The sequence below is a fragment of the Inquilinus ginsengisoli genome, from assembly GCF_031453975.1.
GTDB classification, from domain to species: domain Bacteria; phylum Pseudomonadota; class Alphaproteobacteria; order DSM-16000; family Inquilinaceae; genus Inquilinus; species Inquilinus ginsengisoli_A.
The window spans coordinates 12,150-66,561 of the sequence record NZ_JAVDPW010000014.1 but is presented as its reverse complement, the minus strand read 5'-3'; the positions used below and the strand labels follow the sequence as shown (position 1 = coordinate 66,561).

The following is a 54,412-nucleotide window of genomic DNA, read 5'->3' as shown; positions in this document are numbered from 1 at the left end:
CATCACCGTCCCCGGCTTCTATGACGGGGTGGCCGAAGTGCCGACCCAGCTGAAGGCGCAGTGGCAGTCGATGGGCTTCGACGAGTCCGATTCGCTGGGCCAGATCGGCCTGTCGATCCCGGCCGGAGAACGCGACCGCGCGCCGCTGGAGCGGATGTGGGCGCGGCCGACCTGCGACGTCAACGGCATCTGGGGCGGCTACACCGGCGAAGGCGCCAAGACGGTGATCCCGTCCAAGGCCCACGCCAAGGTGTCGTTCCGGCTGGTCAGCGACCAGGATCCGGCCAAGATCCGCGACGCCTTCCACGACTTCGTCCAGGCCCGGCTGCCGGCCGATTGCTCGGCCGAGTTCTGGTCGCGTGACGGCAGCCCGGCGCTGACGCTGCCGATCGACAGCCCGGCGCTGACCCGGACCCGCGCGGCGCTGCAGGACGAATGGGGCCGGCCGGCGATGCTGATCGGCTCGGGCGGCTCGATCCCGGTGGTCGGCTCGTTCAAGAGCATCCTGGGCATGGAGTCGGTGATGGTCGGCTTCGGCCTGGACGACGACCAGATCCACAGCCCGAACGAGAAGTACGACCTGATCAGCTTCCACAAGGGCATCCGCTCCTGGGCGCGGATCCTGGCGGCGCTGGCGGAGTAGGACGCGAGGGGGCGCCGGGTCCGCACCCGGCGCCCCGCCCCTCACCCCAGATGGAAATTGGCGATGGCGCCCATGCGGCTGCGGTCGCCGGGGTGGCGGTCGCCGCCGCGGCGCATGTGGCGCAGCCGCCGCAGCTCCTGCACGCCCTGCTCGCGCAGATGGTCGAGCATCGCCGTGTTGGCCGAGGGCACGGTGATGGCCGCCGGCGCCTCCGGCCCCGCCGGGGACAGCGCCGCCATCAGCGCCGCCGCGACCGCCTGGGTCTCGGCCAGGACCGGCCCGATGCGGTCGTCCTGGCGCAGCCCGTAGCCCACCACCCGCCCGTCGCGGCGGCACACCACGCCCTCGGGCCGTTCGCGGAACAGGGCGGCCAGCGCGCCGGCACGGTCGGCGCCGAACACGCCGGCATCATAGGCGGCGACGGCGGGCAGGTCGGCGGCCGTCAGCGCCGCGACGCCGGGCACCGGCGGGGCCGGGATGGGCCCCCGCGCCTCCAGCACCACGGACTGGTCGACATCGCCGAAGCCGAGCTTCTCATAGACCGGCGCGCCCGAGATGGTGGCGTCGAGCAGCACCGGGCACCCCGCCCGCACCGGCGCCAAGGCGGCCTCGCAGACGCGGCGGCCGAAGCCGCGGCCCTGCATCGCCGGGTCGGTGCCGACGATGCCGAGATAGGCCACCGGGCCGTAATCGACCACCGCCGCCGCGGCGCGCAGCGCGCCCTCCGCCTCCAGCACATGGATCGCCGCATTGGGCATCGCCGCCAGCCGGGTGACGGCGGGGGCAAAGCGCGGATGCCCGAAGGCGGCGGCCAGCAGCGCGGTCAGTTCGGCCTCTTCCCCCGGCCGCATCAGCCGGCACACCACGTCGTCCACCACCGCGCTCATCGGAACGCCACCAGCACAGCGCCGACCGCGATCAGGGCCACGCCAAGCCAGTTCGGCAGCGACAGCTTCTCGCCCAGGAAGGCGACGCCGAACAGCGCCACCAGCACGACGCTGAGCTTGTCGATCGGCGCCACCTGCGCCGCCTGGCCGATCTTGAGCGCCCGGAAGTAGCACAGCCAGGAGGCACCGGTGGCCAGGCCCGACAGCACCAGGAAGGTCCAGGTCCGGCCCGAGATCGACGAGGCCGGCTGGAACTGCCCGGTGGCAGTGACGATGCCGCCGATCGCCAGCAGGATGACGACGGTGCGGATGAAGGTGGCGAGGTCGGAGTTGATCGCCTCGATGCCGACCTTGGCGAAGATCGCGGTCAGCGCCGCGAAGGCGGCCGAGGCCAGGGCCCAGAACTGCCAGGAGGAGAAGAAGCCGGAATTCATGCTGGGCAGCCGTCTGCAGTGGCGTTGCGCCACCTTGGCCGCATTCCGGGGCCGGACGGAAGCCGTGGCCGCGAATTGCTGCCATGAGGCAATGTGACCCGGCATCGCCGAAAACTCGCCCTGAGCTTGCGGACACTGCGCGGTCGGTCTATTTTCAAAGTATGGACTTTGATAACGAGTCTTCAGGCGCGCCGGCCACGGCGGCGGAGCGGCTGCTGCTGCTGCTGAAGACGCGCGGCCCCCAGGGCGCCGCGGCGCTGGGCACAGCACTCGGCACCACCGGCGAGGCCGCGCGGCAGCAACTGGCGAAGCTGGCCGAGGCCGGGCTGGTCGAATCGGCGCCGCAGCGCGCCGGGGTCGGCCGGCCGGTCCAGCTATGGTCCCTCACCGCGGTGGGCCATGCCCGCTTTCCGGACGGCCATGCCGAGATGGTGCTGGGGCTGATCGCCGGCATCCGGCGCGAGCTGGGCGACGCCGCGCTCGACCGCCTGGTGGCGGCGCGCGAGGCCGAGACCTTCACCCGCTACGCCGGCGCGCTGTCCGGCACCGCGACGCTGCGCGACCGTGTCGCGGCCCTGACTGGCCTTCGGTCGCGCGAGGGCTACATGGCTGGGTGGGAGGAAGACGAAAACGGCTTCCTTCTGGTGGAGAATCATTGTCCGATCTGCGCCGCGGCGACGGCCTGCCAGGGCTTCTGCCGCTCCGAGCTCGACCTGTTCCGGCGCGTGCTCGGGCCCGAGGCCCGGGTCGAGCGCACGGAGCACATTCAGGCGGGGGCGCGCCGTTGCGCCTACCGCATCCTTCCGCAACCTGACCGACCAGAAAGAGAGCACGACCATGGCGTTTGAACTTCCCCAGCTGCCGTTCTCGCAGAACGCCCTCGCCGAGCGCGGCATGTGCCAGGAGACGCTGGAGCTGCACCACGGCAAGCACCACCAGGCCTATGTCACGGCGCTGAACGGCTTCGTCGAGAAGGACGACGCGCTCAAGGGCAAGTCGCTCGAGGAGATCGTGGCCTACGCCTATGGCAAGGACAACCTGGCCCCGGTGTTCAACAATGCCGGCCAGCATTGGAACCACATCCTGTTCTGGAAGAACCTGTCGCCGACGGGCGGCGCCATCCCGGGCGCGCTCGAGGCCAAGCTGAATTCCGATTTCGGCAGCGTCCAGGCGTTCAAGGATGCCTTCAAGGCCGCCGCCATCGGCCAGTTCGGTTCCGGCTGGGCCTGGCTCGTCCTCGGCAAGGACGGCAAGCTGAAGGTCACCAAGACCCCGAACGGCTCCAACCCGCTGGCGACCGGCGAGGGCAAGGTGCTGCTCGGCCTCGACGTGTGGGAGCACAGCTACTACCTGGACTTCCGCAACCGCCGTCCGGACTACACCCAGAACTTCCTCGACAAGCTCGCCAATTACGAGTTCGCCGAGGCCGCGCTGAAGGCCGCCTGAGGCCTGCCCGCCCGCCGGTCAGGCCGACCGGCGGGCGTCCTTCTCCGACGGCCCTCAGGGACAGACTTTGGTCGCGCGCACCTCGCTTCGCTACAACCCGGACCCGCGGCACCCGCCAGCGGTGCCCCGCGACCGTTTCGTCGAGGCGCTGACACGCCTGACGGCGACCATCTGCGTGGTCGGGGCGGTCGAGCCCGACGGCACCTGGCACGGCCGCACCGCCACGGCAGTGATGTCGCTGGCGGCCGACCCACCGACCATGCTGGTCTCGATCGACCGCACCAGCGCCATGGCCGGGGTGATCGAGGCCTCCGAGGGCTTCTCCGTCGCCATGCTGGCGGAGCACCAGGACGAGATCGCCGACGCTTTCGCCGGCAAGCTGCCGATCGCCCGCTCCGAACGCTTCACCCGCGGCACCTGGTCCGCCTGGCCGTCGGGCCGGCCGAAACTGGACGATGCGGTCGCCGTGATCGACTGCCACCTGATAGGCCTGACCGAGGTGAGCACCCACATCCTGTTCGTCGGCCTGGTCACCGAGGTCGAGACCCGCGACGCCTCTCCCCTGCTGTGGAGCCTTCGCCGCTACGCCGGCGTCGCCGCGCGCCAGACTTCGGCGCCTGGGGTCGACGAGGACTGAGAGACCGTCTCTAGTGCGGGTGCCCGTGGCCGTCCCCGGGCAGGTCGAGCTTGAACTCGGCGCGGAGATCGGCGATCTGGCCCGGCGACAGGAAGCGCGGGTTGAGCCCGCGCAGCAGCAGGTACAGCTTCGCCGTCTCCTCCAGCTCCTCGGTGGCGTAGACCGCGGCTTCCAGGCTCTCCCCCGCCACCACCGGGCCGTGATTGGCCAGCAGCACCGAGGAATAGCGTCCGGCGAGGCCGCGGATGGCGTCGGCCACCGCCGGGTCGCCGGGCCGGTAATAGGGCACCAGCGCCGTCGCCCCGACCCGCATCACGTAATAGGCCGTCATCGGCGGCAGCACCGCCTTGGGGTCGATCTCCGGCAGCATCGACACCGCGACCGAATGGGTCGAGTGCAGGTGCACGATGGCGCGGGCCGCGCCGCGCGTCTCGTAGAGGGCGCCGTGCAGCGGGATCTCCTTGGTGGGCTTGTCGCCGGACAGCAGCCGGCCCTCGGCGTCGAGCCGGGACAGCCGCGCCGGGTCGAGGAAGCCGAGCGAGGCGTTGGTCGGCGTCACCAGCCAGCCGCCATCGTCGAGCCGCAGGCTGATGTTGCCGGAGGAGCCGGGGGTCAGCCCGCGCTCGAACAGCGAGCGCCCGAAGCGGCAGATGTCCTCGCGCAGCCTGGTCTCGTCCACGATGTTGCCCTTCCCACTCGCTTCGTCAGGCCCGCGGCCTCAGAGAATCACCGGCTCCGGCTCCAGCGCCACGCCGTAGGTGTCGCGGACGCTGCGCTGGATCTCGCGGGCGAGGTCGAGGATCTCGGCCCCGGTGGCGCCGCCGCGGTTGACCAGCACCAGGGCCTGGCGGTCATGCACCGCGGCGCGGCCCACCGCCCTGCCCTTCCAGCCGCAACGGTCGATCAGCCAGCCGGCGGCCAGCTTCACCTGCCCGTCCGGCTGGGGATAGCCGACGAGGCCGGGGAAGGCTGCGGCCAGGTCGCCGTATTGCGCCGCCGGCACGATCGGGTTCTTGAAGAAGCTGCCGGCATTGCCGATCACCGCCGGGTCCGGCAGCTTCTGCCGCCGCACCGCGATCACCGCCTCGAAGATCTCCGCCGCCGAGACATCCGCCCGGTCGGCGAACACCCGCGCCAGGTCGGGATAGGTGGTCACCGGCCGCCACGGCCGCGGCAGGCGCAGGGTGACCGCGGTGACGATCCAGCGGTCGGGCTCGCGCTTGAACAGGCTGTCGCGGTAGCTGAAGCGGCAGGAGTCGCGGTCCAGCGTCACGAATGCCCCGGCTTTCGTGTCGAAAGCACGCAGGCTGTCGAACCGCTCCTCCAGCTCGACGCCATAGGCGCCGATGTTCTGGATCGGCGCGGCGCCGGCAGTGCCCGGGATCAGCGCCAGGTTCTCCAGCCCCGGCCGGTCCTGGGCTATGGTCCAGGCCACCAGCTCGTGCCAGACCTCGCCGGCCCCGGCCTCGACCAGGACCGCCTCGGCGCTCTCCCCAACCAGCCGCTTACCGGCGATCCGCATCAGCAGGGTCAGGCCATCGAAATCCCCGGTCAGCACCACATTGCTGCCGCCACCCAGCAGCCGGCGCGGCAGGCCGGCGAAGCGCGGATCGGCCAGCACCGCCGGCAGGTCGGCCTCGTCGCGGATCTCCACGGCATAGCGGCTGCGCGCGGCGATGCCGAAGCTGTTGGCGGATTGCAGCGGATGGTCGGTCAGGACGTCGTACATGGGCTCATGCATGGCCGGTTCAGTGCGCTCAACCAAGCTCTATCTGTCATGCCACGGCTTGACCGTGGCATCCAGGGGTGGCCAGAGCGGCTCGTGGTGGTCCCTGGATTGCCCGGTCAAGCCGGGCAATGACAAGAGAAGAACGGGTTTGCGGTCTCTACACCATCTCGTCGATCAGCTTGGCGGTCAGCGCCTGGATGAAGCTGTCCTTGCTGTCGGCAGTACGGACGAAGGCGCCGATGCCGCCGATCACGGATTGCCGGTAGTAGCTCTCCAGCCAGTCGTATTCGTCGAGGATGACCAGGGCGTTGACCGTCACCCCCGCGGCCTCCGCCGTGTCGCGGGCGGCCGACGGGTCGATGCCGGCGTTGGAAAAGCCGTTCGAGACGATGTCGATGGTCTGGCGCGGCGAGTCGAAGCCGTTGGCCTTGAACAGCGGCAGGGCGTCGAGCACGGCGCTGCCGATCGCGGTCGCCCCCGCTTCCTCCCCCGCCGGCGCCGCCAGCACCGCGTCGGCGAAGGCCTCGGCATCGGCCGCGCCGGCGAGGCGGCGCCAGGGCACCAGCACCTTGAGGCTGTGCGGCCCGTCGAAGCGGGCCAGCGCCACCGCGATGCCGCCGCGCGGGCCGGCGGCGATCGCCGCCTTGACCTTGTCGTCGCGGAAGGCGGCGGCGTGGCCGCGCAGCTGGAAAGCGAGCGCACCGGCAGTGATGCTGGCCGAGGCGTCGAGCAGCAGCACCAGCGACAGGTCCACCGGCTCGGCCTTCGCCGCGGGTTCCGGCGGGGGCTGCGGAGCCGGTGCCGAATCGGGCGGCGAAGGGGCCGGAGCCTGCGCCGCGGCCAGCAGCGGCGGCATCAGCAAGGCGCCGGCCAACCAGCCGGCGAAGTGCCGCCGCCTCATGGCGCCAGCGGGGCCAGGAAACCGTCGGCGTCGCGCCAGAAGGCGGCTCGGATGTCGTCGCGTTCCATCAGGATCTCGTGCCGGGACTGGGGATACACGATCACCCGGCAATCGGGCATCCGTTGGGCGACCCGGCGCGACGCCGCGTTGTCGACCAGCCTCTCCTGCCCCGCCAGCAGCATCAGCGTCGGCACCCGGATGCCGGGCGCCGACCGCAGGATCTCCCCGGTCGAACGGAAGGCGGCGGCCAGCCAGCCCCAGGTGATGCCGGAGACGCGGTAGTCCGGATGGTCGCGGAACCAGTCGGCCTGGATGCGGTTGCGCACCGGGTCGCCCGACAGCAGCCGCTGCGGATCGAGCAGCCGCTGCGGATCATAGGCGGCCTCGCCCAGCGCATAGCGCCGCCCCCGGCCCAGCGCTGCCGCCAACGGCGACAGCAGCTGCGCCGCCCGGCGGGCCGCGGGCGCGGCGATGGGCACTACCATCGGCGCGGTCAGGATCGCGCCGGCAGCCAGGTCTGGCCGGGCCGCCATCAGCCGCAGGGCGAGGTGGCCGCCCATGGAATGGCCGAGCAGGATCAGCGGCCCCTCGGTGGCCGGTTTCACCACCTGGTCGGCCACTGCGGCCGCATCGCGGACCAGCGGGTCGAAGCTGTCGTAATGGCCGGTCTGGTCGCCCTCCGGCATGCGGGTCGACAGGCCCTGGCCGCGCCAGTCGAAGCCGAAGACTCGAAAACCGCGGGCGATCAGCTCGCCCGCAGTCTCGCGGTACTTCTCGATGAACTCGCTGCGGCCGTTCAGGATCAGGACGGTGCCACGCACCCTCCCCTCCGGCTCCGGCCACACGCCCCAGCGCAGCCGCGCCCCGTCCGGTGTCATCAGCACATCGGTCCGGGGCGCGGCTGCGAGGTCCATCGGCTACTCGGCCTTCACTTCGGATCGCAGGGCCGCCTGGGCCGCGGCCAGGCGGGCGATCGGCACCCGGTAAGGCGAGCAGGAGACGTAGTCGAGCCCGACCGATTCGCAGAAATGGATCGAGGCCGGGTCGCCGCCATGTTCGCCGCAGATGCCGAGCTTGATCTCCGGCCGGGTCTTGCGGCCGCGTTCGGCGGCCAGCGACACCAGCTCGCCCACCCCGTCGCGGTCGATGGTGACGAAGGGGTCCTGCTCCAGGATGCCGGCGCGGGTGTAGTCCGGCAGGAAGGTGCCCGCATCGTCGCGGCTGATCCCGAAGGTGGTCTGGGTCAGGTCGTTGGTGCCGAAGGAGAAGAACTCCGCCGTCTCCGCCAGCTCATGCGCCCTGAGCGCCGCGCGCGGCAGCTCGATCATGGTGCCGATGAGGTAGTCGAGCTTGGCGCCCTTCTCCTTCTCGACCGAAGCCGCGACCGCCACGATCGCGGCTTTCAGGATGTCGAGCTCCTTCTTCGAGAAGGCCAGCGGGATCATGATCTCCGGGATCACGGTCTCACCGGTCGCGGCCTTGACCTCGACCACCGCCTCGAAGATCGCCCGCGCCTGCATCTCGTATATCTCCGGGAAGGAGATGCCGAGGCGGCAGCCGCGATGGCCGAGCATCGGGTTGCTCTCGTGCAGCTGCGCCGTGCGGTGGCGCACCCGGCCGAGATCGACCCCGGCGACTCTCGCCACCTCCGCCAGGTCCTCCTCGGTGCGCGGCAGGAACTCGTGCAGCGGCGGGTCGAGCAGGCGGATGGTGACCGGCAGGCCGGTCATGATGGTGAACAGCTCGACGAAATCCTTGCGCTGCATCGGCAGAATCTCGGCCAGCGCCACCTTCCGCGCCTCCACCGACTCCGCCACGATCATGCGGCGCACGGCGGTGATGCGGTCGGCCTCGAAGAACATGTGCTCGGTGCGGCACAGGCCGATGCCCTCGGCCCCGAACTTGCGGGCGGTGCGGGCGTCGAGCGGGGTCTCGGCATTGGCGCGGATCTTCATCCGGCGCACCGCATCGGCCCACCCCATCAGCGTGGCGAAGTCGCCCGACAGCTCGGGCTGCACCGTCGGCACCTCGCCCTGCATCACCTCGCCGGCGCTGCCGTCGATGGTGATGACGTCGCCGACCTTCAGCGTGATGCCACCGACCGAGACGGTCTTCGCCTTCGGGTCGATGCGCAGGTCGCCGGCGCCGGAAACGCAGGGCCGGCCCATGCCGCGGGCCACCACGGCCGCGTGGCTGGTCATGCCGCCGCGGCTGGTCAGGATGCCGGCCGCGGCGTGCATGCCGTGGATGTCCTCGGGGCTGGTCTCCTCGCGCACCAGGATCACCCGGTCGCCCATCTGGGCCAGGGTCTCGGCCTCATCGGCGGTCAGCACGATCTTGCCCGAGGCGGCGCCGGGCGACGCCGGCAAGCCCTTGGCGATGACGTCGCGCTTGGCCTTGGGGTCGAGCGTCGGGTGCAGAAGCTGGTCGAGCGCCTGCGGCTCGACCCGGCGCACCGCCTCGCGCTGGTCGATCACCCCGCCCTCGGCCAGTTCGACCGCGATGCGCAGCGCGGCGGCCGCGGTGCGCTTGCCGTTGCGGGTCTGCAGGATGTAGAGCCGGCCCTGCTGGACCGTGAACTCGATGTCCTGCATGTCGCGGTAGTGGGCCTCGAGCCGGTCGCGGATGTCGCAGAGCTGCCGGAAGGTCTCCGGCATGGTCTCCTCCATCGACGGCAGGTCGCTGCCCGCCTGCTCGCGCGACACCTTGGTCAGGTTCTGCGGCGTGCGGATGCCGGCGACCACGTCCTCGCCCTGGGCGTTGACCAGGTATTCGCCGTAGAAGGCGTTCTCGCCGGTCGACGGGTTGCGGGTGAAGGCGACACCGGTGGCGCAGTCGTCGCCCATGTTGCCGAACACCATGGCCTGGACGGTGACCGCAGTGCCCCAGCTGGCCGGGATGTCGTGCAGCCGGCGGTAGGTGATGGCGCGCTGGTTCATCCAGGACCCGAACACGGCGCCGACGGCGCCCCACAGCTGGTCCTCGGGATCCTGCGGGAAGGGCTGGCCGAGATCGGTCTCGACCACCGCCTTGTAGCGGTCGACCAGGGTCTGCAGGTCCTGGGCGGTCAGCTCGGTGTCGAGCGACACGCCGCGCTCGCGCTTGATGCCCTCGAGCTCGTCCTCGAAGCGGTAATGCTCCACCCCCAGCACGACGTCGCCATACATCTGGATGAAGCGGCGGTAGCTGTCATAGGCGAAGCGCGCATCGCCGGTGCGGGCGGCCAGGCCGCCGACGGTCTCGTCGTTGAGGCCGAGATTGAGCACTGTGTCCATCATGCCCGGCATCGAGGCGCGGGCGCCGGAGCGGACCGAGACCAGCAGCGGGTTGGCCTTGTCGCCGAACCTGGCGCCGACCACCGATTCGATCTGGCCAAGCGCGGCCTGGACCTGAGCCTTCAGCTCGTCCGGATAGGTCCGGTCGTGGTCATAGTAGTGGGAGCACAGCTCGGTGGTGACGGTGAAGCCGGGCGGCACCGGCAGCCCCAGGACGCTCATTTCGGCGAGGTTGGCGCCCTTGCCGCCGAGCAGGTTGCGCATTTCGGCGCGGCCATCGGCCTTGCCGTTCCCGAAGCCGTAGACCCATTTGGTCATAACGTTCGACACTCCACCTTGGCGTGCTTGGGAGAGGGACGGAGCCCGGATCGGCGACCCGGGGCGGCAAAGGCGGCACGACACAACGGAACCGGGCCCGTCAGGCGGCCCGGCAGCGAACAGGCGACCGGCAAACGAATGTCTGCGGTCCGGTGCATCATACCTCCGCCTCGATCCAGCGCAGCGGGGAAACGGTCGGATCCCCCTACGTGTTCCTTGCCTTGCACCGCAGCGAGCCGATGAAGTCAAGCGCGGAAAGCCGGCGGAATTCCTCGTACTTTTACCTTTTTGCAGCGCAACGAGGCGCGGCCACGATTCGTAAGGACAGAGAGAAAAATCGCCGCGCGTCTGATAAGCGGGCATAGGAGATCGTCCCATGTCCGATTGGATCGGGCATGGGACGAAAACGACGAGTCGGAGCGATGCCGGCGACTCCAGGGTGGCAAGGAGGGCAGCCACTCTCTGCCCGGCCGGCTTCGACCGAGACGCGGCCGAATGACGCGCCGCGCCTCGTGAAGGCCTAGCCTTCGACCCGCGAGAAGTCGGCAACGGCGTCCATCGAGCGTGCCAAGTCCTCGAGCAGCGCCAGCCGGTTGCGGCGCAGGGTCGGATCCGGGTCGTTGACCAGCACCGCGTCGAAGAAGGCGTCGACCGCCGGCCGCCAGCCGGCCAGCACCGTCATGGCACCGCCGAAGCGGCCTTCAGCCAGGGCCGAGCGCAGCGGCTGCACATCCGCGTCCAGCCGCTCGAACAGCGACCGCTCCTCGGCCATGGTGAAGCGCGACGCATCGACATCGCCGAACGCCTCGACCCCGTCCTTCTTGCGCTCGATCCGGGCGATGTTGCCGGCGCGGCGATAGGCGGTGAGCAGGTTGGCGCCGTCCTCGGTGCGCAGGAACCCGTCCAGCGCCTCGACCCGGCCGAGCAGGCGCAGCAGATCGTCCTCGGCCCCGACCGCGAAGACGGCGTCGACCAGGTCGTGGCGCACGCCCTTCTCGCGCATCGCCACCTTCAGCCGGTCGGCGATGAAGACGATGAGCTCGTCGACCACGGTGGCGCGGTCGCGCAAGCCGTCGACACGATAGGCGTCCCAGGCCGCGGCGAAGACGGTGCGCAGCGACAGCGCCAAGCCGTTCTCGACCACCAGCCGGATCACGCCCAGCGCGGCACGGCGCAACGCATAGGGGTCGCGGCTGCCGGTCGGTTTCTCGTCGATGGCGAAGAATCCGGCCAGGGTGTCGATCTTGTCGGCCAGCGCCACGGCGATCGAGACCGGCGCGGTCGGGCAGCGGTCGCTGGGGCCGACCGGCTTGTAGTGGTCAGCGATCGCCTCGGCGACGTCCGGCACCTCGCCCTGGGCCAGGGCGTAATAACGGCCCATCAGCCCCTGCAGCTCCGGGAACTCGCCGACCATTTCCGAGGTCAGGTCGGCCTTGGCCAGCCGCGCGGCACGGTCGGCCTGGGCCGGGTCGGCGCCCAGCTTCGGCGCCAGCCAGGCGGCCAGCGCCGCCATGCGCCCGACCTTCTGCGCCACGCTGCCGAGCCTGGCATGGAAGATGATCGGGTCGAGGCTGGCGACCCGGTTTTCCAACGGGGTCTTGCGGTCCTGGTCCCAGAAGAACTTGGCGTCGGACAGGCGGGCGCGCAGCACCCGCTCATTGCCGTCGATGACGGTGGCGCCGCCGTCCCTGGTCTCGGTGTTGGCGACCACGGCGAAGCGCGCCGCCAGCTTGCCGTCCGCCCCTTCCAGGGCGAAATAGCGTTGATGCGTGCGCATCGAGGTGACCAGCACCTCCTCCGGCACTGCCATGAAGGCGTCGTCGATGCGGCCGAGATAGGCCACCGGCCATTCGACCAGCCCAGCCACCTCGTCCAGCAGGCCGGGATCGTCGCGCAGCGCCAGCCCGGCTGCCTTGGCCTGGCTGTCGACCTGCGCCTTGATCAGCGCCTTGCGCTCCTCGCGGTCCAGCACGACAAAGGCCTCGCGCAGCTTGGCCCGGTAGTCGGCGAAGCTGGCGACCTTGATCCGCTGCGGTGCCAGGAAACGATGGCCGACGGTGCTGTCGACCGCCGCCTTGGCCCCCTCGCCCGACCCATCGATGTCAGGCTTGTGCAGGTCGTAGCGGAACGGCACCAGCTGGCCGTCGAACAGCGCCAGCACATGGTGCAGCGGGCGCACCCAGCGCACCACCTGCTCCGCCGCGCGCATCGACTTCGGCCAGGGCAGGCCGAGGATCGCCTTGCGGATCACCTCCGGCAGCAGGTCGGCGGTCGGGCCGCCCGGGATGGTCAGGCTGGCGAACCAGATCTTGCCCTTCGGCGTGTCGCGCTGTTCGCACTGGTCGAGCGTCAGCCCGGTCGCCTTGAGGAAGCCGTCGATCGCCTGCTGCGGCGCGTCGACCTTCGGGCCCTTGCGCTCCTCGGCCACATCCGGGCGCACCGCCGGCAGGCCGTCGACCACCAGCGCCAGGCGCCGCGGCGTGACGAAGGCCTCGGCCGTGGCGAAGGCCAGGCCCGCCGCCTTCAGCGCGTCGGTGACGAGGGTCTTGAGATCCTCCGCCGCACGCGCCTGCATGCGGGCCGGGATCTCCTCGGAGAAGAGTTCGAGCAGGAATTCGGCCACGTCAGCGCACCCCTTCGCGATGCTCTTTGGCCCGATGCTCTTTGGATGTCACCACCCAAAGGGCGCAGCAGGCCCGGGCGAGGTCGCGCACGCGGCCGATATAGGCGGCGCGCTCGACCACGGAGATCACGCCGCGGGCGTCGAGCAGGTTGAAGTTGTGGCCGGCCTTGAGGCACTGGTCATAGGCCGGCAGCGCCAGCCGGCGCTCCAGCAGCACCTTGCACTCCTGCTCCGCATCGTTGAAGTGCTGCAGCAGGATGGCGGTGTCGGCATGCTCGAAATTATAGGCCGAGTATTCGCGTTCGGCCTGCAGGAACACGTCGCCATACAGCTTGGCACCCGGCGTCTGCGGGTCGTTGAACGGCAGGTCGTAGACGCTCTTCACGTTCAGCAGATACATCGCCAGCCGCTCGAGCCCATAGGTCAGCTCGACCGGCACTGGGTCGCATTCGATGCCGCCGACCTGCTGGAAATAGGTGTACTGGGTGACCTCCATGCCGTCGCACCAGACCTCCCAGCCGAGGCCCCAGGCTCCGAGCGTCGGATTCTCCCAATCGTCCTCGACGAAGCGGATGTCGTGCACCGCCGGGTCGATGCCGAGGGCGTAGAGGCTCTGCAGGTACAGGTCCTGCGCATCGGCCGGCGCCGGCTTCATCAGCACCTGGAACTGGTAGTAGTGCTGCAGCCGGTTCGGGTTCTCGCCGTAGCGCCCGTCCTTCGGCCGGCGCGAGGGCTGGACATAGGCGACGTTCCAGACCCGGTCGGGACCGAGCGACCGCAGCGTCGTCGCCGGGTGCGAGGTACCGGCCCCGACCTCCATGTCGTAAGGCTGCAGGATCAGGCATCCCTGGGCGGCCCAGAAATTCTGCAGCCGCAGGATGATCTCCTGGAAACTCTTCGGGGGTGGGGCGACCACTGGGAAGTCTCGGGGCGACATGTCTCGGCCGGCGGCTGGAGTGAGGCCGCGCACCATAGGGCGCCGGGCCGGAGGCATCAAGCGCGCGGCGTAACCATTCGCTACGTCATGGCACCCGCGCCAACACCAGGAAACATAAGGCGTGGAGGGTGAGAGGGCCGCCTTTGTGGGAGTGGTAGACGTTGCATTTTGTTACGCGACCGGCATCCGTGCTTGGCTCAGAAACACCAAACTCCCATTGATGTCATGCCACGGCTTGACCGTGGCATCCAGGGGCGGCCAGAGCGGCTCTTGGTGGCCCCTGGATTGCCCGGTCAAGCCGGGCAATGACAGCAAGAAAGCAACCTACCTGCCTTTGCGCAGGCGGGCTTCGGCAATGCGATCAATCAGGGCCCGGGTCTCGGCCACGACCTGCTCATGCGGAATCCACTTTGTCGCCGGATCATCGGCCTCGCGCAGCCGCTGCTCCAGCTCGGCATCGACCCAGGCGTCATATTCGGCAAATTCAGCGTCGGTCGGCAGCCGCCCAGTCATGTCCTCACCCCTCGCAGCGATGCCCCAGGCCGTCGGCGTGGTAGGCGCCGCAGCGGGGACAGCGGACCAGGTCCTCGGCACCCTTCACCGCCGTCTTTTGACGGGCGCGGTGCTGCCGGGACAGCGTGTCGCGCCGCGCCGCCGCCTCACGGGTCATGCCGGCGCGGCGGACCGCGCCCATGATCCAGAACACGCCCACCACCAGGGCGATCAGGACGGCGAGTTTGGCGAACATTGACCGTGGAGATCCTTACAGCCCGTAGCGGGACCAGAGCAGCCGATCCTCCACCGTGGCGACGGCGCTGTCCATGGCGGCAACGATCCGGGTGTCGGCCCGGGTAAGACGGCGCAGCCAGCCGGTGCGCTGCTGCACAGGCCGCAGTCGGAGCTTGGGCCCGAACTTGGCGCGCAGCACCGCGTGGGAATGGCCGATGCCGTCGGCGAGGCCGAGCACCCGGCCCTGCGCCCCAGTCCAGAACTCGCCGCTGAACAGGGTGGCGTCATCCGCCGTCAGCCGCCCGCCGCGGCGGGACCGGATATGGGCGATAAAGCTGGCATGGATCTCCCGCTGCAGCTCCTCCAGCTTGGCCACATCCTCCGGCCGCTCCGGCTGGAACGGATCGAGGATCGCCTTGCGCGTGCCGGCGGTGTGGACCCGGCGCTCGACCCCGATCCGGGCGATCAGGTCCTGGAAGCCGAAGCCGGAGGAGACCACGCCGATCGAACCGACGATCGAGCTGTCGTCGACCCAGATCTCGTCGGCGGCGCAGGCCAGCCAGTAGCCGCCCGAGGCGGCGACATCCTCGACGAAGGCGAAGACCGGCACCTTCTTCTCCTCCGCCAGGTCGCGGATGCGGCGGGCAATCAACGAGGACTGCACCGGCGACCCGCCGGGCGAATTGACCACCAGCGCCACCGCCGCCAGGCCCTTGGGCTTGAACGCCGCGTCGATCAGCTTGGCCAGCCGCTCCAGCGACAGGCCCTGGGAGAACGGCCCCCGCCCGCCGATCACGCCGCGCAGGGGCAGCACCGTCACCAGCGGCCCCTCGCCGCGGCCGAAGAAGGGAAGACGGGAGAGAAGGCCCATGACGCGCTCGCGATCGGTTTCCGGTCGGCAGGATATGGCCCGCCTGTCCGCAAATTCAAAAGGGCGGAAAATTCAAAAGGCGCGGCCTCGGACCGCCAGCGGCGCCGCGTCGCGCAGCACCGCCTGCGCCGCCGGGGTGAAGCCGCCGTCGGAATCGTGCAGCACCAGCCCGGCCGACAGCACCGCCGGCGACCGCCCGCCCCGCCGCGCCTGTACCAGGATCCGCCGCGCCGGCGCCCCCGCCTTGGGCCACAGCGGGAACAGGGTGACGGAGCCGAAGGCCGGCCGCAGCGCGGCGCAGATCTCGTCGACCCGGTCGGCGCGATGGATCAGGGTCAGCCAGCCGCGCGGCTTTAGCGCCCGCGCCGCCGCGTCGATCCAGCCGTGCAGCGCCAGCCCGTCCTCGACATTCGCCGCCGCCTTGATCGGGTGTGCCGAGGCGCGGCCGCGGCCCGGCGGCAGGAAGGGCGGATTCACCATCACCCGGTCGAAGGGCGCGCCGGGAATCGGGGCGGCGACGCTGCCCTCGACGATCACGGCGCGGCCGGCCAGGCCGTTGAGGCCGAGATTCTCCCGCGCCAGCCCGGCCAGCACCGGGTCGCGCTCGACCCCGGTCACCGCGACGCCGGGACAACGCGTGGCCAGGCACAGCAGCGCGGCGCCGACGCCGCAGCCGAGATCGGCCACCCGCTCACCGGGCTCCGCCGCCACCGCCGCGGCCAGCAGTACCGGATCGATCGCGGCGCGATAGCCCTCCCGCAGCTGGCGCAGCCGCACCCGGCCGTCGAGCAGCCGGTCCTCGCCGGACACGGCCGCCGCGGCCTCAGGCATCCGGCAGGCTTTCCCCCGCCGAGAGCAGAATATCCCGCGCCTCGGCCCAGTCGTCGATGGCCACCATCAGGCGGCGCGGCAAGATGCCTAGGCTCCCTTCCAGCACGGATGTGTGCATATCCAGGATGATGCTTTCGATCCGTGCATCGGCCAGCAGCGCCGTCAGGAAGGACAGCCGGACCGGGTCGTTGGTTCGCAGAAGCTCTTTCACGGGGTCCATTTCTCGTTTATGCAGCGCACACACGATCATGGTGACACAATCCGGTCCGGATCGCTGCTCTGCTGCATACCGGAACCGGAAGGATCGGGAGTGGATATTGAGGAGCCGGGCTTGACCGCCAGAGTCGGAGCGACGAGAGCCGAATCCCTGCCGCCGGAACCGCAGGCCGATTCCGGCGCGCTGGACCGGCTGACCGCGCTGGTGGCCGACGATCTGGCCGCGGTCAACGCGCTGATCCTGGACCGGATGCAGAGTTCGGTCGACCTGATCCCCCAACTGGCCGGCTACCTGATCGCCTCGGGCGGCAAGCGCATCCGGCCGGTGCTGACCCTGGCCTCGGCCCGGCTGTGCGGCCATCGCGGCCAGCGCCACATCGGCCTGGCCGCCGCGGTCGAGTTCATCCACACCGCCACCCTGCTGCATGATGACGTGGTCGACGAGAGCGACCTGCGGCGCGGCAAGGCCTCCGCCAATGTCGTGTTCGGCAACCAGGCCAGCGTGCTGGTCGGCGACTTCCTGTTCTCCCGCGCCTTCCAGGTGATGGTCGAGGACGGGTCGGTCGATACGCTGGGCATCCTGGCCAACGCCTCGGCGGTGATCGCCGAGGGCGAGGTGCTGCAGCTCTCGGCCGCGCATGACACGGTGACCAGCCGCGACACCTATCTCAGGATCATCCGGGCCAAGACCGCCGAGCTGTTCGCGGCGGCCTGCGAGATCGGTGCCGTGGTGGCCGACCGCAGCCCGGCCGATTGCGCCGCAATGCGCAGCTTCGGCACCGAGCTGGGGATTGCCTTCCAGATCGTCGACGACGTGCTGGACTATTCCGCCCGCCAGGCCCGGTTGGGCAAGACCATCGGCGACGATTTCCGCGAGGGCAAGATCACCCTGCCGGTGATCCTGGCCATGGAGCGCGGCAGCGAGGACGAGCGCGGCTTCTGGCGCCGCACGCTGGAAGAGGGCGAGCAGACCGACCAGGACCTCGACCATGCGGTGACGCTGCTGCAGCGCCACGGCACGCTGGCCGACAGCATGGCGGCGGCGCGGACGCATGCGGAGGCGGCCCGCCGGGCGCTGGCCCTGCTGCCGGCGTCGCCGATGCGCGCGGCGCTGGAAGATGTGGTCGATTTCGTGGTCGAGCGGGATTTCTGACGGATTGACGACACTGGCTATTGCGGCCCCCCGCCAGTCCCGCTATAAGCCCAACCGCCGGTGCAACGGAGTGTAGCTCAGCCTGGTAGAGCGCTACGTTCGGGACGTAGAAGCCGGAGGTTCGAATCCTCTCACTCCGACCAGCACCGCAAGGCTTCCCGAGCCAGGCGAACCGATAGGTGGCACGCAACTGGCACGCGGTTGAGACATAGAACCGTCGGCTCGGTTTCCAAACTTCGCCTCCAGCTCCGCGAAATACGAATCTATAGCCTGAACCGCCTTGCTAAGGTAGTCCGGACTATATTTTGCGTACGATTCAGTGACCCGACCGGCTGCCTTGTGTCCAAGGAAGCCCTCTACCTCCCACTGCGGCACTCCCCTCCTCCGAAGCTCGGTCGCCATCGTGTGGCGCAGGCTATAGGGCGTGACGTCCTTTGGTAGTCGGGCTGCCCTCACTGCGGCTGCAAAGGAACGCTTGATGCTCCTTACCGGCTTCCCGAACCAGTTCACATAACGGATAACGTCGACCGCCTGCAGGTACGGGGCCAGAGTCGTAGTCAATGGTACGACGGGCCGATATTTCTTCGTCTGCCGACGGCCCGCCGGATTGAGTTCGATGAGACGGTCCGTGCGGCTCACCTGCGCCGGCGCCAGGTCGAGAATGGCATCCGGCCGGGCCAGTGTGTTCAGCCCGATCATACAGAACAGGAAGAGATGGGGCTGCTCGCACGCTGCAGTGAGCAGCCGGAACACCTGGTACATGTTGAGCACCGGCGCCTGTTCCTGATCGGACCGGTCGCGCTCGTCCATGACGAACGGCACGCTGGCGATCTCCTGTCGCTTCCAGGCGCGATTCAAAGCTGCCCGACCTACGGAGAGAACACGGGAGACATAGGCGTTCTTGTAGCCGCGATCCTTCAACCATGTGACGAATCCCTCCTGACGTGCGACTGTCAGGTCAGAGACGACGGCATTGCCCCAATGGTCATTCCAGAGCGCCAAAGCGATTTTCGCCTGAACGCTGCTTCGCATCCGTTTCGCATGGCCCTCCCAATACCGGACCAGAATCGTGGCCAGCGGTGTCTCGCCGGGCTTCTGATCCCGCATTCTGCCGAATTTGGTAACAAACTCGGCCAATCTCACTTCGGCTTCCCGAAGATCGCTTGTGCCAAGTGATGAGCGACGCGTGCTTCGCTTACCGCCGTCATAGTCGTACCAAGTCGCATACCAGTTCTCCGATTCTGGTCGCCTGGTAAGCCAGTGGCCTGCGATCTCACTGGTCCTGCTCTTTCGACGCATGCTCCAACCTTCTGATTTTCTTGGTATTCCACCAGATCAGCGTGGGTGTATCGCCACCGACCACTGATGAGCCTGGTCGATATCTCACCACGTTTCCGGATTCGGCGAAGCGTCGCCACCGAAACTCGTAATGCAGCTGCGGCTTCGTCCTCGAATAGCAGCGGAGGCAGATATTCCACAGCTGCACGCAGGCAATTTTCGGGTTCGCTAGTCACGTTCGGATAGCTCCGGGTGCTCGGCCGTCAACCCCGCTCGCCGTGCTCGGCCCCGGCCTTGCGCGCGGCTCCGCGCCCCTCCGGGGCCGCTGCGCGGGGGTTTGACCGCCTCCGCTCCCTGCGCATACTGGCTGCCACGGCAGGACGGTCCAGACCGTCCTGCCGTCGCAGGACCCTCAGGCGACGGGAACGGACCGGGATGACGCCTCAAGCACCCGATCGAGGCTGGCGCCAGCGGCGCTACGAGCTGCGTCACGGCCGCACCACGCCCCGAGGTATCTCCTCGATTTCCTGCAAGAGACCTTGAACCAGTTGATGCAGGGAGGCTCGATTGAGACGATCGATCGGACCATTCTTATCGTGGACTTGGATCGCAGGTGCATCCTGGCCGCCAGTTCCTGGCGCACAAACGGACAGCGAGTCAGGCATCATCGGCATACCGGGCTGGGACCCGCGACCAGACTAGGTCAAAGCGGGTCGACCGAAATTTGTTCTGAAAGAGGGCCGCATTGAGCGGCGCCGCCCAACTCGGATCGTCAAGGCGGATGGTATAGAAGACCGGCTTCCCACCCTCCTGCTTCGCCCAACCGGCGCCGATCTCCGCCCCATTCGAAAACGCGAGGAGGTCCGGCAGCTTGGAGTCGGCGTCCTCGACATCGGGATTGGGGATGAACTTGACGTCGATCTGAACCGTCAAGGTCGCGACCTTGCCTTCAAATATGCCGTCCTCGGTGCGGCTGAAGCTGCCTATGCGCTGCATGCTCGTTTCCTTCTGAGGTCAGATCCGGGCTTAGCTGGCGGCCTGGGATGCGATCGGTTGGGGCTGAGAGCGCCGCAGATCGGCAGGTCCATGCGAACGGCAGAAATTGGCTCCGGCGGTTCGGTAGACCGACGCTCTCTTGCAGACCGCGCACAGTGCCTCGCGATCGGGGCCCTGAAACATCGTCTCGGGCCGCCAGACGCCGTAGTGAAGGTCGTAGATGACGGTGACGAAGGCGTTGCCGATCCAGCCTGTTCGGATCCGCCGGAAGCATTGCGCCGTGGCGATCATCGCCTTGACGCGCCCGGCGCTGAGTGACGGATCCAGGACGCAGATCGAGCGGACATCACCGCGCATCGCGGCTTCATAGAGAGGGAGATCGTACAGCTCGTGGCGTCGGATCTGGGCGGCGCGCCAATTGGCTTCGATATAGGCCATGGACGTCCTTGGTTCGGCTTCAGGTGATGCAGGACCCGCGGGCCGCAGGCGGCAGCGGGCTGTGGCGAGCTGCAATGGGGCCTGTGTCTCTAGTCCTCGAGGAGGAGCAACCGGCGTTGCGCGACCAGGATCTCCATGACCGTGGGATTTGACTTTGCCTGCTGGCGGAGATCGGCGACGCGGTTCCAGGGGCCGAGATTCTCGATGACGTCATCGGGACAGTCCTCGGAATCGTAGTCAGGCCCAGCGAGGTAGAGCGGTGCTCGACGGCGCTGGCGGATCGCCTCATGCAACCGCACGACGAGCGCGAAGGCGTCCTTCCGGTCGCGCCAGTAGGCGTCGCTGCCGGGGATAAGCTGGTCTTGAACAAGCGCGCCGCCGGTCGACGGGCGGAGAATGGTGTCAGGCACGGCCTTGCTCCATTCGGATCGTCGGGTTTCGGGGGAGGCTGTCAGTAATAGATGCGGCCGGAATCGAAGGCGTCGGCCGTGCCGGGATAGAGGGTGAGCTGCATGAAGCGGCCGCCCTTCGGTGCAGTGACGCGCTGATAGCGGTAGAGGGTCACCCACTTGTACCGGCAGTTGCCGTCACGGCCGTAGCTGCCGACGCAGCGGTATTCCTGGTAGGCGGTCTTTCGGTAGCAACCGTCGGCCCGGGCGAGGATGAAATCGCCGTTGATGTCGGTGTAACCGCTTTCGGAGCTGGAGTCCCGACGCGCCAGGGTAAGGCCATCATCGCAATAGAAGTGCTGGCCGGTCCTGTAGTTGTAGTCGTCGTCGGTGAATGATGAACCGTCCGACATCGGGCAAGTGCCGATGGGCGACTTCCCGTCCAGCAGGCGCTGGATCATGTAGGCATGCGCGGATCCGCAGATCGCGACGCTCGGGAAACCGCCGGGGAGGCAGAGAAGGAGGGCGCAGTTGAGATTGACCCCGTCCTTCTCCTGGGCCCGAACCGCGTTGGTCGACACTGAGATGGACACGGTAGCGATCGCGGCGAGGAATACTCTCCAGAGCATGATCAACCTCCGGCGGGAGCGAGCGGGGTGGGTGCCGTTCCTCTCGGCCGGGGACGGACGACGAGAGGGGCGGACGGTCGCGGCAAGCTGCGCGTGAAGCGCGTCGAGGTTGCAGCGGCATCCAGCGAGCTGAACGATATCCGCGACGCCGGCGGCCGCTTGAAGCTGTCGCGCAGATCCGAAAAGTACGGTTGCGTGTCCAGGTCCTCGTAGTCGGGGTACTGCTGGGAGCAAGCGGCAAGGGCGAGAACGGCCAGGCCGACCATCACGGTGCGGATCACAGGCGCCCCCCCGACAGATCGAAGGTCACGAGGTGGATGGTGTCGTCGATGATCAGCCGGCGGCCGTCACCGAGGATCAGCAGCAGCGCCCGGGCGGCGCTGGTGAGTTCATTGGGCTTGGCAAAGGCGAGCGGTGAGACGGGTTCGGCAGCGATCGCAGGGGCGCTCTTGGGACATTGCCGGCAGTAGAGGACCAGGCTGTAGCCGCTGCCGTCCAGGATGTAGTCGGCAGCCTCGCCTACGGTGAAAGCATCGGCCGGGAGCGTCATGCGGACAGTCTGTGTGCGCAGATCCGGCTTCGGCGGCGTGACGGCGACGACGGGCACCGGCTTCGGCTGAGCGCAGGCGCCTAGAAGAAGCGCCGCGGCAGCACCGGCGAGGATTCCGGCCCTCATCGGCGCGGCCTCTGGAACGAATAACGCTCCGGTGCGCGCCAAACCGGGGCGATTGTCTCCCTCATGAAGAAAATGTTGACCGGGGCGCCGGGCCGGATCTCGACGGTAGGGACGAGCTGGGTGTAGCGCTCGAGGATCGCCTTGCCGTTGTCGCTGAGATTGCTGACGACCGTGTCGCGGATCCGGGAGGCGCTATCGACGCCCAGGGCTTCGGCAATCACGCCCGGGAGAGCGTCGGCTATGGAGCTGCCACCGACGGCCGCGGCCTGGATGTCGAAATGATAGTCGACCTTGTCCCGAACCCCGGCGATGCCGGAGCCGTCGAGCTGGTACTGCCCGATGAGCGGGATGGTCCGGGAATCCGGCAGAACGATCATCAGCGGCGTGAAGACGAGCCGGTTGTTGATCGGCTCATTGGGACCGGAGGAGCGCTGGGTCATGCCGACGACGGTCGAGCCGGTCGGCGCGATGATGGCGCTGCGGTCGATGTTCATCAACGGCTGGGTGAGGGTGGCGCGCCAGGGACCGGGGTAGTCGCTGTTGGCCATCATGTTGACGACGGCTGACGCGATCGTGCCGACGGCAATCTTCGCCGTGGGACCGTTGTAGCCGTAGGGGGTTGCGGTGACCGCATTGAAGCCGGTCGGCTTCGTCGGGTCCTCGCGTGACAGGTCCTCGGAAGGTGCCGGGGCGGAGCCCGGAGCCGGATCCGTCGCCGGCCCGCGGTCGGGCGGGCTCTGATCCGCTTGCGAGGCCTGGGCCTGCTGATTGAGGACGCCTTCGATCTCACGGCGAAGACCGTCGAGGCTGTCGCGAGGTTGTGCGATGGCGATCGCCGGAGCCATGAGGGCGAGGGCGGCCGCGGCCAGGTGGAACCTCATTTGCGCTTCCCTTCCTCAATGCGGCGGTTCAAATCCTGGATCTGACGGTTGAGGTCCTGGGACCGCTGTTCGTAGTTGGCGGCGGTGATCGGCTGCGCCTGGGCCTGCGCCTGGATCGGCGCGGGAGCAGGCTGCTCGCGGATGGGCGCAGACTTGACCGACATGCTCTTTCGCAGCTCCTGCATGGCCTCGATCTCGCCGGGGGCGAGGGCTGGCGTAGCGGGTGCTGGGGCGGGAGTTGCCGTCACGGCCGAACCACTCCGCTGCTTCTGCTGCTCGAATTCCTGGAGGAAGGTGTTCTGAGGGTCCTGGGCGGGCGCCTCGGGTTGGGCGGTCGCGGGAGTGCTGGCGATCTGCTTCGGGGTCTGCATCGCCATGCGGATGCCGACGCCCACGACGATGATGCCGAGCACGAGGATGACCGCGATGAGGCCCCGCTTGATGTGATCCGGCTTCTTGGCGCCGGAGGCCGGGGGGATCGTTTCGCCCGTCATCGTCAGAGCTTCCTGTCGATGCGGGCGAGGATCCCGGCGAAGCGGAGCTCGATCCGACGATGGAGGCCCTGGATCTCGTAGACGCCGGTCAGGTCGTTGTAGCTGTAGTTGAGGGCCATCGTCTGGTCGCCCTCGATGCCGACGACTGCCGGCGCGGTAAATGCGTCGCTGAGGATCCGGACATAGGTGTTGCGCCCGTCGTCATAGGCGGCGCTGATCTCGAATGGCGGTGGCGTTTCCGAATAGGACCAGGCGTAGGCAGTGTTCACGGAATACTTGAAGGCCGTGATCGCATCCCGCGCCTGCTTTGCGGCCGTGGTCGACAGCGCGTTGATCGTGGCCTGCTGCTGGCGGTTGAGCTGCGCGGTGCGCCTGCGCTGGTCCTCGCGCTCGATCTCGAGCCGCCGGCGCTCGTTGGTGAGGGCCAAGCGCTCGTTCTCAAGCGCCTGGAGCCTGTCGGCGGCGCCGGGATTGGGCCGGCTGTCAGCGATGGTCCAGCAGGTGGTTTCGGGCACCGTATCGGAATTGGTGAAGACGAAGTCGTAGGAACGACCGTCCACCGTGACGACGGAAACGCCAACGGTGCTGCCGGCGATCGTCGTCGTCTTCGGCCGGACCCATAGGGCGGTGCTCTGGCCCGTGGGGTTCGGAAAGTCGTCCCAGAGGGTGGGCGCGGAGTTGGACTGGTCAGCGATCGGCGATGGGAAGACCAGGCGGGTCGCAACCTGCGGGTGGGCAGGAAGCGTGATCCGCAGCTGGCCCCCGACATCGAGGACGCCGCAACTGGTGTACGTCGGGGTCGTGGCCTTTGCGGCGGCGGCTGGCTGCGCCTGGGCGGCGCCGATCGTGGCGAAAATGGAGATGATGGAAAGATAGAGGGCGCGCATCAGGATTTGTCCTCCCTGACGTCCTGCGACAGGATCTGGATGGCGAGAGGGTTGACCGCGAGGTATTCGAGGGTGAGCCCCTGGGATGCCTCGGAAGCGGGACGAAACGTCCAGTCGAGGTTCACGATTTTATTGTCCCGGGAGATGACACCTCCGCCCGAATCTCGCTGGGTGACGGTGATGAAAGCGGCGGTCTTGTAGACGGCCGCCTTGTTGCGCTCGGCGGGCGTCAGCAAGGTGTTGTCGATGGCGCGGACGACGACCTGAGACTGCGGGCAGGAGACGCAGGCCTCCTTTTCGCTAGCCTGCTGCGCTGCCTTGAAGTCGTTGAGGAACTTGTCAGCCTCGGCCGGGCCGAGATAGGTCGATGCGTTGCCGTAGTCGATCTTGATGGTCTGTGGCTGAACCCGGAAGCGCCAGGTCAGGTAGTTGGTGAGCGAGCTGAGAACGGCCCGGTCGAAGTAACGGTCGGCGTTCCCCCCATCGTCGATGTATTCAACCTTGGAATCGCCGTTGGGGCTGAGCTTCACCCAGGCTGTGCGCACGTTGTTGGCATAGGTGTCGACGACGCGAGTATAGGCGTTGACGACGACAAAGAGGGTTGCGCCGAGGATAATGCTGAGGACCAGCAGGGCGAGGTTGCTCCGGAGGTAGCGGGCGAGCTGCGTCGCGGTCCGGGTCTTGGCCAGCTTGTCCTGATAGGTGCTGTCGAGCACGGGATGGAGTCTCCTAAAGCTAGGACCTGGCGGGAGTGGTTGCGCCCGGCGTCGAGGCGGCCGGCGCCGGTCGTGGGGCGCGCAGCTGCGTGACGGAGCGGCTGACGAAGCCCGTGATGGTGTGGGACGTCCGGGAGATCTTGGAGGCGCCGGCGCTGGCCCAAGATGCCGCGATGCGCTGGGCCTGGAAGATCGCGACGATGCCGAAGAGCATGATCGCGATGATCAGAGCGGTGGCGAAAAGGCCGGAGACGGCGGTTTGACCTACGGACCCGGCCGAAAACGGAAGGTTGAAGGCCAATGCGACGAGTAGTGTGTTGGCAATGACAACGGCGTTGACGATCACGACGAAGATCGCGAGCGACAGCAGCTGGCGAAGCCAACCGGCGAAGATGAACTCGAGCTTGCCGGCCATCATGAACGGCACGGCGACAAGACCGACGAGCTTCAGGGCAAAGAAGCCGATGAGCGGCGCGATCGTCGCCCAGACGATCGCCAGCAGATAGGCAGCCTGAATGAAGAGGAAGGCGACTGCGAGGCCGGCGGCCGCCATGCTGCCTGACGTGCTGAGTGCCGCCCAGGCGCCGTCGCCGTCCCGGAACGTGATGTTGGTGGCGACCTTGATCAGGTAGGCCATTGGGGCGAACGCATCGTCGCTGCCAAGCGTCGCAGTCTGCAGCATCGTCGCGATGCCATAGGACGCCCAGCTGATGGCGGTTACGACCACGGCGTAGGTGAGGAACAGAGCCATGGCGAAGCCGGCGACAAGCGCCCGACCGAGTGTTATTGCCGCAGAAGCCCGGCCGATCGCGTAGGCTGCGAGGATCCAGGCGAAGTAGAGGACGGCGATCGCGGTCAAGATCAGCAGGGCGATCGAGTGGTACGCGCTGCCCTGTTGGGACAAGATGATGATCTTTCCGGCGACGGACTCGCTCAGCCTGTTAAGGGCGGCGGTAAAGGAAGCGATGGAGCCAAAGGCACCGCTCGATTCAGACTGACCGATGCCACCACCACCGCCGCCGCCAACGGGCGTGGGCGGCTGCTGCGGCGTGGTCTGGTTGCCCGTGATGTCGCCGATGTTGTAGCCGCCGCCCGACACCAGGTACTGGCAGATCGAGGTCCCGTAGCCGTCGCTGGTCTTATTGGGGCCGTCGCACGAATAGCCGTTGCGGATGAAGTTATCGAGCTTGCCGCCAGTGCCGCAGCCGAATTGACATGCCTTCAGGATCGAGGATTCGTCGATGATCCGGCAGACGCCGTTGTAACAAACCTCATGACCGATGGCGGAGGTCAGCCCGTTTTGCTGGGCCTTGCTCCACTCGTCCTGGGCATACTTCATGTAGGCGTCAAGCTGCGCCTTCGGATCGTTTAGGAAATCCTGCTTGGATCCGGAATAGTAGCGCTCAAGGGTTCCCGGGCAGAACTGAAACGCCCCGGCGCAGCCAAAGGTGTTCTCCGAGGTCCAGCCACCCTCGCTGCTGCTCACGGAGGCGAGATAGGCGGCGAGGTCTGGCGAAGCGCCGAGGCTGATGAACTCGTCGGCGGGAACGCCGGCGGTGGCCGGGGTCGTCAGCGTCAGCAGGGCGACGAAGGTGTGCCAGAAGCGCCGCACGTCCCGCTCCTCAAGGCAGCTGGATCACGCGATCGCAGGCGCGCAGCGCCTTCAGATCGCGGCGGATCGCATAGAAGTCCGGCGAGGAGCACAGCTGCTCGGAACTGATCAGCACGGTCCGATCACCCCCGGGCATCTGCAAGACGACGCGGACCGGGCAGTCCTGCGGTGTGTCGCAGAACCCGCGTCCGACCAGCTGCGAGATCACGATGGTGCCTCGAGGCGTCTGGATGCTCCCGGCGTAGATGTTGGAGCTGCCGGCGACAACATCCTTCACCTCGCGGTCGGACCAGATGCCGAGCGGATCAGTCCGGGTGTCCTGGGCGATCTTCTTCAGCGGGACCGGCAGGAAGGCCGGGTCTTGAGCGGCGGCCGCGCTTCCGGCGGCGGCCAGAGCGACGCCGAGGGCGATGGTGCGGAAATGGATCATCGCAGGATCCCCTTGGTGATGAGCTGGGCTGCAACTCGTGCAAAGCCTGAGGACAGGGCGTCGCTGCCGGACCATGCCGCGGCTATGCGTTGCGACTGGAAGATGGCGACCACGCCGAAGACCAGGACGGTGATGATCAACGTCGTGGCGAGAAGGCCCGACACGACGGTCTGCCCCACGAAGGTGGCGGAGAATGGGAGGTTGAAGCAGAAGGCGACCAGGACGACGTTCGCCATCATCACGGCGTTTACGATCAGAACGAACAGCACAAGCATGAAGAATTGGCGCAGCCATCCGTAGAAAATGAAATCGAGCTGGCCTGCGAACAGGAACGGTACCGTGATGAATCCGAGAACTTTGAGCGCAAAGAAATAGAAGATCGGCCAGAGCGTTGCCCAGGCGACCGCGAGCAAATACGTCGCCTGCACCAGCAGGAACACGACCGCGAAGAGCGCAAAGGTAAGGGAGTTTTCAATATGGCCGACCAGATCGTACCACGCAGTATCGCCGTTGAAGGTGATATTGGTCGCGACCTTGAACAGGTAGACCATCGGAGCGAAGGCATCATCCGATCCGAGGACGGCGAGCTGCAGCATCTTCACGATGCCGTATGGCGCTTCGCTGATCGCTTGGACCGTGACGCTGTAGGTCACGAAGATCGCCATGACGATCGCCGCGTAGACAAAGCTGCCGATCAGCTCGGCCCAATTCTTTCCCTGAAACTGGTATTTTGTGAGAGCGATCACCAAGTATATAGCGGCCAACCCCACCATGAACACCATAGCAATGCTGTAATAGCTGCTGCCGAATTGCGTAATTTGGTCGATCTTGCCGGTGATATCATTCCGGAACCGGTTGATGGTGGCCGTCCAGGCGCCGATGCTCTCGAAATTCCCGGTCGTATCGCCCTCGGCCGCCCAGCTGATGCGAGCTGCGGCCAGAGCTGCGACGCCGGCGACAGCGCCCGCGATGCAACTGGTGATGGTGCGAGCTGACAGGTGAGGCATCGGTGTCGACTCCGTCACTCGAAGAGAGAGTTGAACTGACGGAGGACGTCCGTCGCGCCGTCGAGAGGGCCACCTGATGGCGCAGCTGGGCGCTGACCGGCGCGGCAGTTCACTTCCCGACAGACGTCGGGATCAGCGATGTGCCCCCCCGGCAGATCGACGCCGATCCGGACGCCGCGTCGGGCAAGGATGTCGTGGACGCAGCGATACTCGAACTCGATGGTCTCGACGAAGAGCTGGCCGCGGCCCATCTGACCGGCACCGGAAAATCCGAGATAGCGAGCACGCGGGCGGAGGCGGGCCAGCTCGGCGGCCTCGGACCGCAGCGCCGCGTTGCCGAGTGAGGAATAGTTGGCCTGGCAGTAGGCGTCGGTACCAAGGATCCGCGGGTTGTCGCGTTCCATTTCCTGACGCTGCCGATCCTTGCAATCCAAGCGGGCCGCAATGTTGCCGCGCCTGCAGGCAGCTTCGGCCGCGCGCTCTATGCGCTGCTGCTCGGCAGCGTACCCGCGGTCGTAGACTCCGGGGGCATCGGCTCGGGCGCCAGAGGTGGCCGCAGAGGTCAGGAGGAAGACGGCCGCGGTGAGGCCGATGTGGTGGTGCTGCATCTTCATGGCCTATTGCCCGAAGCTGTCGAGCGAGACCGGCGTGTGCCGATCGGCGCGGATCCGGGCGAGTTCCTGCTGTCTGGCCAGTTGGGCCTCCAGCTCGCGCTTCTGCGCCTGGAGTTCGACCAAGCGACGTTGGACGGCCTCGGTCCGCATGGCGCGCAGCTCGCTCGTAACCTGCTCGAGCTGGTACCCCTGCTGGATCTGGACGCTGGTGCTGAGCTGGGCGGTGGCGGCCAGGTCGTTGTCGCCGAGGCTCGCCAGGGCGTCCGCCTTGGACGCCAGCGCCGCCTTCGCCTTTTCGCTCTGCTCGGCACTTTGATTGAGGCTCTGCGTGCTCTGCAAGATCGCCTTCTCGTCGTCGAGGAGAAGGCCGTTGTTGGACGTGAGGGAGCTGACCACCGCAGGGGATGCGCCAGCCTCCGAGAGAATCTGACGGATGTCGTCGTCGGTCCGCGGCAGATCGTAGAGCTGACCGAGTGCCTGGCGGGCCAACTGCTCGTAGTTCGAGGCGGTCGACTGGATGCCGTAGAACTCCTGCAGCACGGTCTTGGCGGCGTCGGTGTTCAGGAGAGCGCTATACTGGCGAAGCTCGTCCATGAGCCAGTCGAGGTTGCCGAGGCGTTTGGCGTTCTGAATCGCCTGGGCAGTCTGCTGGGCAAGCTGATCGAACTGGTCTTTCAAGGTCTGGAGCTGCTGCCGCAGCTGATCGAGCTGCTGGAGGTTGAGGCCGTTGGCGATCTCGTCGATCGTCGGCACGCCGGCGGCATGGACGACGGCGGTCGGCGTCGCCAGGGCGACGGCCGCGGCCAGGATGATGACCTTCTGCATGGCAATGCTCCTCATGCGGCCAGGCCCTCGATATGCGAGGTGCCGAGGTTCGGAATCTCCACGGCGGCCCGGGCGATGCCTTCGGTGAGGCCATGTTCGCGGATGAGCCGGTCGCGAAGGACGACCTCGCGAGGATGCGAGGTGTTGATCACATGCTGGGTTGGATCGACCCGCAGGATGATTGTCTTCCGGACACCGATGTCAGGCTGAACGATGTAGGCCTGTCGCTTCGGGATCAGGCTCTGGATCGCGGCGACATCCCATTCGGTGAGGGGGAAGGTCTGCCGGTATTGATCCGGGTCCATGCTCGGGTCGGCCATGAAGAAGAACGTGCTGGCGGCCGCGCGGACCGTGGACCACTCCGGGATCCGGGCATACTCAATCGCGGATTGGCTCCAGAGCGAGACGCCGGCGCCGTTCTTGCCCCAGGTGCGGATCCTGTGGACGAGCGTGTCGCGGAAGTATGGAATCGCCAGGAGATGATGGGCTTCATCGATCTCCAGGAGCTTCGGAACGGAGCGGGTCTCGGGATCCTCAAACGATCGGGTGACCCGGTAGAACAGATCGAAGAGAACCGGTCGAAGGACCTGTTCGACGTCCCGGAAGCGGCCGAGGTTCCATGTCGAGATCGACTTGTTGAGCGGTCCGATCGCGTCGATATCGGCATTGAGGATCCCGTCATAGAGACCGCGGGACATCCATCGCTCGAACTTCGCCCGGGTGTGGTGGCTCATATGCCGGAAGAGGGTCGGCAGGGTCCGCATCGCCGGATCCGGCATCGACATCACCGCCCGGATCGAGCGGTCGAGGTCCCTCTGCTCGTCGCGGTCGAGCCGGCGGTGTTCCTCGGCGGCATTGGCCTGCAGCAACAGGTGCAGCAGCTGCGTCAGGTAGGCGGCGAAGCTCAGGTCCTCGACGCCGTCGACCTGAGATACGAAGGGGTTGATGCCGCCGCCTTCGCCCAGCTCGAGATAACCCCGGCCGCCCTCGGAAAAGACATCGCAGACGCACTTGCCGCCGGGATCGATGTCGATCGAGCGGAGATAGCCGCAATACTTGAGGAAGTGGCTGGCAACCGAGTTCTTCAGAAAGGTTTTGCCGGACCGGATCGGGCCGACACCGATGACGAAGCTGCGGCCGCCCACGAACGAGCTGTAGTAGAATGGCTCCCCGGTCGTGGTTTCGAAGATGAAGGTCGCCTCCTCGCCTCCGAGGTCGGCGACGATCGGTTGGCCGAGGTGCGTCTTCAGAGTGAGCGACAGGAGCCCATGACGGGAGGAAGCAATGGTGGTCCGGCGCTTTGAGGCGCCGGCACCGCCCGGCTGAATCGAGCGGAACGCGAAGGGCAGTCCAACCCCTTCCCAAGCCAAGCTGAACCCGCGGTTGGCGAAGGACCCATTGAATTCGCGCACCAGGTCCGAGATTGCCTCGGGGCTTTCGTGGGGGAGGACGATCGCCGTGAATGCCGTGCCCCAACGGTCCTTGCGGGCTTCGGCCGCCTCGATAGCGGTAAGCTTCTCGGTGTGCTTTGGCCGTCGCTCGTCCGCGATCGTGGTGGTCTCGCCCTTCAGCATCGCGACCAGGTTGATGCGGGTGCGCTCCAGAGCGTTCCGGGCCGCCGTGAATTTTGCAGCCTTCGCCAGCTCGCTCAGGGGCTCGAAGTGGTGAACGAGGATGTAGTCCCCCTTGCGTCGAAGAGGGGCGTCGGCCCCGGCGGAAAGCCAACCAAGGGGTTCGGCCGGCGAGCCGGTGACTGAGGCGATGCGGGCGTATCGCGTCACATCGCCATGCAGTTTCAGAAAGGTGCGGTCCCGGATTTCCGCCATCTCGATGTCGCCTGAGGGCAGCCGGATATCGAGATCGTCGTCCGGCATCGGCAAGCGGGAACGGGCCTCGTCCGTGAGGTGAGCCGGATCGAAGGTGGCGAGGTAGCGCATGAGCGACCACATCTCGGGCTGGTCGATGATCCGCGCGTCGCCGATCTTGCCCCACAGGGCGGCGATGGTGTCGAGGGAATCAGTGGCGTTGCGCGCGAGCTGGGTCATGCCCTCGCGGCTGAGAATGGTTGCCGACGGGCTGCGGAGGCGGGTGAGGAGCTTCCTGCGGCGCTCGGTCTCGAACAGGCCGCCTGCAAGATTGTCCTGAAGTTCGCCCCAAAAGGAGGAGGTCGCGGCGGCGGGGTCCGCGAATTCATAGACATGGAAGAGGAATGATCGGGCAAGGCCTCGATCATTCAGGAATCGCTCGCGCGCCTTGGAAATGGAATGGCTGAGGGCATTCGTCCGGTCGCGGATCCGGACCGGCACCCGGTCGAGATGGATGTAGTATTGGGTGACGCTGGATCCCAGCGGCAGGTGCTCGGCGACCTGGCCGGCGACGAGTGCGACATGTGCAAGGTCCCCGTGGGTCAAGGAATCGAAATCGGCGCCGCCGACTGCGACGCCCGCCAGAAGGGATCCTCGCTTGGTCACCGCGAAGCGGTCGCCATACGGGGCGAAGACAGGGAATGCTTCGGTGATGTCCTGTTCCTTGCGCATGTCGTCATCCCGTCCGGTGTCAGCCGCCGACGCCGGCGCCCGAGAAGCCGAGATCGCCCATGTAGGTCGCGAGGTTGAGCATGATCAGGCCGCCGATCAGGCCCCGGACGACCCAACCCATGAACCCTTCGCGGGGCACGAAGACCCACACCGCAATCCCGATCGCGATCGAGACGGCGATCACCGCGACGGCCCAAGGGCCGGTGGCGAAGGTCACCCACTTCTGAAAGAGGCTGGTGAGAAGCGTCGTGCCTTGGTTGCCGGCAGCGACCGTGCCGATATTGACCTGCTTTTGCGCGACTGCGCTGGTGGTGTAGAGGGCGGCCGCCGCCGCGGTCGTTGTACCGGCAACAAGGCGGCCGATGTATCCGCCGAGGCGGGGCAGCAAAGAACGTCCGGTCATGGTGGATGTCATCTCCATCAGTTGGTCCAAAGGAACGGCCGGCGCTTCGCGCCGACGATCCATCCGTTGCACCAAGGGGGGCGGAGGCGAGCGAGCCAGATGTCCAAGGCATCCGGGTCGCGCCCGTGCATCAACAACAGCGTCGGCAGACCGATGACGGCGAGAACGGCCCCGAGAACGACACTGATGCCGATCGCCATCAGGCCGCATGCAAGCGCAAAGGTCACAAGATGTTTGGCGGGCGCTCCGAGGATCGTTCCGCCGCTACGCAGCTCATCGCTGCCGACGGGGAAACGAGACCCGGCGGCGCTCATGGGAGACTGCTCGAAATAGCGGGCTTCGCCACCTCTGTGCAGGGTGTGGCTGCCCATTCGCCGGACATGTTAATGTCCGCCGTCGTCAGACGTGCCATTGCCTAATCCGCTGGTGGGTTTGAGGACAGGCCGGTCGGTGTGCTGGAGACACCCGACCGGCCACCTATGCGTGTGGGTGAGATGCTGTGTCGGTTCGGCGCCTCCTCCGTCGTTAGTCCAGAAGAGCGGAAAGGGCCGCTTCAAGCGTCGCCGACACCACACGTCGACCGCTGAAGTCCTCTGTCACGAAGCCGCCCGTTTCCGAGGGGTAGATGATCCATTCGGGCGGCATCCCTTCATCACGGGTGCCGAGGGGGCCGAAGACCTCCACCACCCGGTGTTCGTCTTCGCCCGCAAGAGAGGCGGGAACCGCCACGAGGTGACGCCCGCTCTCGCCGCCACTCCAAGCCTTGGCCACCCCGACCTCAGCATCGCTGAGAACCCGGTCATCCATCCAGGCGGCAGCTCCCTCAGGATCCTCCTGCCACATACGGAACAGTCGGGGGCCTTTCGGCTCGCTCCGTAAGGTGCGACGATATTCCTGAATCCCCATCACCTGCTGCCTTATGGTCTTTCGGGAACCGTCGCGTTTACACAAATCGCGACGGCTTGTAGATCATGTTATGAGGAGAAAAATCGAAAAACGCAACCCCCTCTTGATCGTTTTCGCAGTTTAAGGAAGGGTCTCCTACGGATGATTCAGGACCGGCGATGCAAGGAGCGGCGCGTATAAATGAACCAAATCGCCACAAAATTGATGAAAACCGCATTCGCTCGGTCAACAGACGGCGCCAAGGCCGCTGAAAAATGCATCCAGGACCTAGGTTCCATCGACCCGAAGATGCTGCTGGTATTCTGTGGCGGCAAACTCGACGGCCAGTCTGTTCTTAACGCATTCCAGAATCGGTACGGCTGTATACCAATCGTCGGTGGCGCGGCTTCTGGCGGCATCGTGCATTCGCAGTTTGGCTATTCCGGCCTGGAACTTGCCGTCCTGGCCATCACGGACCCGGAATTTGTGCCGGCGGTTTTCAGCGAACCCGATCTGCGCCAGGGTGAGTATACCGTAGCCAAACGGCTAGGAAAAAAGGTCGCTGCCAACATCGAACGTGGCGACACCGTGCTTCTGTTTTTTGACAGCGTGGCCTCTGCATCTCCGCCGCGGCTGCACCATGCAACCCCCATCGTGCGAGGCTTCTATGATGGCTGCGGATCCATTCAGCCGAAGCTGATCGGCGGCGGGACCCTGACGGACCTGAATTTCTCGGGGGGATGGGTATATGACGGCTCAAGCGTACGCCATCACGCCCTAGTGGCTCTTGCTTGGCCCCCGTCCGTCACCGTAGACACCTTCGTTATGCACGGGTGTGTGCCAGCCAGCAGCTTCCTGACGATCACGCGGATGGAAGGGGCTGAGGTGTTCGAGTTGGACGGCCGGCCCGCTCTGCAGGTGCTGGAACAGCAGTTTGGCGTATCTTTCACCCATGGCGAGGAGAGTCGAGCCCTCACGCTGCTCGCAACCTTGGGCCAAAAGCAGGGCGATCCGTACGCGCCCTACGACGAAAACGCCTATGTGAACCGGCTTCTGCTGACATGCGATCCGAATTCCGGTTCCGTGACCCTTTTTGAACCTGACTTCCAAGAGGGCGCGAGGGTGCAAATTATGGGCCGAGACGCCAGCTTTATGCTGGATTCCGTTCGAACGGGGGTCGCTGCCGCAAATAGGGTTATCGAGCGGGGCGATAGTCTGGTATCGATCTACATCAATTGCGCGGGGAGAGCTTCCGTTCTTTCTGGCTCGCCAGAAGAGGAAACGGCTGTGTTGACGCAAAGTCTGGATGCAAACATTCCTTTGATCGGATTCTATTCCGGAGTCGAGATCGCACCGTTCGAAAATGCGCTTCCCCGCGCTCTAGATTGGACTGGCCTTCTTGCGATCCTGCGGTATCGAGCGTGACTGAAAGCGACCCAAGAACGGAACAATTGCAAAGGGAGTTAGACTATCTCCGCAGGGAGCTGAATACCCTTGGCACGCGCTACCGGCGGCTCGAGGCACAGAGCGCTGAGAATTTCCGCGAATCAATGCGAAGCCGAACCCTGGCCCGCTTGGTCTGGGAGATATTCCTGGCAACCCGTAGCGCGACACCAGACGAATTAGCGCAGTCAACTCTGACGATCATCGGCGAAAACATGATCTGTGACAGGGTGGCTCTGCTGAAGGAGTGCTCGGCCGACACAGGTTGTTTCAAGCTCTGCAAGCTGGTCGGCCTCGGCCAGGATCAGGCGCCGCCGGCGACCCTCAAGATCCAACGCCCGCCCGAATTCATGCTCACCAGGGGCGACCAAGGTCGGCTGGAATCTGCTGCAGCTGCCGTCAGGAGCTATCTCGGGACGCCGTACATCCTCTGGACCTATGATCGGGCGTCCGGGTACGCGCTCATCGCTGGTAATTTCCAGGAGACCAACGTTCACCGCCCGTTCGAAGAAAGCGACCGCGACTTGCTGGACCGGGCATTGGCGCTCTACGTCGACCTGGTGGGCCGGCATCGGGAAGCGGAGGCAGGTGACGACGCGCCGCCGCCGCCAGCGGGGGCCGACGAGTTCCTTCTGACCACCAACGGTCCAGGCCTCCAGGAGGCCGATATCAAACGCCACCTCCGCGACGGAGGACGCATTCTGAAAGTCGTTGTCGTCGAGAAGGTCGAAGACGACGTGCGGATCTTCACCCCGTTTTTCGCAACGTCGTGGCGCCCCGGATATTCGATCCTGCGGACGTGGAAGGGAAAGGCGGACAAAACCTATAAGGACCTCTCGATCCTGGTCAGCTTCGTTCGAGCAACGTGCCACTATGACGGACCAGTGACGGTCTACAGCGAAGCCGCCCCGGAAGTCCGCAGCCTGGTGCGATAGGGCGCGCGCTGTACTCTCGGCCGCATCGTCGGCGCCAAGCTCCGGCCGCTGCCACGCCCGTGGGGCATGGCCCTGGAGCGGTCGCCGCGCGCCGCGGCCGCCGTGATCGGCATCAGCCAGCGGGCCGCCAAATGCGCCGCAGGAATCCTCAACCCGGACGAGAGAGGCTCGCGCCACTAAAGCGCTAGTCAAGAAGACTTCTAACCACCAGCGTTACGATTGACGAAAGTACAGCGATCAGGTTGCCAATGATCCATTGCATCCGAACGCTGTTCCGATCGCTGAGCGTCGCCCGCAATTCAGCATTGTCCTTGCTGATCTCCGACCGAAAAACGGCGTTATCCTTGCCGATCTCCGTTCGAAGGCGACCAACCACTTCCGTAAACCGCTTGGCGATCTTGTCACCGAGCGCGTCGGTCTGCTCCCTCACATATTTATGCTTAGCGTCAAGCATTTTGTTCACTTACATGACGAGTCGCAACCGTGGACCCGGCGTCTGCCCCCCGATATCCCCATAGAGCCGCGAGAACTCTCGCTCATACATTGGAACAAACTTCGTCAGATCAGTAAGTGTATAGCCCAGGTCCTTGATATGCGCGTTGATGATACTCGAAATCACCATCGGATGTTCTCGTTCGAAATCGAGTTCTGGCGGTTCCCGAAGTCTCCATCCACGCTGACTAATACGCTGCATTAAATACCGATACTGATTCTGATCGGTATATCCAAGATCCTTAGACCGCCGAAGAAGCGCCTGCATTGACACCCGCCATTCAGGCTTAAGTGCTGCCAACAGTTCTAATGTGATCCGTCTCCCGGCAAAGTACGGGTGAATATCGGCGGCCGGCATCAAAAACTCCGAGGCAAACTCGTTCGCCTCTGGCTCCATCGAGGGCGTTGGGAACCGATGTTCAACAAGGTGCCCCAATTCATGCGCGAGAGTGAACCTCATGCGATCCGCTGGATGATCGGCATTGATCAAGATTAATGGTGGCTGCCCAGGCACCCTGAACGTCATGCCACTCACCGATGCCCCGCCGAAGTCAGACAGCCCCACGACGGCGCCAGCGCGCTCGACAACGGCCGTCAAATTCTTGATCGGCCCAGGCGGCAGATTCCAATGCGCGCGAAGCAAAGCCGCCACCTTCTGAGGCGATCCGTAGCTCTCTACATCCAAAAATGGAAGTTCATGGGTTGGCTTGAAATCCACAGCCTCCAGAAAACGCCGAAGCTGCATCGCACGAATGTTCAATTCCGCCGTCACCATATCAAGATCACGGGCGGTAACATCGGCCTTTGCTCTCGGCATCGGATGGACACTCACAGGAGGTCCATAAACTGGCTCCTTGAGGTCAAAGAACTCTTTCGGGATATCGTAGACGCGCGCCGCCTTCGACAATAGCGCCCCATCAGGCTCAGCAACCCCATTCTCAAATCGAGATAGGACGGGCTGCGGAATCCCAAGTTGGCTGGACGCCGCCTTCTGCGTGAATCCCAGTCGCTGCCGCGCGAGGCGCAGCATATCACCGACGCTGGACATGTCCTTACTGCTGTTTAGTGTCGGGTTTCGCAGGGGTCTTCGGGGTCACCAGTGGCGCCCCATCGTTGTCTGGCTCGGTCGGCGATATCGGCAGGGTCAGCATATCCGCCGCAGGCTCGGCCGGGTCGATATCATATTCCCAGATCAGCTGGTCGCCATCGCGGGCGATGACGAGGACCCGATCAAGATCCCCGATCTCATTCGACAGCCAAACGAACTCGACCTTTGCCGTCTCGGGCGGCATGCCCGGGAGCAGACCATCGGCGTCCATAAAGGCGAGCGCCGCTTGGGTGGGGACATTGCGGCCAAGCTTGTCCTCACCGCCTTTTTTGAAGCGAGCGCAGAGCCCCTTGAAGTGCAATTTGAAGGTCTGCGCCTCGATTTCGACTTGGACTGCGTCCTCGGCACCGAAGGCTAAAATTGCGCGCCGGGCGATTGCGTCGAAAATATAATTGGAAAGGGTGCGAGGGTAGAGAAGTGGCGGCAACTGTTGGGCCGCTCGACAAGCCTGGACAGCCTTCCATTCTGCCCACGCCTCTTCGATGAGGCCGCGGATCATCGGATGATAGGGGCCCAGTATCCCCTTGGCCTGTTCCGCAGTCGGGATCATCGAATCGCTCCGTATTGAGAGCCAAACGATAGGCTGAGTGCGATCTGCAAATCAAGGCGAAATTATACAGAACCTATTCAGGCTGCCGGCTCCACCGCTTCGCCGCCGCCTTCCTCGCGATCTCTGCGCGCCGCTCCGGCGTCATACTCTCGGCGCGCGCCTTCCCGCCCTTGGCGCCCAGCGCCTTCGCGGCAGGATCCTTGCCGTCATCGGCGGGCGAGCCTTCCTCGATCTCGCCCGTCGCAATGCGCATGACATGCACGGCGTTGCCGATCACATCGGCGGGCCGCTTCTCGCCTTTGGGTCCCTTGGGCATCAGTCGTCCCCATCACTGCTCATCAAGAGCAGTAGCTCATCCAGGCTCAGCGCCCGACCGAGATTGTCTCGGACGACGATCCTCTGATAACCCTGTTGCTGAAACTCCTGAAACTTATTGACGGCATCCGATGCTGTTGCCAGCTCTAAGGCTATAGCCCCGGCCGAATTGGTCGCCGCTATCGTGAATGACATTCGCCTCTCCCATGCTTTCCGCTAAGCATATAGGATGGATCGGCCGGATGCGAAGGCTGCGTCAAGGGCGGCGGATTTCAAACTGAGACACTACCGGCGGCGCCAACATACCACACGGTGTTGATCAGCCGCAGAGCCAACTTGGCCAATGCTGGTGTCAGGGTGATCTCCACCATCTCTAGTTGCCTCGTTTGGTGTGTCAGTCGGATCAATCGATGGAAATCACATCAGCACGGCGCCTTCAGCGGCGGTGCGGACGATAGGAGGTTGGCGGGTCATCCCCGAAATCGAAGTCGATATCCGACCAGCGCAGTGGCGGCGCTCGATGTGCGGTCCGGGCCCAGATCACGGCGACCGGCCAAAGGTAAAGGGTCAGCTGGAGCAAGAGGCAGACGAGCGCTTGCACGAGCCTTCTATGCCGCAGGAAGTTCATCCAGGGGAACATGACGATCCACCAGGTCAACGGCGCCCGCGGCCGTCTATTGGCCATCTGGCCCCCCCTTTCGCTCCCGGTTTGAGCTGGGCGGCAAGCGCGTCGAGCCGAGGATCCGCCCCGGCGGTCGGCACTGGAGCCTCCGGCAGGAGGCCTGCAGTCGTGCCGGCGGCTCGACGCTGCCGGATCGTGCGAATGGCTGTCAGAGTCTCCCGAACGGCTCCGGCGTACCGACGTCCGCCAGCGACGTTGTTCGGGCCCGCGTTGTAGGCGGCGACAGCCGTCCAAAGGTCATGCCCGGTCGCCTCCATCATCTCGCGCAGGATCTGCGCCCCGGTCAGCAGGCACACACACCAGTTGCCGAGCAGCTGGTCACGAGATATGCCGATCGCGGCAAGCCGGTCGAAGTGGCGCGAATTCACCTGCATCAGACAGACATCTTCGGTGCCGTTCCGATTCGACCCATTGGTGATTTCAGGTTGCCAGCGGGATTCGACGTACGACATCGCCAGCAACACATCTGCGTCGACCTGTGCCAGGCGCGACGCCCGAGCGAAACAGCTCTCGCCGCCGGCGGCGGCCGTCGAGCCAGTCGCGATCAGCACCGCGAGAGCGACGCCGGCGGCACGCGCTAGTGCCACGTGTCGGCGTCCGCGTCGTAGCGCAGGACCTCCCGGATCTCGCCCTCGCGAGTTTCGATCAACTCCGTGACGCGGCGCCGGACCTCGTCACCGACACGGACCTTCCGGACATGCAGGACGAGCCTCAGGTTCGAACGCACCGTCTCGTCGTGGACAGCGATCGGAATGCTCGGATTGGCAGCGGCCAGGAGGTGGCGCAGACGGAGAAAGGTGTCGCGGGCACTGTTGGCGTGAACGGTCGAAAGGGGCACGGAATGGCCCGTATTGCGCGCCGCAAAGAGTGCCGCGGCGGCTTCCGGCGTGCGCACCTCGCCCACGATGATCTTGTCGCCCCGCATCCGCAGCGTATTGGTGATCAGCGCATCCATCGTCACCGTGAGCTGGTCGTCTGCGTGGCGGCGCCGGCGAGCCGCCTCTAGCTGTACCGCATGCGGATGCCCAGGCGCCAAACCCTCTGTGGTGTCCTCGACGATCAGCACCCGCTCATCGCGCGGGATGAACTGCGTGAATGCGCGAAGCAGCGTAGTCTTGCCGCTGCCGGTGCCGCCGGCGGTCATGACGCTGTCGCCATCCGCGATAGCCTGCTCGACGCGACGCGCGATGCGTTCGTCCAGCATATGCAGCCGCAGTAGGTCGTCCAACGACATGCGATGCTTCGGGCTCGGACGGATCGTGACGGCGACATAGCCAACCGAATAGGGCGGCAGGATCGCGTTGACACGGCTGCCGTCCTCCAGCCTGGCATCCAAGATAGGATGGGTGTCGCCGTCTATGTCCTGGCGCAGGTGATGCGCAATCTGCCGAACGAACTCCTCGAGCTGCGCGTCATTCTCGAAGCGCGCGTCTGTGAGATGCAACCGCCCGCCTCGCTCGACATAGATGTTCGACGCACCGTTGATGCAAATCTCCGTGACGTCCGGATCCTCAAGGAAGGGATGAATTGGCTTGCCGTAGTACTGCAGCAGCGGATTGCGCTGTTCCGGTGGCACCATGCTATGCCTCCGCCTCCGCCGCGCTGGCTTTCGTCGCGTCCGCTCCCTCCCTCGCCGCGGCCCCGTCGCCGCGACTGTTCCGACGGACTGGCCGCGATCGCACCTCCCGCTTCAACGCCAGCTCAATGAGCTTCGCCGCCAAATCGTCTTCGTCGATGTCCACGCCATAGTGGGCGTTGAACGCGTTCCTGTACTCGACGAAATCGCTGTAGACATCCGCAGGGAGCTGCACGCGCTTCAGCGTGCAAGGAGCGGCCTGCGTCGGGGCAATAGAAAGCTTAAACGGCTTGTTCGCCATGCTGCTGCTGGTCCTGTCATAGACAAGGTCGAGGGGGATCGCACGCCCTCCAGCAGCAATGCGACGGACGGCATCATTCAGTGGCACCAGCTGAATGTCAACCAGCCTCAAATATCCTTTCAGCTTGGTCGACGCATAAGGGCACGCTGCAGTGTCCCGCACCCGCTTCCACTCCCCCTGCAGTAACCGCAGCAGCGCCGCCATCTGCTGACGCAAGCCACGAAATCCCGGCATTGCATAGATTCCGGAGATCACGCGCCGGATATCCGTGTCGTCATCCCGCTTTCTGACAGCGATCTTCACAGCCGTTACCTGTGCTTCGAAGGCCTCCGGCGTCAGGCGCCAGGTCCAGCGCGGCACGCTGCCGGCGGCAGGCAGAATCAGCGCCTCGAACCGCTCGTCGAAGATCAGCCGAGAGCGCTTGTCTGTGACGCTCCGAAGCCGCTCGACATCCCTTGCCGGATGCGCACCGTCGGTCAGAAGGACGACATATTCAAACTCGAACCTGTCGTGACGCGGATAGAGAAACAAGCGTGCGTTGGCCAGTCCCCTCGCCTTCCGATTGGCGCGCTGGATAGCTGTCAATCGCACTGCGTAGTGCGCTGACATTTTCGCTGCAAACTGCTCGGCTTTCGTCACGTGCACTGTGCCGTGGAAGTACCAGACATATCCCTTTGCAATGTGCCGCAGCATGTCTTGCATGATTCCGGCCTTGTGCACGTAAACATTCATCACGATCGGACCTCATTTTTGCGGCGAAACGCAGGAGGAGTTGCAGACCAAACGGAAATGGAAAGAAGATTTAGATATAGAAATAATAAGCGGCAACTGAGAAATAGAAAGAGGTTCCTTGCGCGGAGCGCTTCCGCGATAGCGGAAAAGGCTTGGCGACTAGGCGGGGATCATGCATCTTCTCGCGGTCGCGGTTATACCGTGGCCGGCTTCAGACGCCGGTATGGATGGGACCAGCCACCCCGCCCTGCCGCCAAGCCGTGGCCGAAGGCCACCCCGTGCGCGACGCCATCGCGCCGGCCCACGACACCCGGACCAGCAACCCTGTTGCGCCGTCCGGGTGGAGACCGGAGGCCGACGCTATGAACGGAGCACACGGACCCGCCAGAGGCGGAAACACTCGTGTTTCCGCCTCGCCAGCGGAACACCTTCAGCCACAACGCTTCGCGGCCCTGCCTTGCACAAGGAGGACAGGAGGGCCGCCCACCCATGCCACGCAACCTTAGCCGCGCGTCCGGGCTGCCAACCCGGGCGCATCTCACTGCCGTAGCCGGATGCCCGTAATGGGGCTCGTCCGGCTGCAACGGGCGCTCGGGGGTGCAATTCCCCCGTTCGACCCAATCGGATCTGGAACAGGTCGAGACGTTGGGCGACGCGGACACGGGCCCCGTGGTGACACGGGTAGCCCTGTCCAGTTGGAGAGCGGGTAATCAGCCCCGCCCGTGGGCGGCTCGAGAGGGTCGAACGCGTGCCGATCAGGTGGGCTTCACGCCCGGCGGGAAACCGCCGGGAGGCCACCAGGGGAAACCTCGGATGGCTGGTACTCGCTGGGGCAACCTGGCGAGATCGATGGATAGCTCAAGCCTGTAACTGCATCCGCCCGAGGATGCACATCGGAGAGCAAGAGCCAGTGCCGGGGGCTGCAGTCCCTCGGTGATCGAAGCTGGAAGCGATGCGGTGAGTAGGGGAGATGCTTTGGAACCTCGGTCCCCCGAAATCTGAGATGAAAGGACATAGGCCTAACCGACATCGTGAGGCGCTGGCGGTCTGCTCGTTAAGACCGACTGGAATAACGCGGGAAAGCCTAAGGCCGGACCCGGGTGGCACCGGGTCTGACCGTCCTTGGCAGGACGGTCACGGCTATGGCTGGGAGCGTCGGTGAGTAGGTGAAAAACGCCCCTGGTGGTTCGATCGAAACCCTGGGCGGAGCGATGGCGTCGGCGGGAGGGTGGCCCCCTCCCCTCGGCACCTGGACAACCGAAAGCTGACAGCAGTGAGAGCGGCCTGGGCTTGGCAGCCCGGGTTGTGTGTGCGGTCCGTGAGCGCTTGGCAGCGCGAGCGGGCGAACGCCCCTAACGGGGCTTCATCTGATCAAACCGGAGAATCGACATGACGCGACAGACAGACCCGCCCAATCCCGGGCAATCGACAACCATGGAGGATCCATGACGACCATCAATCGTGACGCCGCAAAATCGCCCTCGCGGGTGGCGGCGCGCGACGGCGGTTGTTCCCCCTGGCTCGACGCCTGGGGGGACGGCCCTGTCGCCGCGCTCGCCGTTGCCGTCCGGTCGGACCGGCGGTGGCAGAGGACGGCGAGCGATGGGCGTGCGCTGCAATAGCGGACGCCTTCATGGTGCCGGTCGGGGATCTCCCCGGCCGGCGCGCATTGACCCTTGATCAGGGATCGGCAGACGATGATGGACGGGTTCGTTTTCAGGCTGCAGCAGGCCGGCGATGCGATGTGGATCGGGGTGCTGCGGTGGGGGTATCCGGATTTCCCGCTCTGGGTGCTCGGCCTGGTGGCCCTGAGCATCCTTCTGGGGTGGCCCGGGGCGCGACCACACGACGAAAAGGCCAGCCATCATACCCTCTGGTGGCGGGTGCGGATCGCCGCCCTCGGCGCCGCAATCCTGGGAATCGCCTTCGCAGCGCTGTACCGGATGCTGGCGTACCGGGTTCTCGCGCCGGATGCCGCCGCCGCGCTGATCGGGGCCATCATCGATCGGTGGTGGATTCTCGCCCTCGCCGTGCCGGCGCTGGCCGTGATGCTGCGGGTCGGTTTCGTGCGGTACGGCCGCCCCTGGATATCGGCCAGGCTGCGTGACGCCCGCGTGCGCCAACGCACGGAGGTGCTGTCGGACATTCGCGACGAGGTAGGTCGCTGGGACGCCGTCAAGTTCGACCCCCGATCGTTCTATCGGAGCGGCCAGGTCTTCACCGCGATCAACGACAACATGGATCCCGTGCAGATCCCGCTCGCGACCTTCCTGGAAACCAACAAGTGCGTGATCGGTGCAACCCGCTACGGCAAGGGCGTGACATTCCAGAGCTGGGCGGATCAGGCCATCATGCGCGGCGATGCCGTCTGGATGATCGACCCCAAGGGCGACGACTTTCTGCCGGCGATCATGCGTGCCCGGGCCAAGGATCTCGGCCGCCCGTTCGTGATGATCGATCTGCGCGACGACGGCTTCGGCACCTGGTCGCCGCTCGAGCATGGAACGCTCGAAGAGCGGCGCACCAGGATGGTCGAGCTGCTGAACCTCGCCGAGACGGGAACCAACGCGGACCATTACAAGATTCTCGCCGCCGGCAAGCTCCTCGAGGCGATGGAAAAGTCGACGAGGTCGAGCCTGGCCGGGATCCTGGCCGAGCTGGGCAAGCTGGACCTGACCGAGAAGGAGGATGAAGCCCTTGCCTCCCCTCGCGAGAAGCTGCGGCGCCTGTCGAAGCGCCGCGGGCTCACGCCTCGATCGGGCCGCGGCCTCAACACCGAAGACGCCCTCACGAACAGCGCGATCGTCTATATCGTCGGCTCGCTGAGCGACGCCGACATCAAGCTCGCCACGCGGCTCATCTTGCGGGAGCTGGTCGACACCGCAACGCGGCTGAAGAAGCAGCGGACGGCGCCGCTGTCGATCTTCGTCGACGAGCTGCGGTTCTTGGCCTCCGACACGATCACCGGCGCGCTCGCGACGGCCCTGGGCGCCGACATCAACATCACCGTCGCCTTCCAGTCTTTCGGCGACATGGTGAAGCCGGACGATGTCCGTCTCGACGGCGACGCGATCCTGCAATCGGTGCTGACCAACTGCCAGCTCAAGCTCATCTTCGGCGGCACCGATGCGGCCACGGCCGAGTGGGTGGCGAAGGCGTCGGGAACAGTTCGGAAGCGTGTGGCGAAAATGGAGCGGACGAAGGTCGGCGCCTTGGGCGGCGAGGTCTGGGAGGACCAGCGCATGCTCGGTGAGGAGGAGGAGGCGCTGATACCGGAGAACGTCACTCTGACGCTGCCCCGCGGCCGCGCAGTGATGTTCCAGCCCGGGCAGCTGGCGACCGTTGTCCAGGTGGCGCCGATCCGCACGCCCGAAACGGAGGCGGTGGTGGAGGCGAAGCTGCAGGGCCTGGGCCTGTCGGCGCCGGCGGCGGCGCCACAGCTTGAGGCGCCGAACCCATGAAGTAAGGGGGTGGCGATAGCCACCCCCTTGGCCGGACGAGCCGCACGAAGCGTCAGCCCGGTGCTCAATAAGGGATCTCGTCGTCGTAGCCTTGCGGCTCCGGCTCGGTCTGACCTTCCTTCTTCCTCTGCAGGAAGCGGAACGTCTGGATCTTGAGGTTGACACCCGAAGAATAGGTGCCGTCCTCCGCCTTCCTCTTCCACGGGTCCAGGATCCCTGCGACGTAAACCAGATCTCCGACCTTGTACTTGCTGGTGATGCGGTCGATGAGTTCCGGTTGCCAGGAGGTTAGATCGTGCCAGCGAGTGCGCTCGACCCAGTCCTGCTTTTCGTCGTCGAAGTAGTTGGCCTGCTCCGCGAGAGAGAGAAAGATCCGCTTTCCATCCGAGTAGTTCTGGACGTTGAACGAACCGATACGACCGATAAGCTTCCACTCATTCAGCATGTGACCCTCCATATGGGATGAAGGGCCGCCCCGGTTCCGATCGGAACCGCTGTAGCGGCCCGATCGGATTGAGACGAGGCCAGCTTGCGCCTCGGGGTTTTCGGGTCAACGCCGAAAACTCGATTCCGACCGGAACATAAAGAAATATTCAATGCCGCAGCATCGCGGGCACAGCCACGGCGAGTCCGCCCCTGCCCTGCCCGACATCGCGCCGATCGCCGGCGTGAACTTCAGGCCCGGCAGCCATGCGGCCGCCATGGCAGCGAGCCCGATTACCGCGCCGGCATCGGGCCGGGCCGATCTCCGGCCCGGTCCTCCACCTACGCAGCGGCGGAATAGTCAGAGCCATCGGCGAACCTCGGCCTTGTAGCGGCGGTAGTCGTCGCCGAACTTCGCTTCGAGATAGCGCTCCTCGCGGGCGATCACCTGCGTCTGGATCACGATCAGCACCAACGGGAGCAAGGCGAAGGCGATCGGCCCGTCGAAGCCGATCGCAAGGCCGGCATAGATAAGCGCCATGCCGAGATACATGGGATTGCGGGTCCACCGATAGGGACCGGTCGTTGCGATGAGGGTCGTTGGCTGCGACGGCGGAACGTTCGTGCCCAGCCGCCGGAACAGCCCCGCCGCCGCAAGCATCATCGCCGTGCCGGCAACGCACAGCAGCGCGCCCGTCGCGACCAGCAACCGCCAGTCGATGCCGAAAGAGCCCAGCGTGACGAACCGATCCACCGCCAACCCCAACAGCAGCGCTCCCAGATAGACCAAGGGCGGAGGGAAGCGCACACCCGCGCTGTCCGGTTCGACGGCCATGCTCATCTCCAATCTGCGCTCTCAAACCAGCATCGAGTGCTGGGCGGAGATACCCGTCATCGCGCCTCGCCATATTTCCCGAGTCAGGCCGTGCAGAAGCCGGGGACGGCGACCTTTTGGAACAGGTGCGGTCTGGCTACGACCGATGACGGATATGCTGGAAGTTTCGCGAGGAACTCGGGATCAGCGAAGGCGGCGCGGACCGCCTCGGTAGATTCCCACACCACATAGTTCAGGTAAGTCGGGCTATCGCCGATCGCTCGATGTAGTTGCATGGAAATGAAGCCCGGTTGCTTCGTTATGATCACGGCAGCCGCCTTGAAAGCGTCCAGGAAACCCGCTTCGTCGGCGGGATCGACGACCGTGAAGAGGTTGATGAGCACGAGAGGCGCGGCCGCGATACCGAGTTGGCGCTGAAACGGAAATTTCTCGTCTAGAGGTTTGAATGGTTTTACGGCGGCCATGGTGGCGCTCCTGTCTATTGTGAAATTAAAACTGGCGTGATCGATGCTGCTTGCGCTCAAGCGAACTGCAGCGGCGCCGTGGAGGCTCTGTAGGCTACACTAGCCTGCGATCGGTTCGGCCGCGGCTTCGGCGACACCGCATTCCGCTTGGACCGTCAGAGCCCGGTCCGCGGCCTGCGAATCGAAGTACTCCTCAAGCGCGCGGACCTTGCCCCACTTCAGGGTGAAGACGTGCAGGCCGCGGTTCTCGTACCGTCCACGGCCATCGAGGAGCGCCTCGCTGGCCCTCCATCGCGCGAACACAGTGGTGTTCCAAGGCCCGCCTGTCACCCACACCTCGTCGAGCGTTATGCGAAGCGTGGGGAAGACGCGTCCCATGCGTTCGAACCACCGGCGAACGGCCTGCTTGCCGCGTCGCTCGCCTCCGAGCGCGTGCGTTCCGGAAACGCGATGATGGACGTCCGGCGCCATATCCTTGACCGCGTCATCCCATCGGTGGTGGTTCACGTCGTCGAAGCTCTGGCGGATCTTTTTCTTGACGATCATGGCGTAGACCATGGCGCTGTCCTTGTTGTTGCGCGGTCTCCCGCCGGCCGGATCGGCCAACGGCGCTGCTGGATCTGCGGTCAGTTTTGGGTGCGGCGCGCCTGAGCGGCCGTTTCGCTATCGGTCGGCCTTCACGGCGCGGAGCTGAAAGCTCTTCGGCATCTGTCCCTTCAGCGAGGGATCGACGAGGTTCACGATCTGACCTTCGGCCACCCAGATCACGTCGCCGACACGGGCGAGCCCAGTCGGTCCGGCGAAGTCCTTGATGGTCGTGAGCGTCGCCTTGCCGTCCGCGATCGTGACCCGCGACAGGGGCCCGCCGCCCTCCACCATCAGGAAGCCGGAGCCGTCAGCCTTGAGGCCATCCGGGAACTTCAGGGGCCGCGGCGTCTCGATCTTCCCAATCTTGCCGACGGACCCGGACTTCACCTCGAAGCGGAACAGTTCGCCGCTCATGAAAGTGTTGGCGTAGAGGGCGCCGTCGGCGCCGAACGCGAGGCCGTCGAGGCCTCCTTTCAGCCTTTCATCCTGCGCCCAGACCTCCATCTCGGACCCGCCGGGCTTCAGGCGGAGGATCTGCGGCTGGGCGGTGTTCGAGGCGTAGAGAGAGCCGTCCGGGCCGAGGACCATGTCGTTGCAGATCGCAGGGCCGGCCGGCAGCGGGACGCTGATCCTGCCTTCGCCGGTCTTGAAGTCGAAGCCCTTCACGAACGCCCCCTCGACATCGCTCGGGCCCTTGGCGCCGAGCCGCGACGCGTCGTTGGAGCAGACCCAGAGCAGCCCGTTCGCCTCGTCGGCCAGCACGCCGAACGTCGAGCGCGTCCCGAAGGCCCCGGGCTTGATCCAGACCTCCGCTTCCGTAGATCCGGGCTTCGCGCGCACGACGCCGCCATTGGTCAGGCTCCCGGCGTAGAGCGTGCTGTCCGAGGTGGCCGTCAGGCTTTCGGGAAACGGCGAGCTTGCGGGGAGGGCGATCGCCGGCTGCTCCGCCGATGCGGCGGAAGCGCAGGTGAATACGGTCCCGGCGGCAAGGCCCATGGCGGCCAGGATGCTATAGCTTCGCGTTCCAAACATCTGTCTCTCTCCCTGATTGTCTGTTTGAGGTGAGCGCTTCAGCCGATGGCGGCGGGTTTCTTCGGCCGCATGCTCGCCATGGCCTGTCCCATGATCGAGGTGCGCGCCCAGCGCGGCAGGGGCGCGAGCGACCAGCCGAGGAGCTTCGCCACGAAGCCCGGGCGCACGGTTCCCGATCGGCCAAGCGCGGATACCGTGGCGCGGGCGACGTCCTTGGCGGTCGCGGCGAAGCCCATCGTCATGTTGGCGCGGTCGGCGAAGCCGCTGTGGGTCGGGCCGGGGGCGGTCGCGAGCACGTCGACGCCGCGCGGCTTCAGCTCGCGCGCCAGTCCATCGGCGAGGGTCTGCACGAACGCCTTGGTCGCGGCGTAGTTCGCGGCGCCTGCCGCTCCTTGGAAGGCGAGGACAGAACTGAACAGGACGAGGCCGCCACGGCCGCGCTTCGCCAGCCGCCGGCCGAACACTGACGAGATTTCGACGACCGACCGGCAGTTCAGGTCGATCATGTCGAGCTCCGCCTCCAACGGCGCGTCGAGGAGTTCGCCCGAAGTTCCGAACCCCGCCGCCGCGACGACCAGTCCGACGTCCAGGTCGGCTGTCGCCTTATCGAGCTTCGCGGCCCCGCCCCGCGGGCCGAGATCGCTCGCCACGACCCGTGTCTCGACCCCGGTCCGGCCAAGCTCGGCGGCGAGCGCGTCGAGAGCCTCCTGCCGCCGGGCGACCAGCACGAGGCTGAAGCCGTCCTGGGCGAGTTGCTCGGCGATGGCGCGCCCGATGCCGTCGGACGCGCCCGTCACGAGCGCCCAAGGGCCGTAGCGGCGGAGGTTCTGGCTCGGGTTTCGGGCCCTGTCGGATGCTTGAAGGCTCATGTCGGTTCTTCAGGCTGTCGGTCGTTGATTGGATGGCTCAGGCGTGGGCGGGCTGGGCCGCCGCGATCGGGCCCGGGTTCGCGCCCGTCTCCGGCCGGATGCGGAACCAGATCGAGTAGAGCGCGGGCAGGAAGAACAGGATGAGGCCGGTGCCGGCGGCGGTGCCGCCGATCAGGGTGTAGGCGAGCGAGCCCCAGAACACGGAGAGCGTGAGCGGCATGAAGGCGAAGACGGCGGCGAGCGCGGTCAGCACCACGGGCCGCGCCCGCTGGACGGTGGCCTCCACCGCCGCCTGGTAGGGGCTCATGCCCTCCTCCTCGTTGGTGTGGATCTGGCCGATCAGGATCAGCGTGTTGCGCATCAGGATGCCGGAGAGCCCGATCATCCCGAGGATGCCGTTGAAGCCGAACGGCACGCCGAACAGGAACAGCGTCGGCATGACTCCGACGAGGCCGAGCGGCGCGGTCAGGAACACCATGAACATCGCCGAGAAGCTGCGGACCTGCAGGATGAGCGTTAGCAGGATGAAGCCGACCATCACGGGGAAGATCGGGACGAGCGCCGCGTTGGCCTTGGCGGATTCTTCCGCGTTGCCACCGATCTCGATGCGGTAGCCCGCAGGCAGCGCCTCGATCGTCGGCTGAAGCGCCTCGAACACCTCCGCGGTCACCTGCGGCGGCTGCAGGCTCTCGTCGATGTCGCTCTGCACGGTGATCGTCGGGATGCGGTTGCGGCGGCGCGTCACCGGGTCTTCCGGACGGGCCTTGACATGGCCGATCTGGCTGAGCGGGACCGGCGCGCCGTCGCGGTTGACGATGGTGAGGTCGCCGAGGCGGCCGAGGTCGGGCGCAGCGCCGAGGTCGCTTCGCACCACGAGAGCGACGGCGCGGATGTCCTCGCGGACCTGGCTGACGGTGACGCCGCGCAGCAGCACCTGGAGCTGATCGGACACGTCCGCCGTGGTGAGGCCGATCGACTGCAGGCGGTCCTGGTCGAGGACGAAGCGCGCGGTCGGCGCCCGCTCGCCCCAGTCCTGATTGACGGTGCGGGTGTTGGGATTGGCCGTCATGACGGCTTGGACCGTGTCTGCGATCCCGCGCAGGACCTGCGGGTCCGGGCCCATGACCCGGAAAGAGACCGGGAACCGCGAATAGGGGCCGAACACGAGCTGGGAGACCCGCACCTGCGCCTCCGGCGCGAGGCCCTCGGCGATCTCCTGGCGCGCCTTGAGCTTAAGGGCCTCGCGCTCCGCCTCGCTGCCCGTCAGCACGATGATCTTGGCGAAGGACGGGTCGGGCAGTTCGGGATTGTAGGAGAAGAAGAAGCGCGGCGCGCCGGCCCCGACATAGGCCGTGACGATCTTGGCTTCCGGCTGCTTGAGCAGCCAGTCCTCGACGCGCTTCGTAATGCTGCTGGTGACGTTGATCCCCGTGCCTTCCGGCATCTGGACCTCGAGCAGCACCTCCGGCCGGTCAGAGGTCGGGAAGAACTGCTGCTTGAGCGCGCCCATGCCGACGACGGACGCGGCGAACATCAGGGCCACGGCGCCCGCGACCACGAACTTGCGCCGGATCGACCACCGCACGAGGCGCCGGAAGCGTTCGAACATCGGGGTCGCGTAGATCTGCCCGTGCGCGTCGCCCGGGAGCTTCTTGATGTCGGGCAGCAGCTTCACGCCAAGGTATGGCGTGAAGGCCACCGCCACGACCCAGGACGCCAGCAGCGCAAAACCGGTCACCCAGAAGATGTTGCCGGCGTATTCGCCCGCGCTCGACGCCGCGAAGCCGACGGGCAGGAAGCCGAACACCGTGACGACGGTGCCGGCGAGCATGGGAGCGGCGGTGTGAGACCAGGCGTAGGTCGCGGCCTCGACGCGGCTCAGGCCCTCCTCCAGCTTCACCACCATAATCTCGATCGCGATGATGGCGTCGTCGACCAGCAGGCCGAGCGACAGGATCAGCGCGCCCAGCGTGATGCGGTCGAACATGCGGCCGGTGACCATCATGATCACCAGCACGATCGCGAGCGTCAGCGGCACTGCGGCCGCGACCACGACGCCGACCCGCCAGCCGAGGCTGATGAGGCACACGACCATGACGACGCCAAGCGCGACGTAGAACTTCAGCATGAACTCGCCGACCGCCTCGTCGATGTTGACCGCCTGGTCGGACACCTTCGAGAGCGTCACGCCGACGGGCAGATCCGCGCCGAACGTGTTCTCGGCCGTTTCGAGAGCCTTGCCGAGATCGAGCCCGTTCCAGCGCTCCTTCATGACGACGTTGAGGAGCAGCGCTTCCTCGCCGCCGTTGCGGACGAGCAGCGTCGGCGGGTCCTCGTAGCCTCGCTCGACGGTCGCGATGTCGGTGAGCTTCAGCGTCCGCCCGTTCGAAACGATCGGCGTGTCGCGGATGCGGTCGAGGCTGTCGAGCGCGCCGTCGAGGCGCATGAACACTTCCGGTCCTGAGGTCTCGACCGAGCCCGCAGGGGTGACGGCGTTCTGGCGCTGGAGCGCGCCGAAGACGTCGTTGGGGCTGACCCCGAGCGTCGACAGCCGCGCATAGGAGAAGTTGACGTAGATCCGCTCCGGGCGCTCGCCCATGATGTCGACCTTCTTCACGCCCGGCACCTGAAGCAGACGCTGGCGGACGGTCTCGGCATGGCGCACGAGCTGCCGCTCCGGCAGGCCATGGCCTTTCAGCGCGTAGACCGCGAAGGCGACGTCGGAATACTCGTCGTTGACGAAGGGACCGAGCGCGCCCTGCGGAAGCTTCGTCCTGAGGTCGCCGAGCTCGAGCTTTTTGCGCGCCTCGTAGAACTGGCCCGCGACCGCCTGCGGCGGCGTCGAGTCCACGAGGTTGAGCGTCAGCAGCGCGAGGCCCGGGCGCGTCAGGGTCTCGACACGGTCGTAGTACTGCAGCTCCTGGAGCTTCTTCTCGATCGGGTCGGCGACGAGATCCTGCATCTCCTGCGCGGTCGCGCCCGGCCATACCGCCGTGACCGTCATGACCTTGACGGTGAACAACGGGTCCTCGCCGCGGCCGAGCTTCACGTAAGCGACCGCGCCCGCGACGATGATCGCGATGATGAGGAAGAGCGTGATCCCACGCTCGCGGACGGCGAGCGCTGAGAGGTTCCAGCCGCTCATCGCATGGAGGCCTTGTTCTCGGCCACGCGGATTTCTTCGCCGCCCTGCAGGAATCGCCCGCCGGTCGCGACCACCGTCTCGCCGGCCGCGACGCCCTCCCCGAGCGTGGCGAAGTCCGCGCCGAGGCGCGCGACCTTGACGGCGCGCCGCTCGAGCTTCGGACCGTCCGTGACAGTCCAGACGAAGTAGCCCGAGCCATCGTCGTTCAGGGCAGCGAGCGGAACTCGCACGCCCTCGGCGGCGCCGTTGATCGCTACGCCCACGGTGACGGTCGCGCCGAGCGGCGCGTTGGCGGCGTCTCCGGCCAGCACGTAGCGCGCCTCGTAGGTTCGGGTGCGCGGATCGGCGGCGTCGGAGAGCTGGCGCAGGGTCGCCACGCCCTTCAGTTGGCCGCCGTACAGGGTCGCCTGCGCCTGCGATCCGATCTTCGGGCGCACGCTCTCCGGCAGGCTGATCGACGCTTCGCGAGATCCGCTGCCGGCGATGCGCAGGACCACCTGACCTGCCGAAACCACCTGGCCAGGTTCGCCGAGCGTCTCGACGACCACGCCGTCTTCGTCGGCGTTCAGGACCGAGTAGGCGCTCTCGTTCCGCGCCATCTGGGCCTGGGCCTTGGCGGCCTCCAGTTGGGCGTTTGCGGTGTCGAGCGCGGCCTTGGCCTGCTCGTAGCGCTGCTGCGTCGACCATCCGGCTTTGCGCAGCTTGCGGTAGCGGACTTCATCGGCGGCCGCCTGCTTCTGCACGGCCTCCGCCGACGCCACCGCCCGCTCGCGTGTCGTGATGGCGAGATCAAGGTCGGTGCGGTCGATCCGCATCAGCGGCTGGCCAGCCTTCACCACCGCGCCCGTGTCGACGAGACGCTCGACGATCTTTCCAGGCACGCGGAAGCCAAGATTGCTCTGCACCCGCGCGGCGATGACGCCGGTGAAGGAGCGGCGCTGCTCGGCCGCCGCCTCCACGGTCACGGTCTGGACGATCCGGGCCGCCTGACGCGGGTCGGCCTGCGCCTCCGGCTTGCAGGCGCCGAGCGCAAGCGCCACGGTCGCGACGCCAACAAGACTGATGGTACGGGCGGTGTTCATGGGCGCGGCCTCGACATCGCTGAATGTGCATATGATTGAAAGAGCCACGCCACCGACGGCGCGATCGCCATCGGCGGCGGCTCGTCGAACAGCGGAACGGCGGGGATCGCTCAGCGACCGTTCCGATGGCGACGTAGAGCGGATAGAAAGCCGCCTTTTTCGTGCGGCTCCTTACGTGTACAGATCAGCCTCTCGTCGGGAGGCGTGTTGTCGAAGGAGAAGTCCTCGACGCCGTGGGCGAGCGGCAGCCTGGGATCCTGATCTGGTACTTGATCGAGCGCGCTTGCTTTTCGCTGATGTGGCGGTGAGCAGGTTGCCGACGATGCGTTGCAGCTCTTGCTGGTGCTTCACCTCAAACCAGCATCGACTGCTGGGCGAAGATGCCCGCCATCGCGCCCTGCGATGATGCCAGGGTGACCGATGGCGGCGTGAGGGGGTTGGCGAGGTCGCCGGCGGCGTAGATGCCGGGCATGCTGGTTTCGCGGCGCTCGTCGACCTTGAGGATGATGCCGAGGGGCGTATCGACCGTGGCAAGGCCCAATGACTCATGCAGGCTTGCGGACGGCTTGTTGCGCGGATGGGCGAACAGGATGTCGACCGCGACATCGGGGCCGGTATCGAGCTTGACGGTGGCATTATGGCCCCCGTGATGGGCGATCCCGGTGATCCGGCCATCGACGACAGGTGTGTTGCGGCGCGCCAGATCGGCCCGGATATCGGGCGGAATGTCATGACCATCGGCGAAGACCGTCAACCTGTCGGTCCAATCGTGGAACAGCCTGACCTGATTGTGCGACTGCCGGCCGGACCAGACGAGGCCCCAATGCTGGCCGGCGACTTCAAAGCCGTCGCAATAGGGGCAGGGCACGATGGACGTGCCCCAGCCTTCGGCAAAGCCCGGAATATCGGGCATCTGGTCGGCGACGCCATAGCTCAGGATCAGGCGGCGCGCGCTGAGGCTTTCGCCATCGGCAGTGAGGACGGAGAAATCGTCGATGGTGCCGGAGATGCTGTCGGCCCGGGCATTGACCAGCCTGATCGTGGGATAGCGC

60 protein-coding genes and 1 tRNA gene (1 of these 61 running past the window's edge) are annotated in these 54,412 nt (G+C 66.2%); 10 read left to right on the top strand and 51 right to left on the bottom strand.

Annotation, left to right across the window (positions count from 1 at the left end; all coding sequences use genetic code 11):
- Positions 1–643, top strand: the 3' portion of a protein-coding gene (locus tag E9232_RS31705) for a dipeptidase (protein WP_309801131.1). It extends 743 nt beyond the left edge of the window; 643 of the gene's 1,386 nt are visible here — the last part of the coding sequence; the start codon falls outside the window, past its left edge; the stop codon is at positions 641–643.
- Between the two features lie 41 nt (positions 644–684).
- Here E9232_RS31705 and E9232_RS31700 read toward each other — a convergent pair whose 3' ends face one another.
- Positions 685–1,530: a GNAT family N-acetyltransferase gene (locus tag E9232_RS31700; protein ID WP_309801129.1), complete on the bottom strand. Its 846-nt coding sequence runs from the start codon at positions 1,528–1,530 to the stop codon at positions 685–687.
- Positions 1,527–1,964, bottom strand: coding sequence for an EamA family transporter (locus E9232_RS31695; protein ID WP_309801127.1), 438 nt, complete (start codon positions 1,962–1,964; stop codon positions 1,527–1,529). Before E9232_RS31695 ends, E9232_RS31700 begins: the two co-directional genes overlap by 4 nt.
- A gap of 161 nt (positions 1,965–2,125) precedes the next feature.
- Here E9232_RS31695 and E9232_RS31690 point away from each other — a divergent pair, with 161 nt between their 5' ends.
- The 3 genes from E9232_RS31690 (at position 2,126) to E9232_RS31680 (ending at position 4,047) form a co-directional block, all read left to right on the top strand.
- Positions 2,126–2,812 carry a helix-turn-helix transcriptional regulator gene (locus tag E9232_RS31690; protein WP_309801126.1) on the top strand — a complete coding sequence of 229 codons (687 nt, stop codon included), beginning with the start codon at positions 2,126–2,128 and terminating at the stop codon, positions 2,810–2,812.
- Positions 2,802–3,410, top strand: coding sequence for a superoxide dismutase (locus E9232_RS31685; RefSeq protein ID WP_309801125.1), 609 nt, complete (start codon positions 2,802–2,804; stop codon positions 3,408–3,410). Before E9232_RS31690 ends, E9232_RS31685 begins: the two co-directional genes overlap by 11 nt.
- A 67-nt stretch (positions 3,411–3,477) precedes the next feature.
- Positions 3,478–4,047: a flavin reductase family protein gene (locus E9232_RS31680; protein WP_309801124.1), complete on the top strand. Its 570-nt coding sequence runs from the start codon at positions 3,478–3,480 to the stop codon at positions 4,045–4,047.
- 10 nt (positions 4,048–4,057) lie between these two features.
- On the opposite strand, the gene otnC is transcribed toward E9232_RS31680, so the two are convergent.
- From otnC to E9232_RS31620, 12 genes are all read right to left on the bottom strand, one after another.
- Positions 4,058–4,726, bottom strand: coding sequence for a 3-oxo-tetronate 4-phosphate decarboxylase (gene otnC / locus E9232_RS31675; protein ID WP_309801123.1), 669 nt, complete (start codon positions 4,724–4,726; stop codon positions 4,058–4,060).
- 39 nt (positions 4,727–4,765) lie between these two features.
- Complete coding sequence (gene murB / locus E9232_RS31670; RefSeq protein ID WP_309801122.1) at positions 4,766–5,788, bottom strand: UDP-N-acetylmuramate dehydrogenase; 1,023 nt, start codon at positions 5,786–5,788, stop codon at positions 4,766–4,768.
- Positions 5,789–5,933: 145 nt separating this feature from the next.
- Positions 5,934–6,677 carry a DUF1194 domain-containing protein gene (locus tag E9232_RS31665; protein ID WP_309801120.1) on the bottom strand — a complete coding sequence of 248 codons (744 nt, stop codon included), beginning with the start codon at positions 6,675–6,677 and terminating at the stop codon, positions 5,934–5,936.
- Positions 6,674–7,591, bottom strand: coding sequence for an alpha/beta fold hydrolase (locus E9232_RS31660; RefSeq protein ID WP_309801117.1), 918 nt, complete (start codon positions 7,589–7,591; stop codon positions 6,674–6,676). Before E9232_RS31660 ends, E9232_RS31665 begins: the two co-directional genes overlap by 4 nt.
- A 3-nt stretch (positions 7,592–7,594) precedes the next feature.
- Positions 7,595–10,270 carry a pyruvate, phosphate dikinase gene (gene ppdK, locus E9232_RS31655; protein WP_309801113.1) on the bottom strand — a complete coding sequence of 892 codons (2,676 nt, stop codon included), beginning with the start codon at positions 10,268–10,270 and terminating at the stop codon, positions 7,595–7,597.
- Between the two features lie 520 nt (positions 10,271–10,790).
- Positions 10,791–12,893 carry a glycine--tRNA ligase subunit beta gene (glyS, locus tag E9232_RS31650; RefSeq protein WP_309801111.1) on the bottom strand — a complete coding sequence of 701 codons (2,103 nt, stop codon included), beginning with the start codon at positions 12,891–12,893 and terminating at the stop codon, positions 10,791–10,793.
- 1 nt (position 12,894) lies between these two features.
- The gene (locus E9232_RS31645; RefSeq protein ID WP_309801110.1) at positions 12,895–13,809 is read right to left on the bottom strand and encodes a glycine--tRNA ligase subunit alpha; all 915 of its coding nucleotides are present in this window, start codon (positions 13,807–13,809) and stop codon (positions 12,895–12,897) included.
- Between the two features lie 345 nt (positions 13,810–14,154).
- Complete coding sequence (locus E9232_RS31640) at positions 14,155–14,343, bottom strand: hypothetical protein (RefSeq protein WP_309801108.1); 189 nt, start codon at positions 14,341–14,343, stop codon at positions 14,155–14,157.
- Positions 14,344–14,347: 4 nt separating this feature from the next.
- Positions 14,348–14,578, bottom strand: coding sequence for a hypothetical protein (locus E9232_RS31635; protein WP_309801106.1), 231 nt, complete (start codon positions 14,576–14,578; stop codon positions 14,348–14,350).
- A gap of 15 nt (positions 14,579–14,593) precedes the next feature.
- Positions 14,594–15,430, bottom strand: coding sequence for a S49 family peptidase (locus E9232_RS31630; protein WP_309801104.1), 837 nt, complete (start codon positions 15,428–15,430; stop codon positions 14,594–14,596).
- A gap of 72 nt (positions 15,431–15,502) precedes the next feature.
- On the bottom strand, positions 15,503–16,261 hold the full coding sequence (locus E9232_RS31625; protein WP_309801102.1) for a tRNA1(Val) (adenine(37)-N6)-methyltransferase: 759 nt from the start codon (positions 16,259–16,261) through the stop codon (positions 15,503–15,505).
- The gene (locus E9232_RS31620; protein ID WP_309801098.1) at positions 16,254–16,511 is read right to left on the bottom strand and encodes a putative signal transducing protein; all 258 of its coding nucleotides are present in this window, start codon (positions 16,509–16,511) and stop codon (positions 16,254–16,256) included. Before E9232_RS31620 ends, E9232_RS31625 begins: the two co-directional genes overlap by 8 nt.
- A gap of 117 nt (positions 16,512–16,628) precedes the next feature.
- Here E9232_RS31620 and E9232_RS31615 point away from each other — a divergent pair, with 117 nt between their 5' ends.
- Both E9232_RS31615 and E9232_RS31610 read left to right on the top strand, forming a co-directional pair.
- Positions 16,629–17,630 (top strand): polyprenyl synthetase family protein, encoded by a 1,002-nt coding sequence (locus tag E9232_RS31615; RefSeq protein WP_309801320.1) that lies wholly within the window; start codon positions 16,629–16,631, stop codon positions 17,628–17,630.
- 66 nt (positions 17,631–17,696) lie between these two features.
- Positions 17,697–17,773: transfer RNA gene (locus tag E9232_RS31610), tRNA-Pro, on the top strand.
- On the opposite strand, the gene E9232_RS35880 is transcribed toward E9232_RS31610, so the two are convergent.
- Entirely contained in the window at positions 17,724–18,329 is a 606-nt protein-coding gene (locus E9232_RS35880) for a tyrosine-type recombinase/integrase (protein ID WP_374710691.1), read from the bottom strand. The two genes, E9232_RS31610 and E9232_RS35880, sit on opposite strands and share 50 nt — an antisense overlap.
- Before the next feature lie 15 nt (positions 18,330–18,344).
- Between E9232_RS35880 and E9232_RS31605 the strand changes: the two genes are divergently transcribed.
- On the top strand, positions 18,345–18,806 hold the full coding sequence (locus tag E9232_RS31605) for a hypothetical protein (protein ID WP_309801096.1): 462 nt from the start codon (positions 18,345–18,347) through the stop codon (positions 18,804–18,806).
- Here the strand turns inward: E9232_RS31605 and E9232_RS35875 are convergent.
- The 19 genes from E9232_RS35875 to E9232_RS31515 form a co-directional block, all read right to left on the bottom strand.
- On the bottom strand, positions 18,770–19,108 hold the full coding sequence (locus E9232_RS35875; RefSeq protein ID WP_374710689.1) for a helix-turn-helix domain-containing protein: 339 nt from the start codon (positions 19,106–19,108) through the stop codon (positions 18,770–18,772). The genes E9232_RS31605 and E9232_RS35875 overlap by 37 nt on opposite strands.
- Positions 19,109–19,565: 457 nt before the next feature.
- Positions 19,566–19,904, bottom strand: coding sequence for a DUF736 domain-containing protein (locus tag E9232_RS31600; protein ID WP_309801094.1), 339 nt, complete (start codon positions 19,902–19,904; stop codon positions 19,566–19,568).
- A gap of 30 nt (positions 19,905–19,934) precedes the next feature.
- Positions 19,935–20,342 (bottom strand): hypothetical protein, encoded by a 408-nt coding sequence (locus E9232_RS31595; RefSeq protein ID WP_309801092.1) that lies wholly within the window; start codon positions 20,340–20,342, stop codon positions 19,935–19,937.
- 89 nt (positions 20,343–20,431) lie between these two features.
- Positions 20,432–20,752 (bottom strand): hypothetical protein, encoded by a 321-nt coding sequence (locus E9232_RS31590; protein ID WP_309801090.1) that lies wholly within the window; start codon positions 20,750–20,752, stop codon positions 20,432–20,434.
- Positions 20,753–20,793: 41 nt separating this feature from the next.
- Entirely contained in the window at positions 20,794–21,360 is a 567-nt protein-coding gene (locus E9232_RS31585; protein WP_309801087.1) for a hypothetical protein, read from the bottom strand.
- Positions 21,361–21,637: 277 nt separating this feature from the next.
- On the bottom strand, positions 21,638–22,036 hold the full coding sequence (locus E9232_RS31580) for a hypothetical protein (RefSeq protein ID WP_309801086.1): 399 nt from the start codon (positions 22,034–22,036) through the stop codon (positions 21,638–21,640).
- On the bottom strand, positions 22,033–22,917 hold the full coding sequence (locus E9232_RS31575; RefSeq protein ID WP_309801084.1) for a TraB/TrbI/VirB10 family type IV secretion system protein: 885 nt from the start codon (positions 22,915–22,917) through the stop codon (positions 22,033–22,035). Before E9232_RS31575 ends, E9232_RS31580 begins: the two co-directional genes overlap by 4 nt.
- Complete coding sequence (locus E9232_RS31570; protein WP_309801083.1) at positions 22,914–23,411, bottom strand: hypothetical protein; 498 nt, start codon at positions 23,409–23,411, stop codon at positions 22,914–22,916. The genes E9232_RS31575 and E9232_RS31570 overlap by 4 nt, the downstream gene beginning before the upstream one ends.
- A gap of 2 nt (positions 23,412–23,413) precedes the next feature.
- Positions 23,414–24,298 carry a TrbG/VirB9 family P-type conjugative transfer protein gene (locus E9232_RS31565; protein WP_309801081.1) on the bottom strand — a complete coding sequence of 295 codons (885 nt, stop codon included), beginning with the start codon at positions 24,296–24,298 and terminating at the stop codon, positions 23,414–23,416.
- The gene (locus E9232_RS31560) at positions 24,298–25,014 is read right to left on the bottom strand and encodes a hypothetical protein (RefSeq protein ID WP_309801080.1); all 717 of its coding nucleotides are present in this window, start codon (positions 25,012–25,014) and stop codon (positions 24,298–24,300) included. Before E9232_RS31560 ends, E9232_RS31565 begins: the two co-directional genes overlap by 1 nt.
- A 19-nt stretch (positions 25,015–25,033) precedes the next feature.
- Entirely contained in the window at positions 25,034–26,626 is a 1,593-nt protein-coding gene (locus tag E9232_RS31555) for a hypothetical protein (RefSeq protein WP_309801078.1), read from the bottom strand.
- A gap of 10 nt (positions 26,627–26,636) precedes the next feature.
- A complete protein-coding gene (locus E9232_RS31550; protein ID WP_309801076.1) occupies positions 26,637–27,056 on the bottom strand; it encodes a hypothetical protein in 420 nt (139 codons plus the stop codon).
- The gene (locus E9232_RS31545) at positions 27,053–28,063 is read right to left on the bottom strand and encodes a hypothetical protein (RefSeq protein ID WP_309801074.1); all 1,011 of its coding nucleotides are present in this window, start codon (positions 28,061–28,063) and stop codon (positions 27,053–27,055) included. The genes E9232_RS31550 and E9232_RS31545 overlap by 4 nt, the downstream gene beginning before the upstream one ends.
- 14 nt (positions 28,064–28,077) lie before the next feature.
- Positions 28,078–28,677, bottom strand: coding sequence for a hypothetical protein (locus E9232_RS31540; protein WP_309801072.1), 600 nt, complete (start codon positions 28,675–28,677; stop codon positions 28,078–28,080).
- A gap of 3 nt (positions 28,678–28,680) precedes the next feature.
- A complete protein-coding gene (locus E9232_RS31535; RefSeq protein ID WP_309801070.1) occupies positions 28,681–29,502 on the bottom strand; it encodes a hypothetical protein in 822 nt (273 codons plus the stop codon).
- An 11-nt stretch (positions 29,503–29,513) separates the two neighbouring features.
- On the bottom strand, positions 29,514–32,039 hold the full coding sequence (locus tag E9232_RS31530) for a VirB4 family type IV secretion system protein (RefSeq protein ID WP_309801068.1): 2,526 nt from the start codon (positions 32,037–32,039) through the stop codon (positions 29,514–29,516).
- A 19-nt stretch (positions 32,040–32,058) separates the two neighbouring features.
- Positions 32,059–32,460 carry a hypothetical protein gene (locus E9232_RS31525; RefSeq protein ID WP_309801066.1) on the bottom strand — a complete coding sequence of 134 codons (402 nt, stop codon included), beginning with the start codon at positions 32,458–32,460 and terminating at the stop codon, positions 32,059–32,061.
- On the bottom strand, positions 32,460–32,813 hold the full coding sequence (locus E9232_RS31520; RefSeq protein WP_309801063.1) for a hypothetical protein: 354 nt from the start codon (positions 32,811–32,813) through the stop codon (positions 32,460–32,462). Before E9232_RS31520 ends, E9232_RS31525 begins: the two co-directional genes overlap by 1 nt.
- A gap of 154 nt (positions 32,814–32,967) precedes the next feature.
- Complete coding sequence (locus E9232_RS31515) at positions 32,968–33,249, bottom strand: hypothetical protein (protein ID WP_309801061.1); 282 nt, start codon at positions 33,247–33,249, stop codon at positions 32,968–32,970.
- Positions 33,250–33,528: 279 nt separating this feature from the next.
- On the opposite strand from E9232_RS31515, the gene E9232_RS31510 reads away from it, so the two are divergent.
- Together E9232_RS31510 and E9232_RS31505 are read left to right on the top strand one after the other, a co-directional pair.
- Positions 33,529–34,752 carry an FIST signal transduction protein gene (locus E9232_RS31510; protein ID WP_309801059.1) on the top strand — a complete coding sequence of 408 codons (1,224 nt, stop codon included), beginning with the start codon at positions 33,529–33,531 and terminating at the stop codon, positions 34,750–34,752.
- Positions 34,749–35,705, top strand: coding sequence for a hypothetical protein (locus tag E9232_RS31505; protein ID WP_309801058.1), 957 nt, complete (start codon positions 34,749–34,751; stop codon positions 35,703–35,705). The genes E9232_RS31510 and E9232_RS31505 overlap by 4 nt, the downstream gene beginning before the upstream one ends.
- 184 nt (positions 35,706–35,889) lie before the next feature.
- Here the strand turns inward: E9232_RS31505 and E9232_RS31500 are convergent, their stop codons facing one another.
- The 8 genes from E9232_RS31500 to E9232_RS31465 form a co-directional block, all read right to left on the bottom strand.
- Entirely contained in the window at positions 35,890–36,159 is a 270-nt protein-coding gene (locus E9232_RS31500; protein WP_309801056.1) for a hypothetical protein, read from the bottom strand.
- Between the two features lie 9 nt (positions 36,160–36,168).
- The gene (locus tag E9232_RS31495; RefSeq protein WP_309801055.1) at positions 36,169–37,245 is read right to left on the bottom strand and encodes an XRE family transcriptional regulator; all 1,077 of its coding nucleotides are present in this window, start codon (positions 37,243–37,245) and stop codon (positions 36,169–36,171) included.
- 4 nt (positions 37,246–37,249) lie between these two features.
- Complete coding sequence (locus E9232_RS31490) at positions 37,250–37,855, bottom strand: hypothetical protein (RefSeq protein WP_309801054.1); 606 nt, start codon at positions 37,853–37,855, stop codon at positions 37,250–37,252.
- Between the two features lie 73 nt (positions 37,856–37,928).
- On the bottom strand, positions 37,929–38,171 hold the full coding sequence (locus E9232_RS31485; RefSeq protein ID WP_309801052.1) for a hypothetical protein: 243 nt from the start codon (positions 38,169–38,171) through the stop codon (positions 37,929–37,931).
- The gene (locus E9232_RS31480; protein ID WP_309801051.1) at positions 38,171–38,365 is read right to left on the bottom strand and encodes a hypothetical protein; all 195 of its coding nucleotides are present in this window, start codon (positions 38,363–38,365) and stop codon (positions 38,171–38,173) included. The genes E9232_RS31485 and E9232_RS31480 overlap by 1 nt, the downstream gene beginning before the upstream one ends.
- 459 nt (positions 38,366–38,824) lie before the next feature.
- A complete protein-coding gene (locus E9232_RS31475) occupies positions 38,825–39,439 on the bottom strand; it encodes a lytic transglycosylase domain-containing protein (RefSeq protein ID WP_309801049.1) in 615 nt (204 codons plus the stop codon).
- Positions 39,430–40,431: a TadA family conjugal transfer-associated ATPase gene (locus E9232_RS31470; RefSeq protein ID WP_309801047.1), complete on the bottom strand. Its 1,002-nt coding sequence runs from the start codon at positions 40,429–40,431 to the stop codon at positions 39,430–39,432. Before E9232_RS31470 ends, E9232_RS31475 begins: the two co-directional genes overlap by 10 nt.
- A gap of 1 nt (position 40,432) precedes the next feature.
- Positions 40,433–41,464, bottom strand: coding sequence for a hypothetical protein (locus E9232_RS31465; RefSeq protein WP_309801046.1), 1,032 nt, complete (start codon positions 41,462–41,464; stop codon positions 40,433–40,435).
- A 1,694-nt stretch (positions 41,465–43,158) separates the two neighbouring features.
- On the opposite strand from E9232_RS31465, the gene E9232_RS31460 reads away from it, so the two are divergent.
- Positions 43,159–44,922 carry a type IV secretory system conjugative DNA transfer family protein gene (locus E9232_RS31460; protein ID WP_309801045.1) on the top strand — a complete coding sequence of 588 codons (1,764 nt, stop codon included), beginning with the start codon at positions 43,159–43,161 and terminating at the stop codon, positions 44,920–44,922.
- Positions 44,923–44,986: 64 nt separating this feature from the next.
- Here E9232_RS31460 and E9232_RS31455 read toward each other — a convergent pair whose 3' ends face one another.
- The 9 genes from E9232_RS31455 to E9232_RS31415 all read right to left on the bottom strand — a co-directional run.
- On the bottom strand, positions 44,987–45,367 hold the full coding sequence (locus tag E9232_RS31455; protein ID WP_309801043.1) for a single-stranded DNA-binding protein: 381 nt from the start codon (positions 45,365–45,367) through the stop codon (positions 44,987–44,989).
- Between the two features lie 339 nt (positions 45,368–45,706).
- Entirely contained in the window at positions 45,707–46,180 is a 474-nt protein-coding gene (locus E9232_RS31450) for a methyltransferase family protein (protein WP_309801042.1), read from the bottom strand.
- Between the two features lie 83 nt (positions 46,181–46,263).
- On the bottom strand, positions 46,264–46,644 hold the full coding sequence (locus tag E9232_RS31445) for an antibiotic biosynthesis monooxygenase family protein (RefSeq protein WP_309801040.1): 381 nt from the start codon (positions 46,642–46,644) through the stop codon (positions 46,264–46,266).
- 99 nt (positions 46,645–46,743) lie between these two features.
- Positions 46,744–47,202, bottom strand: coding sequence for a nuclear transport factor 2 family protein (locus E9232_RS31440; protein WP_309801038.1), 459 nt, complete (start codon positions 47,200–47,202; stop codon positions 46,744–46,746).
- Positions 47,203–47,307: 105 nt separating this feature from the next.
- A complete protein-coding gene (locus tag E9232_RS31435) occupies positions 47,308–48,264 on the bottom strand; it encodes an NHL repeat-containing protein (protein ID WP_309801036.1) in 957 nt (318 codons plus the stop codon).
- A 38-nt stretch (positions 48,265–48,302) separates the two neighbouring features.
- Entirely contained in the window at positions 48,303–49,133 is an 831-nt protein-coding gene (locus tag E9232_RS31430; protein WP_309801035.1) for an SDR family NAD(P)-dependent oxidoreductase, read from the bottom strand.
- Positions 49,134–49,170: 37 nt separating this feature from the next.
- The gene (locus tag E9232_RS31425; RefSeq protein ID WP_309801033.1) at positions 49,171–52,278 is read right to left on the bottom strand and encodes an efflux RND transporter permease subunit; all 3,108 of its coding nucleotides are present in this window, start codon (positions 52,276–52,278) and stop codon (positions 49,171–49,173) included.
- Positions 52,275–53,360: an efflux RND transporter periplasmic adaptor subunit gene (locus tag E9232_RS31420; protein ID WP_309801031.1), complete on the bottom strand. Its 1,086-nt coding sequence runs from the start codon at positions 53,358–53,360 to the stop codon at positions 52,275–52,277. Before E9232_RS31420 ends, E9232_RS31425 begins: the two co-directional genes overlap by 4 nt.
- A 352-nt stretch (positions 53,361–53,712) precedes the next feature.
- Positions 53,713–54,412: FAD-dependent oxidoreductase (locus E9232_RS31415; RefSeq protein WP_309801029.1), on the bottom strand; the 700-nt coding region annotated here is incomplete at its 5' end.

What these genes read in the sequence shown, in the direction of transcription:
- E9232_RS31420 (WP_309801031.1), bottom strand. Translation starts at nt 53,360, where the DNA reads ATGAACACCGCCCGTACCATCAGTCTTGTTGGCGTCGCGACCGTGGCG.
- E9232_RS31700 (WP_309801129.1), bottom strand. Translation starts at nt 1,530, where the DNA reads ATGAGCGCGGTGGTGGACGACGTGGTGTGCCGGCTGATGCGGCCGGGG.
- E9232_RS31430 (WP_309801035.1), bottom strand. Translation starts at nt 49,133, where the DNA reads ATGAGCCTTCAAGCATCCGACAGGGCCCGAAACCCGAGCCAGAACCTC.
- E9232_RS31460 (WP_309801045.1), top strand. Translation starts at nt 43,159, where the DNA reads ATGATGGACGGGTTCGTTTTCAGGCTGCAGCAGGCCGGCGATGCGATG.
- ppdK (WP_309801113.1), bottom strand. Translation starts at nt 10,270, where the DNA reads ATGACCAAATGGGTCTACGGCTTCGGGAACGGCAAGGCCGATGGCCGC.
- E9232_RS31640 (WP_309801108.1), bottom strand. Translation starts at nt 14,343, where the DNA reads ATGACTGGGCGGCTGCCGACCGACGCTGAATTTGCCGAATATGACGCC.
- E9232_RS35880 (WP_374710691.1), bottom strand. Translation starts at nt 18,329, where the DNA reads ATGATCGGGCTGAACACACTGGCCCGGCCGGATGCCATTCTCGACCTG.
- E9232_RS31660 (WP_309801117.1), bottom strand. Translation starts at nt 7,591, where the DNA reads ATGGACCTCGCAGCCGCGCCCCGGACCGATGTGCTGATGACACCGGAC.
- E9232_RS31450 (WP_309801042.1), bottom strand. Translation starts at nt 46,180, where the DNA reads ATGGCCGTCGAACCGGACAGCGCGGGTGTGCGCTTCCCTCCGCCCTTG.
- E9232_RS31520 (WP_309801063.1), bottom strand. Translation starts at nt 32,813, where the DNA reads ATGGGCAGCCACACCCTGCACAGAGGTGGCGAAGCCCGCTATTTCGAG.
- E9232_RS31515 (WP_309801061.1), bottom strand. Translation starts at nt 33,249, where the DNA reads ATGGATGACCGGGTTCTCAGCGATGCTGAGGTCGGGGTGGCCAAGGCT.
- E9232_RS31425 (WP_309801033.1), bottom strand. Translation starts at nt 52,278, where the DNA reads ATGAGCGGCTGGAACCTCTCAGCGCTCGCCGTCCGCGAGCGTGGGATC.
- E9232_RS31620 (WP_309801098.1), bottom strand. Translation starts at nt 16,511, where the DNA reads ATGATCGTGTGTGCGCTGCATAAACGAGAAATGGACCCCGTGAAAGAG.
- E9232_RS31470 (WP_309801047.1), bottom strand. Translation starts at nt 40,431, where the DNA reads ATGGTGCCACCGGAACAGCGCAATCCGCTGCTGCAGTACTACGGCAAG.
- E9232_RS31435 (WP_309801036.1), bottom strand. Translation starts at nt 48,264, where the DNA reads ATGTTTGGAACGCGAAGCTATAGCATCCTGGCCGCCATGGGCCTTGCC.
- E9232_RS31540 (WP_309801072.1), bottom strand. Translation starts at nt 28,677, where the DNA reads ATGAAGATGCAGCACCACCACATCGGCCTCACCGCGGCCGTCTTCCTC.
- E9232_RS31535 (WP_309801070.1), bottom strand. Translation starts at nt 29,502, where the DNA reads ATGCAGAAGGTCATCATCCTGGCCGCGGCCGTCGCCCTGGCGACGCCG.
- E9232_RS31495 (WP_309801055.1), bottom strand. Translation starts at nt 37,245, where the DNA reads ATGTCCAGCGTCGGTGATATGCTGCGCCTCGCGCGGCAGCGACTGGGA.
- E9232_RS31690 (WP_309801126.1), top strand. Translation starts at nt 2,126, where the DNA reads ATGGACTTTGATAACGAGTCTTCAGGCGCGCCGGCCACGGCGGCGGAG.
- E9232_RS31485 (WP_309801052.1), bottom strand. Translation starts at nt 38,171, where the DNA reads ATGCCCAAGGGACCCAAAGGCGAGAAGCGGCCCGCCGATGTGATCGGC.
- E9232_RS31570 (WP_309801083.1), bottom strand. Translation starts at nt 23,411, where the DNA reads ATGACGGGCGAAACGATCCCCCCGGCCTCCGGCGCCAAGAAGCCGGAT.
- E9232_RS31630 (WP_309801104.1), bottom strand. Translation starts at nt 15,430, where the DNA reads ATGGGCCTTCTCTCCCGTCTTCCCTTCTTCGGCCGCGGCGAGGGGCCG.
- E9232_RS31685 (WP_309801125.1), top strand. Translation starts at nt 2,802, where the DNA reads ATGGCGTTTGAACTTCCCCAGCTGCCGTTCTCGCAGAACGCCCTCGCC.
- E9232_RS31605 (WP_309801096.1), top strand. Translation starts at nt 18,345, where the DNA reads ATGGGGCTGCTCGCACGCTGCAGTGAGCAGCCGGAACACCTGGTACAT.
- E9232_RS31530 (WP_309801068.1), bottom strand. Translation starts at nt 32,039, where the DNA reads ATGCGCAAGGAACAGGACATCACCGAAGCATTCCCTGTCTTCGCCCCG.
- E9232_RS31595 (WP_309801092.1), bottom strand. Translation starts at nt 20,342, where the DNA reads ATGGCCTATATCGAAGCCAATTGGCGCGCCGCCCAGATCCGACGCCAC.
- E9232_RS31635 (WP_309801106.1), bottom strand. Translation starts at nt 14,578, where the DNA reads ATGTTCGCCAAACTCGCCGTCCTGATCGCCCTGGTGGTGGGCGTGTTC.
- E9232_RS31695 (WP_309801127.1), bottom strand. Translation starts at nt 1,964, where the DNA reads ATGAATTCCGGCTTCTTCTCCTCCTGGCAGTTCTGGGCCCTGGCCTCG.
- murB (WP_309801122.1), bottom strand. Translation starts at nt 5,788, where the DNA reads ATGCATGAGCCCATGTACGACGTCCTGACCGACCATCCGCTGCAATCC.
- E9232_RS31445 (WP_309801040.1), bottom strand. Translation starts at nt 46,644, where the DNA reads ATGGCCGCCGTAAAACCATTCAAACCTCTAGACGAGAAATTTCCGTTT.
- E9232_RS31500 (WP_309801056.1), bottom strand. Translation starts at nt 36,159, where the DNA reads ATGCTTGACGCTAAGCATAAATATGTGAGGGAGCAGACCGACGCGCTC.
- E9232_RS31585 (WP_309801087.1), bottom strand. Translation starts at nt 21,360, where the DNA reads ATGCTCTGGAGAGTATTCCTCGCCGCGATCGCTACCGTGTCCATCTCA.
- E9232_RS31625 (WP_309801102.1), bottom strand. Translation starts at nt 16,261, where the DNA reads ATGCCTGAGGCCGCGGCGGCCGTGTCCGGCGAGGACCGGCTGCTCGAC.
- E9232_RS31600 (WP_309801094.1), bottom strand. Translation starts at nt 19,904, where the DNA reads ATGCAGCGCATAGGCAGCTTCAGCCGCACCGAGGACGGCATATTTGAA.
- E9232_RS31550 (WP_309801076.1), bottom strand. Translation starts at nt 27,056, where the DNA reads ATGATCCATTTCCGCACCATCGCCCTCGGCGTCGCTCTGGCCGCCGCC.
- E9232_RS31565 (WP_309801081.1), bottom strand. Translation starts at nt 24,298, where the DNA reads ATGCGCGCCCTCTATCTTTCCATCATCTCCATTTTCGCCACGATCGGC.
- E9232_RS31665 (WP_309801120.1), bottom strand. Translation starts at nt 6,677, where the DNA reads ATGAGGCGGCGGCACTTCGCCGGCTGGTTGGCCGGCGCCTTGCTGATG.
- E9232_RS31480 (WP_309801051.1), bottom strand. Translation starts at nt 38,365, where the DNA reads ATGTCATTCACGATAGCGGCGACCAATTCGGCCGGGGCTATAGCCTTA.
- E9232_RS31510 (WP_309801059.1), top strand. Translation starts at nt 33,529, where the DNA reads ATGAACCAAATCGCCACAAAATTGATGAAAACCGCATTCGCTCGGTCA.
- E9232_RS31455 (WP_309801043.1), bottom strand. Translation starts at nt 45,367, where the DNA reads ATGCTGAATGAGTGGAAGCTTATCGGTCGTATCGGTTCGTTCAACGTC.
- E9232_RS31440 (WP_309801038.1), bottom strand. Translation starts at nt 47,202, where the DNA reads ATGGTCTACGCCATGATCGTCAAGAAAAAGATCCGCCAGAGCTTCGAC.
- E9232_RS31580 (WP_309801086.1), bottom strand. Translation starts at nt 22,036, where the DNA reads ATGAGGGCCGGAATCCTCGCCGGTGCTGCCGCGGCGCTTCTTCTAGGC.
- E9232_RS31490 (WP_309801054.1), bottom strand. Translation starts at nt 37,855, where the DNA reads ATGATCCCGACTGCGGAACAGGCCAAGGGGATACTGGGCCCCTATCAT.
- E9232_RS31545 (WP_309801074.1), bottom strand. Translation starts at nt 28,063, where the DNA reads ATGCCTCACCTGTCAGCTCGCACCATCACCAGTTGCATCGCGGGCGCT.
- E9232_RS31575 (WP_309801084.1), bottom strand. Translation starts at nt 22,917, where the DNA reads ATGAGGTTCCACCTGGCCGCGGCCGCCCTCGCCCTCATGGCTCCGGCG.
- E9232_RS31525 (WP_309801066.1), bottom strand. Translation starts at nt 32,460, where the DNA reads ATGGAGATGACATCCACCATGACCGGACGTTCTTTGCTGCCCCGCCTC.